General features: G+C 62.2%; 40 protein-coding genes. 23 read left to right on the top strand and 17 right to left on the bottom strand.

The features are described 5' to 3' along the window. Positions 1 to 32: 32 nt before the first annotated feature. Positions 33 to 578 (bottom strand): hypothetical protein, encoded by a 546-nt coding sequence (locus ACNPM8_RS04440; protein ID WP_332498767.1) that lies wholly within the window; start codon positions 576 to 578, stop codon positions 33 to 35. Between the two features lie 213 nt (positions 579 to 791). Between ACNPM8_RS04440 and ACNPM8_RS04435 the strand changes: the two genes are divergently transcribed. Further along, positions 792 to 1,178: a nuclear transport factor 2 family protein gene (locus ACNPM8_RS04435; RefSeq protein WP_105656458.1), complete on the top strand. Its 387-nt coding sequence runs from the start codon at positions 792 to 794 to the stop codon at positions 1,176 to 1,178. Between the two features lie 86 nt (positions 1,179 to 1,264). Here the strand turns inward: ACNPM8_RS04435 and ACNPM8_RS04430 are convergent, their stop codons facing one another. Genes ACNPM8_RS04430 through ACNPM8_RS04420 form a run of 3 tightly spaced genes read right to left on the bottom strand, consistent with a single transcriptional unit; the run spans position 1,265 to position 5,349 of the window. Then, positions 1,265 to 2,410 (bottom strand): flavin reductase, encoded by a 1,146-nt coding sequence (locus tag ACNPM8_RS04430; protein WP_105656459.1) that lies wholly within the window; start codon positions 2,408 to 2,410, stop codon positions 1,265 to 1,267. Beyond that, on the bottom strand, positions 2,407 to 3,837 hold the full coding sequence (locus tag ACNPM8_RS04425; RefSeq protein WP_448939361.1) for an MmgE/PrpD family protein: 1,431 nt from the start codon (positions 3,835 to 3,837) through the stop codon (positions 2,407 to 2,409). Before ACNPM8_RS04425 ends, ACNPM8_RS04430 begins: the two co-directional genes overlap by 4 nt. Positions 3,838 to 3,852: 15 nt before the next feature. Further along, entirely contained in the window at positions 3,853 to 5,349 is a 1,497-nt protein-coding gene (locus ACNPM8_RS04420; protein ID WP_133833894.1) for a 4-hydroxyphenylacetate 3-hydroxylase family protein, read from the bottom strand. A gap of 247 nt (positions 5,350 to 5,596) precedes the next feature. Here ACNPM8_RS04420 and ACNPM8_RS04415 point away from each other — a divergent pair, with 247 nt between their 5' ends. Together ACNPM8_RS04415 and ACNPM8_RS04410 are read left to right on the top strand one after the other, a co-directional pair. After that, a complete protein-coding gene (locus ACNPM8_RS04415) occupies positions 5,597 to 6,967 on the top strand; it encodes an MFS transporter (protein WP_448939360.1) in 1,371 nt (456 codons plus the stop codon). 168 nt (positions 6,968 to 7,135) lie between these two features. Beyond that, positions 7,136 to 8,464: an NtaA/DmoA family FMN-dependent monooxygenase gene (locus tag ACNPM8_RS04410; protein WP_448939359.1), complete on the top strand. Its 1,329-nt coding sequence runs from the start codon at positions 7,136 to 7,138 to the stop codon at positions 8,462 to 8,464. A gap of 3 nt (positions 8,465 to 8,467) precedes the next feature. Here ACNPM8_RS04410 and ACNPM8_RS04405 read toward each other — a convergent pair whose 3' ends face one another. Continuing rightward, entirely contained in the window at positions 8,468 to 9,406 is a 939-nt protein-coding gene (locus tag ACNPM8_RS04405) for a LysR substrate-binding domain-containing protein (protein ID WP_166650760.1), read from the bottom strand. Between the two features lie 99 nt (positions 9,407 to 9,505). Here ACNPM8_RS04405 and ACNPM8_RS04400 point away from each other — a divergent pair, with 99 nt between their 5' ends. Both ACNPM8_RS04400 and ACNPM8_RS04395 read left to right on the top strand, forming a co-directional pair. Continuing rightward, the gene (locus tag ACNPM8_RS04400; protein ID WP_448939358.1) at positions 9,506 to 11,071 is read left to right on the top strand and encodes an FAD-binding oxidoreductase; all 1,566 of its coding nucleotides are present in this window, start codon (positions 9,506 to 9,508) and stop codon (positions 11,069 to 11,071) included. Between the two features lie 226 nt (positions 11,072 to 11,297). Then, the gene (locus ACNPM8_RS04395) at positions 11,298 to 11,966 is read left to right on the top strand and encodes a hypothetical protein (RefSeq protein WP_448939357.1); all 669 of its coding nucleotides are present in this window, start codon (positions 11,298 to 11,300) and stop codon (positions 11,964 to 11,966) included. A 93-nt stretch (positions 11,967 to 12,059) separates the two neighbouring features. On the opposite strand, the gene ACNPM8_RS04390 is transcribed toward ACNPM8_RS04395, so the two are convergent. After that, positions 12,060 to 12,770, bottom strand: a complete 711-nt coding sequence (locus ACNPM8_RS04390; protein ID WP_181148781.1) for a GntR family transcriptional regulator — start codon at positions 12,768 to 12,770, stop codon at positions 12,060 to 12,062. Between the two features lie 135 nt (positions 12,771 to 12,905). On the opposite strand from ACNPM8_RS04390, the gene ACNPM8_RS04385 reads away from it, so the two are divergent. From ACNPM8_RS04385 to ACNPM8_RS04360, 6 genes are all read left to right on the top strand, one after another. After that, on the top strand, positions 12,906 to 14,888 hold the full coding sequence (locus tag ACNPM8_RS04385) for a flavin-containing monooxygenase (protein ID WP_448939356.1): 1,983 nt from the start codon (positions 12,906 to 12,908) through the stop codon (positions 14,886 to 14,888). A gap of 2 nt (positions 14,889 to 14,890) precedes the next feature. After that, entirely contained in the window at positions 14,891 to 16,261 is a 1,371-nt protein-coding gene (locus ACNPM8_RS04380; protein WP_448939355.1) for a carboxylesterase family protein, read from the top strand. Positions 16,262 to 16,408: 147 nt separating this feature from the next. Next, positions 16,409 to 17,293: a VOC family protein gene (locus ACNPM8_RS04375; protein ID WP_105656469.1), complete on the top strand. Its 885-nt coding sequence runs from the start codon at positions 16,409 to 16,411 to the stop codon at positions 17,291 to 17,293. A 20-nt stretch (positions 17,294 to 17,313) separates the two neighbouring features. Next, on the top strand, positions 17,314 to 18,204 hold the full coding sequence (locus tag ACNPM8_RS04370) for a fumarylacetoacetate hydrolase family protein (RefSeq protein WP_426735963.1): 891 nt from the start codon (positions 17,314 to 17,316) through the stop codon (positions 18,202 to 18,204). A 50-nt stretch (positions 18,205 to 18,254) separates the two neighbouring features. Then, positions 18,255 to 19,883, top strand: coding sequence for an FAD-dependent monooxygenase (locus ACNPM8_RS04365; protein ID WP_133833887.1), 1,629 nt, complete (start codon positions 18,255 to 18,257; stop codon positions 19,881 to 19,883). Then, complete coding sequence (locus ACNPM8_RS04360) at positions 19,876 to 20,547, top strand: GntR family transcriptional regulator (RefSeq protein ID WP_448939354.1); 672 nt, start codon at positions 19,876 to 19,878, stop codon at positions 20,545 to 20,547. Before ACNPM8_RS04365 ends, ACNPM8_RS04360 begins: the two co-directional genes overlap by 8 nt. A gap of 3 nt (positions 20,548 to 20,550) precedes the next feature. Here the strand turns inward: ACNPM8_RS04360 and ACNPM8_RS04355 are convergent, their stop codons facing one another. Beyond that, a complete protein-coding gene (locus tag ACNPM8_RS04355) occupies positions 20,551 to 21,714 on the bottom strand; it encodes a glycerate kinase (RefSeq protein ID WP_448939353.1) in 1,164 nt (387 codons plus the stop codon). A 259-nt stretch (positions 21,715 to 21,973) separates the two neighbouring features. Then, positions 21,974 to 22,411 (bottom strand): MarR family winged helix-turn-helix transcriptional regulator, encoded by a 438-nt coding sequence (locus tag ACNPM8_RS04350; RefSeq protein WP_105656474.1) that lies wholly within the window; start codon positions 22,409 to 22,411, stop codon positions 21,974 to 21,976. A 67-nt stretch (positions 22,412 to 22,478) separates the two neighbouring features. On the opposite strand from ACNPM8_RS04350, the gene ACNPM8_RS04345 reads away from it, so the two are divergent. From ACNPM8_RS04345 to ACNPM8_RS04330, 4 genes are all read left to right on the top strand, one after another. Continuing rightward, positions 22,479 to 23,897 (top strand): MFS transporter, encoded by a 1,419-nt coding sequence (locus ACNPM8_RS04345; protein ID WP_448939352.1) that lies wholly within the window; start codon positions 22,479 to 22,481, stop codon positions 23,895 to 23,897. A 1,235-nt stretch (positions 23,898 to 25,132) separates the two neighbouring features. Then, entirely contained in the window at positions 25,133 to 25,468 is a 336-nt protein-coding gene (locus ACNPM8_RS04340; protein ID WP_448939351.1) for a hypothetical protein, read from the top strand. Between the two features lie 314 nt (positions 25,469 to 25,782). After that, positions 25,783 to 26,241, top strand: a complete 459-nt coding sequence (locus ACNPM8_RS04335; RefSeq protein WP_133833883.1) for a hypothetical protein — start codon at positions 25,783 to 25,785, stop codon at positions 26,239 to 26,241. Positions 26,242 to 27,017: 776 nt separating this feature from the next. Beyond that, positions 27,018 to 28,508 carry a SulP family inorganic anion transporter gene (locus ACNPM8_RS04330; protein WP_426735956.1) on the top strand — a complete coding sequence of 497 codons (1,491 nt, stop codon included), beginning with the start codon at positions 27,018 to 27,020 and terminating at the stop codon, positions 28,506 to 28,508. Positions 28,509 to 28,518: 10 nt separating this feature from the next. Here the strand turns inward: ACNPM8_RS04330 and ACNPM8_RS04325 are convergent, their stop codons facing one another. Next, the gene (locus tag ACNPM8_RS04325; RefSeq protein WP_166650757.1) at positions 28,519 to 29,466 is read right to left on the bottom strand and encodes a GGDEF domain-containing protein; all 948 of its coding nucleotides are present in this window, start codon (positions 29,464 to 29,466) and stop codon (positions 28,519 to 28,521) included. 224 nt (positions 29,467 to 29,690) lie between these two features. Here ACNPM8_RS04325 and ACNPM8_RS04320 point away from each other — a divergent pair, with 224 nt between their 5' ends. Further along, positions 29,691 to 30,386, top strand: a complete 696-nt coding sequence (locus ACNPM8_RS04320) for an EAL domain-containing protein (RefSeq protein ID WP_402741424.1) — start codon at positions 29,691 to 29,693, stop codon at positions 30,384 to 30,386. Here ACNPM8_RS04320 and ACNPM8_RS04315 read toward each other — a convergent pair. From ACNPM8_RS04315 to ACNPM8_RS04305, 3 genes are all read right to left on the bottom strand, one after another. After that, the gene (locus tag ACNPM8_RS04315) at positions 30,348 to 30,569 is read right to left on the bottom strand and encodes a hypothetical protein (RefSeq protein ID WP_286134077.1); all 222 of its coding nucleotides are present in this window, start codon (positions 30,567 to 30,569) and stop codon (positions 30,348 to 30,350) included. The genes ACNPM8_RS04320 and ACNPM8_RS04315 overlap by 39 nt on opposite strands. Next, the gene (locus ACNPM8_RS04310; RefSeq protein WP_448939350.1) at positions 30,566 to 31,981 is read right to left on the bottom strand and encodes a glycosyltransferase family 2 protein; all 1,416 of its coding nucleotides are present in this window, start codon (positions 31,979 to 31,981) and stop codon (positions 30,566 to 30,568) included. The genes ACNPM8_RS04315 and ACNPM8_RS04310 overlap by 4 nt, the downstream gene beginning before the upstream one ends. A 225-nt stretch (positions 31,982 to 32,206) precedes the next feature. Then, the gene (locus ACNPM8_RS04305) at positions 32,207 to 33,820 is read right to left on the bottom strand and encodes an AMP-binding protein (RefSeq protein ID WP_448939349.1); all 1,614 of its coding nucleotides are present in this window, start codon (positions 33,818 to 33,820) and stop codon (positions 32,207 to 32,209) included. 350 nt (positions 33,821 to 34,170) lie between these two features. Here ACNPM8_RS04305 and ACNPM8_RS04300 point away from each other — a divergent pair, with 350 nt between their 5' ends. The 5 genes from ACNPM8_RS04300 to ACNPM8_RS04280 all read left to right on the top strand — a co-directional run bounded on the left by ACNPM8_RS04300 (position 34,171) and on the right by ACNPM8_RS04280 (position 37,795). Continuing rightward, positions 34,171 to 35,082: a LysR substrate-binding domain-containing protein gene (locus ACNPM8_RS04300; protein ID WP_105662373.1), complete on the top strand. Its 912-nt coding sequence runs from the start codon at positions 34,171 to 34,173 to the stop codon at positions 35,080 to 35,082. After that, a complete protein-coding gene (locus ACNPM8_RS04295; protein WP_448939348.1) occupies positions 35,063 to 36,184 on the top strand; it encodes a mandelate racemase/muconate lactonizing enzyme family protein in 1,122 nt (373 codons plus the stop codon). The genes ACNPM8_RS04300 and ACNPM8_RS04295 overlap by 20 nt, the downstream gene beginning before the upstream one ends. Positions 36,185 to 36,195: 11 nt before the next feature. Further along, on the top strand, positions 36,196 to 36,474 hold the full coding sequence (gene catC / locus ACNPM8_RS04290) for a muconolactone Delta-isomerase (protein ID WP_105656482.1): 279 nt from the start codon (positions 36,196 to 36,198) through the stop codon (positions 36,472 to 36,474). Positions 36,475 to 36,667: 193 nt separating this feature from the next. Next, a complete protein-coding gene (gene catA / locus ACNPM8_RS04285) occupies positions 36,668 to 37,525 on the top strand; it encodes a catechol 1,2-dioxygenase (RefSeq protein WP_105656483.1) in 858 nt (285 codons plus the stop codon). 117 nt (positions 37,526 to 37,642) lie between these two features. Continuing rightward, positions 37,643 to 37,795, top strand: coding sequence for a hypothetical protein (locus ACNPM8_RS04280; RefSeq protein WP_166650756.1), 153 nt, complete (start codon positions 37,643 to 37,645; stop codon positions 37,793 to 37,795). Between the two features lie 153 nt (positions 37,796 to 37,948). On the opposite strand, the gene ACNPM8_RS04275 is transcribed toward ACNPM8_RS04280, so the two are convergent. Then, positions 37,949 to 38,290, bottom strand: a complete 342-nt coding sequence (locus ACNPM8_RS04275; RefSeq protein ID WP_286134079.1) for a DUF1801 domain-containing protein — start codon at positions 38,288 to 38,290, stop codon at positions 37,949 to 37,951. A 253-nt stretch (positions 38,291 to 38,543) separates the two neighbouring features. Here ACNPM8_RS04275 and ACNPM8_RS04270 point away from each other — a divergent pair, with 253 nt between their 5' ends. Together ACNPM8_RS04270 and ACNPM8_RS04265 are read left to right on the top strand one after the other, a co-directional pair. Next, entirely contained in the window at positions 38,544 to 39,044 is a 501-nt protein-coding gene (locus ACNPM8_RS04270) for a hypothetical protein (protein ID WP_448939347.1), read from the top strand. A 346-nt stretch (positions 39,045 to 39,390) separates the two neighbouring features. After that, entirely contained in the window at positions 39,391 to 40,755 is a 1,365-nt protein-coding gene (locus ACNPM8_RS04265; protein WP_448939346.1) for a DUF222 domain-containing protein, read from the top strand. A gap of 258 nt (positions 40,756 to 41,013) precedes the next feature. Here ACNPM8_RS04265 and ACNPM8_RS04260 read toward each other — a convergent pair whose 3' ends face one another. The 4 genes from ACNPM8_RS04260 to benC form a co-directional block, all read right to left on the bottom strand. Next, positions 41,014 to 43,698 carry a LuxR C-terminal-related transcriptional regulator gene (locus ACNPM8_RS04260; RefSeq protein WP_448939392.1) on the bottom strand — a complete coding sequence of 895 codons (2,685 nt, stop codon included), beginning with the start codon at positions 43,696 to 43,698 and terminating at the stop codon, positions 41,014 to 41,016. A 48-nt stretch (positions 43,699 to 43,746) separates the two neighbouring features. After that, complete coding sequence (locus ACNPM8_RS04255; RefSeq protein ID WP_388024808.1) at positions 43,747 to 45,081, bottom strand: MFS transporter; 1,335 nt, start codon at positions 45,079 to 45,081, stop codon at positions 43,747 to 43,749. Between the two features lie 178 nt (positions 45,082 to 45,259). Continuing rightward, the gene (locus ACNPM8_RS04250; RefSeq protein WP_448939345.1) at positions 45,260 to 46,075 is read right to left on the bottom strand and encodes a 1,6-dihydroxycyclohexa-2,4-diene-1-carboxylate dehydrogenase; all 816 of its coding nucleotides are present in this window, start codon (positions 46,073 to 46,075) and stop codon (positions 45,260 to 45,262) included. Continuing rightward, on the bottom strand, positions 46,072 to 47,607 hold the full coding sequence (benC, locus tag ACNPM8_RS04245) for a benzoate 1,2-dioxygenase electron transfer component BenC (protein WP_388024805.1): 1,536 nt from the start codon (positions 47,605 to 47,607) through the stop codon (positions 46,072 to 46,074). Before benC ends, ACNPM8_RS04250 begins: the two co-directional genes overlap by 4 nt. Positions 47,608 to 47,659 lie beyond the last annotated feature (52 nt).

Here is a 47,659-nt window from a genome sequence, read left to right as displayed (position 1 = left end):
GCGGCCCCAGCCCAGCTAGTGGCGGCCAGCCTCTATTTGCCTTCCTTGGCGGCCCGCTCCTTCTCGATGGCTTGGACCTGGGCAACCATGTCCGGAGCAAAGGCATAGAGCTTGCCCTCTGACTGATGGACCCAGAAGCGCCCGCACAGATCAGTCGTCTCGCTTTGGCCATCGGCTGGCCACCAGTCGGCATCCAAGGTGCGGGTAGCTGAGATCTCGTCAGGCTCGAGGTTCTTGGTGCGCGGGTCAGAAGCGTAGGCCTTGGCCAGTTCGGCTTCGGTCGGATTCCCAACGGTTTCCAGCGCCTTGCACTGTTCGCTGTCCAGCTTGCCGTCGTAGTTCAGCACGAAGATGCGTTCAGCGCCGGTATTGCGCTGGACCAGCTGAACGTCGGTGCCGCCGGACGGAACCCAGTCGGGCAGCACGCCATCGGCCACGGCCTTCTCTGAAGTTTTGGCAGTTCGAGTGGTGGATTCATCGTACTTGTCGACGAAGAGATCAGAACCGCTGCAGCCGGTGAGCAGGAGAGCGAAGGGAAGGGCGAGCGCGCCAGTGGCGAGGTACTTTTTCTTGAGCATGATTCCATCGTAGAAATTTCCGCGGCCCGGGGAATCAGCGATGCGAGGTAACTATCCCGTGCCCGGCTCATACCCTCGGCTGATAGTTTCCACTTCTGGGATCAACCCTGAAACTCCATCTCACCCAGTAAAAGCACTCGCTAATATCCGCACATCGCCACTGCTTATTGGTAGATTGCCTACGAACCAAACGCTACTTAGGAGCCATCACCGTTGACGACTATTGACCCTGCGGCACTTGAATCGGAACTGCGCATCGCAGAAGAACGGCGCCTTTCGGCCATGCTCGCCCGTGACCTCGAAACCTTGGGGAACCTGCTTGAGCCGGATTTGCAGTACACCCACTCCACCGGTCGTGTCGATGACCGCGACTCATTGCTGGAACTGCTCGGTTCCGGGGCCGTCGAATATTTGGCGCTCAGCCACGACTTCGAGTCCGTTACCCAGGAGGGCAACGTGGTGGTCGTCGAAGGCAGTATGAAAATGCATCTGATTTCCGGAGGCGTCGAAAAGCATCTGGCAACTGCCAACCGCACGGTGTGGGCCAAGACCGGCGGCCAGTGGAAGCTGCGCCTCTTTGTCGGGGCCACAGCGCAATAGGCCCGCACTTCGACGCTTTAAAAGCCACGGCGGCAGGCTGGATCTTCCAACCTGCCGCCTTTCCACAGTGGCTATCGCCTCAATGCCTAAACCTGGCCGCCATGGCGGGCCACTGCTTCACGAGCCAGCGCCTTGCCGAACTCGGTGTGCGCGGCAAGCGCTGCCTGGGCCGCTGGCGCGTCACCGGCAGCCAGCGCTTCGGTCAATTCTGCAACGTGGCGGTGGTCCAGCTGGCGCGACCACTGCTCTGCGGTCAGCGCTTGGCGCCAGACGGTGCCAATTCCCAAACGGCGGAAGGAATCCACCAGCTGGCTGGAGCCGGCAACGCCAACCAGAGCATCGTGGTAGGCGACATTCAGGGCCAAGAACTCTTCCAGGTCGGATTCCGAAGTCTCACGCAGGTCAGCCAGCTTCGCGGTGATCTCGCGCAGGCTGGAAATGGTCTCTTCGGAAATCTTGCCCAGGTGCGAGGCGATCACCCCGGACTCGATGGTGGCGCGCGAGTCGTAGGCCGAATCGGTCAATTCTGCGGTAATCGGCTTTGGCTGGTATTTTCCGGTTTCGGTGCGGAAGACCAGGTGCTCGCTTTCCAGCTTCACCAGCGCGTTGGCTACATGATCAGCGTCGGCCCGGGAAGCCGCGGCGATGGCATCCACGTCGAGGTCTTCGCCCAGTGGGCTGGTGCGCAGCAGCACCCAGGTGCGGGTGGCCTGGTAGGCAGCCAACTCCTTGGTCGGCTCGAGGCGGCCCATGGTTCCGCGGTAGTAGGCCAGCGGTTCGCGGTCATGGGCTTCAGCGTGGCTGACCAGTCCCAGGAAAACGGTGTGGGTACCGCCGGTAGGGGTTTCGGCCACATGGCATACGATCGTGGCCAATGCGCCGTCAATCAGCGGGATGCCCTCCGCGGAGAGGGTATGCGGCACGGTGGCGAACTTGTCCTCGCCCTTGCGGCCGAAGTGGAAGGCCAGCGCGCCCTGGTCCTCGGCCAGGATGTTGATGCCGAAGACGCCTGCTTCAACTACCCGGTCATGGGTGGAGCTGGAGCGGTTCAGGCAAGCGAGCATCATTGGCGGTTCCATCGACAGGGAGGACACTGCCGAAGCGGTGGTGCCGTAGAGCTGGCCGTCTACAGCCGTGGTGATCACCGTGACACCGGAGGCGAAGTGGCCTACGACGTTGCGGAAGGTGTTCATGTCTACTGGGGTGACCGATTCAAGGTTGGTGATGCTCATGGGAGTTGCTCCTGGTAATTCGGGGTGAAGTTTTTGGTGGGGTCCAGCGCCGCCATCAGATCAGTCAGATCCGGTGCGCTGGCGAGGTGTTCGAGCTGGTGCTGCAACGCGTCCTTGCGTGCTGCCAGTTCTGGATGCGAGAACTCGAGATTCTTCGAGAACTTCTCAACTACCTGGTCATGCTCCAGGGGTGTGCGCAAGATGTTTCCGTCCGGGTGCTCCACGCGCACGTGGCGCACCTCGCCGCTGCGCAGCCGTGCAGTGATCTCCGCCGTCAGCCGCTGGCTGTTAGGCAGGGTGCCGGCTAGCTCGATGCGCCCGAGCATCTGCGCCAGCTCCGGGTCCGCCCGCGCGCTGGCGGTCAGGTGCTCGGGGCGAACCGTTCCGTGGATCAAGGCGATCGCCGCGGTGGCGTGCACCGAGAACAGGGCTGCCACGGTGCGGGTGTCCCCCGCCTCGAAGCGCGCCCCGACGAATCCGTTCAGGGTCCGCTCGCTCAGGTGGACGGTGAGGCATTCGATGTCCTTGTAGCCCACCGTGCCGTCGGCCACCAGTTCCGCGCAGGCCTGCAGCGAAGGCTGCGCGGCCCGGCAACTGGCAAAGGGCTTGATCGTGCAGTCCCCATGGAAGCTCACGCCAAGATCCGCCACCGCCAGTTCCGGCTGCGCGTCGATGCCGAACAGCTGGAAGTAGCCGTGCTTGCCGGTCAGCGGATCATCCGCCGCCTTCATGCCGGCTTTGGCCAGCTGCGCGGCGGAAATTCCGGCGCGGGCGGCGAAGGCCATGGGCAGCTTGAAGCCGTTGGCCCCATCGAAGATCGCCGCCACATTGCCCGAAGCCTGGTTGACCGCAATGCCGATGGCATGGCGTGCCTGCGCCTTGTCCAGGCCCAGCATCCGGCTGGCGATTCCAGCGGCGGCCAGGGCATTCAAGGTGCCGGTATTATCCTGCCCCGAGTACACGTCGAAGCCGCCGGCGATGGCCAGGCGGGCTGCCAGGTCATCGCCCAGCGCCAGAGCGGCCAGTGCTTCTTCTCCGGTGGCGCCGGTGGCTTCGGCCAGGGCCAGCACGACGGCCACGGTGGTTCCGGAGATGTGGGCGGCGACCTGCTTGCCGGCCGGGCCTTCGGCTTCCACCGGTTCGAAGTCGAAGGAGCGGATCAGGGCCGCGTTGACGAAGGCCGCGGAGGTGGCCGGAAGCTTGATTCCGGTACCCAGCACGGTTGCTTCATCGCCGTGGCCCCAGGCCTGCGCCGCTTCGATGAGTCCGGCAATGTCGTCGGCACGGTGCCCTGCCAGCCCAACGCCCACCGAATCCAGCAGGCGCTGGTTCACGCGCTGGATCGTGGCCGTCGGCAGCTGGCCGTACTGGGTTTCCAGCAGGTGCTCGAGCAGCGCATCGAGCACATCGGGCGTCGGGTTAGCCATGATTTTCCTGCTTCCCTAGGCGCGCGTTGCCGCGGCGTCCAGGTCCAGCGCGGCCTGCTCGGCGATGACCGGGCTGATCCCCACCTCGGCGAACATCGCCTCGAAAGCACCGGTCTCGCCCTTCATCTGCGCCTTGCGGTGATCCAGCCCGCGGGCACGGCTGACCGACCCCAGGTAGAAGCGCTCGTACAGTTCGATGCGGCTGCCCAGGGCGGATCCGGCGAAGTCCCAAGCGGTGCGGAAGATCTTGGCGCGTTCCTCTGGCGCGATGCCGTTGGCTCCCGGCAGGTACTTCTTGAGCAGTGGGCCCAGGCGCGGGTCCTCGAAGGAGGCCGCGGTCGGGGTGGCCAGCAGGTTGTGGCTGCCCATGGACTTGATGATGTCGTTCACGCGGGCCATCCAGATGGGCATCATGGTGCGCAGCGCGGAGATGTCGTCGTGGCAGAAGAACGCCCCGCCGCCCCATTCCGACGCGTTAACCTCGGCCGAGTGGATCACGGCGCGGGCGATGCGCAGGTAGGAATAGATCTCGCCGAGCATCGATGCGGTGTCCGGCTTGTTGTCGGTGGCGGTGACCTTGGCCATCTGCACGCACAGGTCGTAGGCGAACTCCAGCTTCACCGAGGCGCGGATGGCGGTCTGCTGCTGGGTGTTGCCGGTGGCGGTGCCGGCGTTCAGGGAATTGTAGACATCGAGCTGGCCGTCGATGAACACGCGATCCCAAGGGACCAGCACGTCGTCGAAGATGATGACCGCATCCTGCTCGTCGAAGCGCGAGGAGAACGGCTTGTCCACTACCGGCTGGTCCACGCCGTAGTGGTCGCGGCAGACCGAGACCACGCCGCTGGTGGCGACCGGGATCGCGAAGGACAGCGCGTATTCCTCGTAGCCCTTCTGGATGGGCACCGCCGGGTAGACATAGAGCTCGTCGGCGATCGGGCCCAGGGTGGCGAGCATCTTCGCGCCGCGCACGATCAGGCCTTCAGCGGTGCGGTCCACCACGCGCAAGGTCAGCTCTTCATTGATGCCCTGCAGTTCGCCGACCGACTTGTCGATGGCCGCATGCACGATGGTGTGGGTCAGCGCCAGGTCGTTTTCCTGCACATGGCGCCAGTAGTTCTCCAGGCGCTCGTAGTAGACCGGGTCGCCGGATTTGGCGAAGATGTCCGGGCGCGAGGCGTGGCCGGCGAGCACCACGTTGACGTAGTCGGGGGTGCGTCCGAGCATGCCATTGGAGTAGCGGGCCAGGCGGTCGAACGCGCGGTGGCGGCGGGCGATGTCTTCTGCGTTCTTGGGACGCAGCAGGGAGACGTTGTGCTGTTCGCCAGTCTGCTCGTCGTTCATCAGGCAGTCATCGGCGTACTTGTGCTGGTAGTCGAAGTAGGCGGCCATGCCGTTGATCGAGCCGGCAAATGCCGGGTGCTCGGTGACGTCAATGCGCTGATCGCCCAGCCAGACCTCGCGGGAATCCTTGAGCCCTGCCAGGTACTGCTCTCCAGTGCGTGCACTCATCTTCGCTGCTCCTTATCGGGCGTCCCGCTGAGCGGGTTGAAAAATATATTCTGTGCATCAGTTTATATAACTTATGTGACCCAGATCAAGCTCTGAGTCGAAGAATTTTTTCAAACCCGCAGGATCACGCGGTTTTCAAGGGCTGAAGAAAATATTATCTGTCTTAAAATGCGTAAAAAGTGGACAAGGTTAGTGAAATGGGCCACTATGGCTTAAGTCACATCAGCGATCAGGAAGGGTTCTCGTCGTGTCCGACTCGCAACAGAACCAGCCAGTGCCGGCAATGGAGCCAAGCGACTCCCTCAACACCAAGGATTTGCGCCGCATTCTCGGATCCAGCTTCTTGGGCAGCGTCATCGAGTATTACGACTTCATCTTGTACGCCACTGCGGCGTCGCTGATTTTCGACAAGGTCTTCTTCGGCAACCTGAGCCCGGGCTTGGCACTCTTCGCCTCCTTCGGCACCTTGGCCGTCGGGTACATTGCCCGCCCGCTGGGCGGCATCGTCTTCGGCCACTTCGGCGACCGCCTTGGCCGCAAGAAGATGCTGGTGCTTTCCATGATGATGATGGGCGTAGCCACCGTTGCCATTGGCCTATTGCCGACTACCGCAACCATTGGCGCAGCTGCCCCGGTCATCCTGGTCTTGCTCCGCGTGGTCCAGGGAGTCGCAGTTGGCGGCGAATGGGGCGGCGCCACCCTGATGGCCCTGGAACATGCACCCGCTTCCAAGCGCGGTTTCGCAGCTTCCTTCGCTAACGCCGGCGCACCGGCCGGTGGCCTGCTGGCCACCTTCCTGGTTTCCTTCATCTCCTTCTCCACCGGTGATGCGTTCCTGGAATGGGGCTGGCGCATTCCGTTCATCTTCTCGGCAGTCCTGATCATCATCGGCATGGTGATCCGCCTGAAGGTCGCAGAAACTCCGGTCTTCCAGGAGCTGGATGCCAAGGCCGCCGAGCGCAAGCAGGAGCGCAAGACTCCTATCTCGCTGGTGCTGAAGAACCATTCGCGCACCGTCATCATCACCCTGATCGCTTCCCTTGGCTTCTACACCTGCCAGGGCGTGCTGACTTCGTGGGGCGTTTCCGAAGCAGCGGCCCAGGGCGTGGACCGCTCCTTTGTGCTGAACACCAAGGGCTACGCGGCCATGGTCACCATCGTGGTCTGCCTGCTGGCCGCCAAGCTCTCGGACAAGTACGGCCGGAAGATGATCCTGACCATCGGCGGCACCGCCGGCATCCTCTGGGCCTTCCCGGCAGTCTTCCTGATGAGCAACGGCACCGGCTGGGGCTTCGCAGTTGCAGTCATCGTCGGCAACGGCGTCATCCAGGGCATCCTGGCCGGACCGATCGGCGCCTACATCTCCGAGCTGTTCCCAGCTGATGTCCGCTACACCGGCGCCTCACTGGCCTACCAGGGCTCCTCGCCCCTTGGGGCCGGCTTCACCCCGATGATCTGCACCGCGCTGGCCGTCAGCTTCGGCATCACCGCCGTAGGCATCTTCTGGGTGGCAATCCTGATCGTCGGACTGGTCGCCATCCGCATCAGCCCGGAAGGCGCCGCCCTGCCTCCCAAGGCAGCCGCGTCAGCGCCGTCCAACGCAAAGCTGAACGCCTGAACCCCGGCACCGGTCCGCGTATCAGTTGATACGCGGACCAGCTTTTAACACCAAACATCAATTTTTCTGAACGCTATGGCGCAAAAGTTCTCCATTTACGACTTTAGAGACTCTTGAAACCATGGACTCAGTGCTTCCCGTCACATCCGCAGGAAAGGATGAGTTTCAATGACTCCCAAGAACCCCCAGCACATGGTGCTCACGACCTTCATGCTCCCCGCTGGCTACCACAAGGATTCGTGGCGCATGGATGGCTCGCGCTCCGAAGAGCTGGCCAACCTGGAATTCGTCTACGACCTGACCAAGATGGCTGAAGACGCCAAGCTGGACGCCATCTTCTTCGGCGACATCGTCCATGCCAACACCGTAATGCGCGGCGATATCAAGATGAACGGCTTCTACGAGCCGATCTCGGTACTTTCCGCACTGGCAGCACGCACCAAGAACATTGGCCTGATCGGCACCGTTTCCACTTCCTTCTCGGAGCCATACAACCTGGCCCGCCAGATGGCCGGACTGGACCACATGTCAGGTGGCCGCGCCGGGTGGAACATCGTGACCAGCTCCGATGGTTTCCAGAACTTCGGCATGGACTGCGCGCCGGATCCAGCCACCCGCTACCGCCGTGCCACCGAGTTCGTCGAGGTAGCCAACCAGTTGTGGGATTCGTGGGAAGACGACGCCGTCACCAACGACAAGGAATCGGCATGGTACGTGGACACCGACAAGATCCACCCGATCAACCATGAGGGCGAATTCTTCAAGGTGCAGGGCCCGATCAACATGCCGCGCAGCCCGCAAGGCCGCCCGGTGCTGGTGCAGGCAGGCTCCTCGGGACCAGGCATGGAACTGGGCTCCTCGGTGGCCGATGGCATCTACACCGCGCAGCCGCTGAAGGAACCATCGGTGGAGTTTTACGCCAAGTTCAAGGCGATGGCGGCTGCCAAGGGCCGCAACCCCAACGACATCAAGATCATCCCGGGCATCCTGCCGATCCTCGGCGACACCCAGGCCGAAGCAGATGAGCTGGCCGAGGAGCTGGCCAACCACATCCATCTGGAAAACGGCCGCGTGCAGGTGGGTGCCGATCTGAAGATGGATCTGTCCTCGCTGGACTTCAACGAGAAGATTCCCGCCGAGTGGTTCTCCGATGACCCGGCCCTGGGTTCGCGCTACCAGATCTACCGCCGCAAGTCGGTGGACCAGGGCATGACCCTGCGCGAGCTGATCGTTGACCTGGCCCGCTCCACCGGACACCAGTGGATGGCCGGCACCGCCTCGGCAGTGGCAGACCGCATGATCGACTGGTTCGATTCCAAGGCCTGCGACGGCTTCAACCTGAATGCCCCGTTCAACCCAGGCGGCTTCAAGCTCATCTGCGACAAGCTGGTCCCTGAATTGCAGAATCGCGGCTACTTCCGCACCGAGTACGAGGGCGCCACCCTGCGGGATAACTTCGGATTGTCCTACCCGTCCTCGATCCGCACGCGCGTCTAGCCGCTAGCTGCGCCGGCCCGCATTCTCGAAGAGTTCCGCGGCGACTTCCACCCAGGCTTGGGCACGGGAGTTCAGCCGCGAACTGCGGGGCCAAGCCACCGAAACCGGAACCACGGCGATATTTTCGTCATCGAGTTTCAGCGGCTTGAGCACCACGTTCAGCTCTTCGTAGGGTGCTTCCAGGGCCGGCTGCTGGAACAGCACAGCCACCCCGCGGCCGGTACTGACCAGCGAGCGCACGGTCGCATAGGAACGCGAGCGGTGCCGGATCATCGGTTCCAGCCCGCTGCCCTGGTACAGGCCGAGGATGCGCTGGGTGATCGGCTCGGATTCGAAGAGGACCAACGGCTCGTTCGCGATTTCACGCAATGACACCGAGGGGCTGGCGGCCAGCGGATGCCCGGAAGGCAGCAGTATCTGGGCCTCGGCCATCGCCACGGTGGCCGAACGCAAGGCTGGTGAGATCTCCGATCCGTAGAGGAAGGCGACATCGATGGAACCATCGAGCAGCGCATGCTGCATTTCCTGGTGGAACCCCTCCAGGAAATCGACCTCCACCTTCGGGCATTGCTGGGCAAAGGCACTGAGCATGGGCGGAATGATGATCGGGCCCAGGGGCATGAAGCAGCCAACGGTTAACGGGCCGGCAAGCTCTTCGCGGGTTCCCTGGCCCATGGTTTCCAGATCATGGGCCCGCTCCAGCAGTTCGCGGGCCTGGAGCAGCACGGTCTTGCCGGTCGCGGTCAACGTCAGCCCCTTGGCCCGGCGCTTGATCGCCAGCTCGGCACCGACGATGCGTTCGAGTTCCGCGATGGACATGGAAATTGCCGAAGGCGCCAGATGCAGCCGGCGGGCAGCTTCGGCCATGGTTCCAGCCTCGGCTGCGACAACGAAGTGCCAAAGCTGGCGCAAGGTCAGTTGCGGGTGGGACACAAGATTCATGTCATCAAGCATATTGATGACGGCACGAAACAAAGCAAGTTTTTTAGATTAAGACAGTGGGGCCGCGGCGTTCGCCGATGGCCAGTGGAAGGGTGAATCATGGATCGTCGTGAAGAATTTCTTGAGGCAGCCAAGGAAATCGTTGGCGCAGAAAACGTTGTTTCCTTGGGAGATTCCGAGGGCTACTTGGATCCCTACCCGCTGAACCCGGGCCGTACCCCTTGGCCCGGCATCCGCCCGGCCAGCACCGAGGAAGTGCAGGCCATCGTCAAGCTTGCCACCGAGCACGAGGTACCGTTGTGGACCTTCTCCTGCGGCAAGAACCTGGGCTATGGCGGCCCCGAACCACGCGATACCGGGATGGTGGCGCTGGATTTGAGCCGCATGAACCGCATCATCGCGGTCGATGACCGGCTGTGCTACGCCGTGGTGGAGCCCGGCGTCACCTTCTTCGACCTCTTCGAATACATCAAGGAACGCGGCCTGAAGGTGTGGATGTCGGTTCCGGCGCTGGGCTGGGGCTCGGTGATGGGCAATATGCTCGACCGCGGCTACGGCATGACCCCGCTGGGCGACCACGTGAAGTCCTTGTGCGGCATGGAAGTAGTCATGCCCGATGGCGACCTGGTCCGCACCGGCATGGGAGCGATGGACGGCACCGAGCTGGGCCCGATCTTCCAGGGAGGCTTCGGCCCGACCTTGGATGGGCTGTTCACCCAGTCCAACTACGGTGTGGTTACCCAGGTCGGCCTGTGGCTGATGCCAGCACCGCACACCTACGTCAATGGCGATATCTTCGTCGATAACGAGGCGCACCTGCCGCAGCTGATCGACATCCTCACGGCTCTGCGCCGCGAGGAAATCATCCAGAACAACGCGCTGTGCGGCAACGTCGTCCGCGCCGCGACCATGCGCGGATCCCGTGCCGACTTCTGGGACGGCGAAGGCTCCATTCCGGACTGGCGCCTGGAAGAAATGCGCCAGGAATTCGGTATTGGCCAGTGGAACTGCAAGTTCGCTTTCTACGGCGACCGTGAACTATGCGAACGCCGACTGCAGATCGTCAAGGACCGGATCAGCGTGATCCCCGGTGCCCGCGTTGACGCCCGGTTCTACTCGGGCGAAGAGGGCCTGGCCTTGCAGCATGAGGACATCGCCACCCAGGACCGCACCCAGATGGCAGGCGTCCCGACCTTGAAGCCGCTGTCCACCGTGGGCTGGGCCGCTGAAAACGGCGGACACATCGACGCTGCGCCGATCATCCCGGCTCGTGGCGAACTGGTGGCCGAGTTCTACCAGGAAGCCAAGAAGCTCTACGAGAAGCACGGATTCGACCTGTACATCGGGTACCACCTGTATCCGCGCCATATGGTTCATGTGACGATGATCTTCTTCGAGCGCGGCAACGAAGAGATGCTCACCCGTGCGCGCGCCCTGTACTCCGAGCTGCTCGATGCTGCCCGCGCCCGCGGCTACGCACCGTACCGCAGCCACGTGGACTACATGGACCGCATTGCCGACGGCTTCGATTTCAACGGCAACGCAGCACGCCGCCTGCAGGAGAAAATCAAGGATGCGCTGGATCCAGCGGGCGTCCTGGCCCCGGGCAAGCAGGGCGTCTGGCCTGCACGCTTCCGCGAGGATCGTTCAAGCGTCCAGAGCTAGGCATTGGCGCTTGAGCCGCAACAATCCCCTTGCCGCACCAGCGGCAAGGGGATTTCTTGCCAAGATGCAGGCCGTATCCCGATAATATCCCAGCGGAGCTGGCAGGACAGGGTAGTGGGCGCAATTCGGATAGAACAGGTGGCAACTCGACAAGCGTGACCGCCAATGACGCTCGCAATCCAGTGCCTGCCCCCTATCAAGCAGGAGCAAAGTAGACTGAAAACCAGTGGGACAAGCCAGCGAATGCAACGTATGGCAACGGGAACAACGCCACGCACCAATTGCTCGCCAGCATGGGGCCGAGCCATCCATTCCGGCCCTCGGCACGAATCAAGGTGAGATGAAAGAGCAAGCCGTACAGAGCGAACTGTATATCTTGGTTCCGCACACGGTGACGGACCTCGACGATTTCGTCGCGCATTCCGAAAACTACCTGGTGAGCATGTTCCAGGAGCCTGAACGCGCCGCCGGCATTTGGCGGGATCGATTGAACAGAAACCCGTACGGCAGTGAAGGTTTCCTCTCCCTGTCGTACCACGGGATCGTTTTGATTCCGGGCGAGCTGTGGGGTGAAGTGACGGGAATCTGGTTCGAGTTGATTGAACTTGTCGAGGAGTACCTGCGAACGGGTTCGGCTGAACGGCTGTTTCCAGGCCAGCCCGTACCACTTCGCCTGGAAGCGAGGGGACGGTCGACGCTTTTCACTGTGAACCAGCTGAAGCACCGCGTTGACCCCAGCGACTTCATTCCTGGAATCCTGAATGAAGCCCATCGCTACTTCACTTGGGTTGAAGAAAACATCGGAACCGGCGAAGGCCAGGCTCTCCAAGCCGTAGAATCCTTGCGCTCCAGTTTCTCGAACAGGCGCATTCCCACGCGAAAATCGCGATTCTGACGTCTGAAGCTGGGTTGCCGCGGAGGCGCCGCAAAACAGGCTCGCAGATCCGCCCATCCCGACCCGGGTGCGGACTTGCCGTGAAGGTTCTGGCTACTTGAGCAGCTTGACGTGCGGCAAGCAGGCCAAGCCCACCTCGCCGCCATTTTTCACCGCGCTGAGCGTGGTTTCGTAGTGGGCGCGCAACAGCTGCCCCGCCAAGTCGGCATCGCGATCCAATGCGGCGTTCAGGATGTCGCGGTGCTCCTTATCCAGATCGCGCTTGGCGTCGCGAGTTGCCGGCCCGGCCCAGCGCCCGTAGAGCTGAATCAAATCAGACAGGGTGCGAGTCACCTCGGTGAGCAGCGGAACACCACAGGCCTCTACGAGCTTGTCATGGAAGTTCTGGTGCGCGTGATTCCATGCCGGGGTGTGATTATCCGGGTCTTCGTCCGAACGGCGCGGGGTGCGCTCCAGGGTGTGGTGCGCGGCCATCAGCTCGCTCTCCCACTCCAACGGTGCACGCTCGAAGCCCAGCGAGATCGCCAGCTGCTCGTTGACGCAACGCATCTCCACAATGTCGGTCAGTTCTGCCAGCGACAGCTCGGGGACGAAGAATCCCTTGTTAGGGCGAAGGGTGACTAGCTTGTCCCCCACCAGCCGGGTCAACGCTTCGCGAATGACCGTACTCGAGGTTTCGTAATGCTCAGAAAGATGCGTGAGCTGCAGCCGGGCACCTGGTTCCCAGCGCCCATCCAGGATATCGGTGCGCAGGGTGTCGCGGATGTGCTTTGACATCGTCTCTGAATCGGTGCGTTTCGCCATGACACAAATCATACCAAAGTCGGCAAAGAATACATTTTTAGTTGACTTATGCATAACCAAGAGGTGACACTGGTTACATCACGCGCCTGCCGGCCCTGTCGCGCACGGCCCGAAAAGACTTGCTAGGAGTAACCAATGAGCGAATCACTGATCGAGACCGCCGCCACCAAACAGGTAGATGACCTGTACTGGCGCGCAAACTACTCTGCTATCACCGAAAGCGACGAGCAGCTGCGCAAGATCGTTGCAAGCACCGACCTGCCGCCACTGATGGTGGCCCTGGCCGCGGCAACCGGCGATTACTCGATCCTTCGTGATGAGCTGCGTCCACCGCAGCCGCCGGTTGATACCGTGGGCCAGCCGCACGGCGGCATGGACGCCGCAGCTCAGGAAGCGGCCCGCGAATTGGCCTTCGAAGCACTGCGCCGGATCCGCGATGAAAAAATCATCTCAGTGGAGACCCTGGACGACGAGCAGGCCACCACGATCCTGGACTGGATCACCAACCAGGCCACCACCGATTACCACCAGATGCTCAAGCACGACATGGCATTGGTTCCCGAAGTGAGCGGCGCACCGGCCTTCACCAAGGAACAGGTTGCTCCCACCCGCGACTTCACCGTGGCCGTCATCGGCTCGGGCGTGGCCGGCATGGCTGCCGCCTACCGCCTGAAGCAGGCCGGCCTGGACTACACCGTCTTCGAGAAGGGCCACGAAGTGGGCGGCACCTGGTGGAAGAACACCTACCCGGGCGTGCGCCTCGATACCCCCAACTACGCCTATTCATTCTCCTTCGCGCAGCGCGATGACTGGCCCCAGCAGTTCTCCGAAGGCCCCGAGATCCACAAGTACACCCGCGACGTCGCAGAACGCGGCGGCATCACGCAGAACATCCAGATGGGCACCGAGGTGCTTTCGGCTACCTGGGATGAAGAAGACGGACGCTGGGTGCTGTCCATGATCGTGGACGGCGGCGAAGTCCAGGAACGCCGCTTCAATGCCGTCCTGACCGCCGTCGGCCAGCTGGACCGCCCGAAGTTCCCCGATACCCCGGGCCACGACACGTTCGCCGGCATCCACGTGCATTCGGCCGAATGGAAGCCGGGCATCGATTTGAAGGGCAAGAAGGTTGCCGTCATCGGCACCGGCGCCAGCGCCTACCAGATCGTCCCAGCCATCGTGGACGAGGTCGAAGAGCTCAAGATCTTCCAGCGCTCCTCCCCTTGGATGCTGCCTACCCCGTTCTACTACGAGGACATGCCCGAATCGGTGACCTGGCTAGTCGAGCACCTGCCGCAGTACGGCCAGTGGCTGCGCTTCTGGCAGCACTGGCTGGGCGTCGAGGGCCGCCAGCACACCACCGCCGCGGATCCTAACTGGACCACGGAAGGTTCAGTGTCCGCGGTCAACGAGCGCGTGCGCCAGCAGCTGACCGAGATGCTCAAGGAGCAGTATGCCGATCGCCCGGACCTGCTGGCCAAGGTCACCCCGGACTACATCGTGGGCGGCAAGCGCATGCTGCGCGATAACGGCGTGTGGGCCAAGAGCCTGAAGAAGCCGCAGACCACCCTGGTCACCTCCGGCATGAGCGAAATGACCGAGGCCGGGATCATCGATGGCGACGGCACCCTGCACGAGCTGGACGTCATCATCTACGCCACCGGCTTCCAGGCTTCCGAATTCCTCGAGCCGCTGCGCATCACCGGCCGCGAGGGCAAGGACATCCACGAATACTGGGGCGGCAACGCCACCGCCTATGCCGGCGCCACCGTGCCGGGCTTCCCGAACCTGTTCATCGTTTCCGGACCGAATACCGGGCATGTGGTCAACGGCTCGCTGTTCTCAATGATCGAGTACGGCCTGACCTACATCCTGGATGCACTGAACATTGTGCTGGAGAAGGATCTGAAGGCACTGGACCTGAAGCAGGAGGTGCTCGATGCGTTCGTGGCGGATCTCGATGCCGCCAACGCGCAGAAGGCCTGGGGCCACCCCGAGGTGCACACCTGGTACAAGAACAAGTTCGGCCGCGTCTCGCAGATCTGGCCTTACCCGATCGTCGAGTACTGGAACATCACCCGCGCGGTCGACCAGTCGCAGTACACGGAAATCCGCTAGGCATGGGGGTTTACAGCTACGCGCAGCGCAGCGCCGGGCGCTTCGGCAAGCTCAGTGAAGCCACCGGACTTACCGCAGCGCAGCCGGCAATTTTCCCGCAGACCCCAGGTTCCCTGGATTGGTTGCTAGGTCCTGCACTGCAGGAACTGCCCCAGTCCGAGGATGCTTTCCAGGTTGCAGTCTTTGCTCCGCAGGATGCCAAGGACCTTCCGGTGATGGTTTTCCTTCCCGGCGGCGGCTTCGTTTCCGGCGCCGGCACCGTGCGCTGGTACAACGCGCAGGACTTTGCCGAGAAGCAGAACTGCGTGGTGGCCGTGGTCAACTACCGCATCGGATTGCTGGCCCACAACCAGCAGGTGGGCGGCGGGAATACGCCGCCCGAAGAACTGCTCTTGGCGCTCGAATGGGTACAGCGCAATATTGCTGAACTCGGTGGCAACCCGCAGGAAGTCACCCTGGCAGGCCAGTCCGCAGGTGCCTTCTGGGCCTTCGCATTGGCCCAGCTTGAGGCAGCCCGTGGACTGTTCAACAGGCTCTACGTTGGTTCGCTGTCCTTCCAGCCGCCGATGGGTGAAACCCAGGCGCAGGAACGCAATGCGGTGATGGCCCAAGCGCTTAATGGCACCGCCTTGGCCGAGGCAAGCACCGAGCAGCTATTGGCTGCCGGCACAGCACTGGCCCAGGCTTGGGCCGGGCGCGGCTTGGGCCTCTACCCGAGTGCCGATGAGTCCGTTCCGGCGGATCTTTTTGATACCGCGCGGGCAGTCGAACGCCTGCATGTGAAGCAGCTATTGCTGTCCTACACCGCCGATGAGGCAAGTGCCTTCATTGGCATGGCCCCCGAGCAGGCATTCACCCTCGATAGTGTGCGCGGGTTTATTGCAGGGAACTTCAATGAACCGCAAGAAGTCTTCGACGCACTGATTGCCGCAGAACCGCAAGCAACGGCCAAGTCACTCATGGTTAGGGCGATGAGCCTGCACCAGATTCAACTCTATGCCGTGGAATTGGCCGATGCGGCAGCCGCTGCCGGCATCCAGGTGCAGCTCCTGGGCTTCGAAGTTCGCTCCCCGTTGCCTCACGCTGGTTCGGCCCACTGCTTAGAGCTGCCGTTCCTCTTTGGCAACCGTGAGCGCTGGCAGGATGCCCCGATGCTCGATGGCGTGGCCGATGAGCTCTTCGAGCAAACGGCGAAGGTTCTGGGTGATGCCCTAGGGTCATTTATCCGCCTGGGAACCGCAGCTACCAGCGATAATAACGCTCTTGCGGTGCACCAGACGGGTGCTCAATCGCTGACAGCACTGGATGAAACAGGCCTGATCAAGCGAGAAATTCAGCGTCCGTTCAGCACCAGGCGACCGGTTTTGGCCTAGTCTTTGCGCGCCTATTCTTGCGGACCAGCAGGTCTGCTCGCGCAGGCGCGCGAGTCTTTTTCCGAAAGCACTAGACAATCTAACTTAATGCAAATAATCTAATTATTTAGATCACAATATTTTTATCGGCTACAGAAGGGATCCACCATGGCTTGGGGATTAATCAGGGAAATGGGCCACGTGTCCATCCAGACCAATGACATCGAAGGATCCATCTTCGACGCCACGCAGCTGCTCGGCCTGCGCGTCACCGAACGCACCGGCAACGAGGCCTACCTCGCAGCGAACTCAGTGCACCACGAGCTGACCTACGTCGAGTCCGAAGTCAACGGCATCCACTCCCTGGGCCTGATCGCGCAGAACGGCGACGCGCTGCGCGAGATCCGCAAGCGCGTAGCCAACGAGAACTTCAGAATCGTCTCCGAAACCCCGGTCTCCGCCGGCGTGCAGGACGGCTTCTCGTTCATCGGCCCCGAAGGCTGGATCTTCGAGGTCTACACCGGCATGCAGCACAACGACCGCGGCCTGCTTTCCTTCGGCCCGGACCGCTACGGCCACATCAACTTCCACCCGCGCGACGTGCGCGGCATGATGGAATTTTTGCGCCGGATCTTCGACTTCCGCCTCTCGGATGTCATCGGGGATGACTTCGCCTACTTCATGCGCTGCAACCCGGATCACCACGGCATCGCGCTGATCAAGGGCCAGGGCACCTTCCACCACCATGCCTGGCAGGTCCAGTCGATCGGCGACCTCGCCAAGCTGGGCGACCGTCTGGGCGCGGCCGGCCGCGAACTGATCTGGGGCCCGGTCCGCCACGGCGCCGGCCACAATATCGCCGCCTACTACGTGGAAACCTCCGGCGCGGTCGTGGAGCTCTACACCGATTTGGAGCAGATCTACGACGATGAGCGCGATCCCATTGTCTGGGGCGAAGACGAGAACTGGTGGAACATGTGGTCCAACCGCCGCACCGAGGACTTCCGCACCTTCGGCATTCCCACTGTCACCGAACTGAAAACCTTCATCTAGAACACCCGAAAGGCACCACCATGCAGTACGTATCCTTCAAGGCAGCTGACGGCACCGAAACCTGGGGCGTGTCCATCGACGGCACCGTCTACGATCTGGGCCCCACCGGCAAGAACCTGGCCGCCAATACCCGCGACGCGATCGAAAAGGGCATCTTCGGCACCCAGCTGGACCTGTCCGGCGCGCCAACCATTGCCGAGGCCGAGATCGACTTCCTGCCCTCGGTGACCAACCCGGGCAAGATCATCTGCATCGGCGTGAACTACCTGGCCCACCAGGAAGAGTCGGGCAAGACCGGGCAGACCGCACCGACCGTCTTCACCCGCTTCGCCGACTCGCAGATGGGCCACCTGGCCCCTGCGGTCAAGCCGACTTCCACCACCAAGTTCGACTACGAGGGCGAAATGGCCCTGGTCATCTCCAAGGAAGCCTTCCACGTGGAGAAGGAAGACGCCTGGGACCACATCGCCGGCTACGCCTGCTACAACGACTTCTCGGTGCGCGACTGGCAGAAGGCCGCCAGCCAGTGGATCCCGGGCAAGAACTTCCCGGGCACCGGCAGCTTCGGACCGTACCTGGTTCCCGCAGCCGATCTGGGCGACATCACCACCGCTGTACTGGAAACCCGCGTAAACGGCGAAGTGCGCCAGAACGCCCCGGTATCCAACCTGGTCTTCGACATCCCGACCCTGATCAACTACGTCACCGGCTTCACCCAGCTGAACCCGGGCGACGTGATCGTCACCGGCACCCCGGGCGGAGTGGGCCTGTTCTACGGTCCAGAGGGCCTGATCAACCACGGCGACGTCGTCGAGGTCGAGATCACCGGCCTGGGCATCCTGCGCAACACCGTGGCCGACGAGGCTACGCTGCTGGCTGGCGCACAGGCCACCGCCGGCGCCACCGCCTGACGCGCAGCCGCGCACTGTTAATACACGAAGCACAAAGGAAGTAGCGGGCAGTGGCACAGTCTCATGAAATCGACGTCCTGGTCATCGGCTCGGGTCCCACCGGCCTGACCGCCGCCAACCTGCTGGCAGATACCGGCCTGCAGGTTGCATTGATCGAAAAGAACCCGGGCAGTGGCGATGAGCCACGTGCCATCAGCGCCACCGATGAAACCCTGCGCGTCATGGCGCACCTGGGAATCATGGATGAGCTGGGACCGCAGATGCTCATGGACACCGGTGCCCGCTACTTCGGCCTGGGCGGCAAGGTCATTGCCGACGTTCGCCCCGGCAAACCCCGCCTAGGTCAGCCCGGCAAGAGCCAGTTCGACCAGCCAATCATGGAAGGCCTGCTCTACGAGGCCGCCACACTGCGCCAGAACCTGGGCCTGCACTACGCCACCGCGGCCACCAGGATCGAACAGCATGCCGACCACGTGATCGTGCACGCCACCCGCACCGGCGAAGCCACCACCGGATTCAACGGCTCCAAGGCAGCAGACACCGGGCAGAACCCCTACGCAGTAGCAGAAGGCGAAGAAACCGCCCTCGAGTTCAAAGCCAAATGGGTACTTGCCTGCGACGGCGGTCGCTCCTTCACCCGCCGCGAACTGGGCATCGGCCTGCAGGGTTCCACCCAAACCGAACGCTGGATCGTGGTGGATCTGCTGGATGTGCCCGGCAACCCCGAACCTTTCGCGTCCTTCCACTGCAACGGGCAGCGCCCGGCCGTAGTGGTCCCCGGGGTCGGTGGCCGCCGCCGCTATGAATTCATGCTCTTCGATCACGAAGATGGCGACGCGATGATCACCCCCGAATCCATCACCGCCCTGGTCGCACCATTCCAGGACACCAACGTGGTCTCCGTACGCCGCGCCGCGGTCTACACCGCACACCAGCGCATCGCCGACACCTACCGCAAGGGACGCATCCTGTTGGCCGGCGACGCCGCGCACCTGATGCCGCCCTTCGCCGGGCAGGGGCTGAACGCCGGCATCCGCGACGCCGTGGGTGCTGCTTGGCGCCTGGCCGCGGTCATCAAGGGTGAAGCAAGCGAAGTGCTCATCGATGACTACGAAACCGAGCGTCGCCCGCATGCCGAGGAAATGGTCAAGCTTTCCAAGCGCATCGGCTGGGTAGTGATGAACACCAACCCCGTGATCACCCGCGTGCGCGATGCCGTGGTCACCAGCACCCGCATCATCCCACCGCTGAACCGCTGGCTAACCGGCATGCGCTTCCTCAAGCAGCCTCACTACACCACCGGCACCGTCGCCGCACCGGTTTCCGGGGTTCCACACCTGGCCCAGAACTTTGCCGGTCGCATGCTTCCGCAGCCAAACCTTGAGGTCAATGGCGCCACTGTGATGCTCGACGAGCTGCTGTCGGCCGGCTGGAACACCATTGAGGTGGCTGCCGGATCCCAGCTGGTCTTCACCAATCAGGACGGCGATAGCGTGAGGGCCAAGGACATCAACCGGGTCTTCGATACCGCCACCGGTACCGTACTGCTGGTGCGTCCAGACTACTATGTAGCAGGCATTGCACCAGCACGCGAGGTCGACCAGCTTCTGGAAGCGCTCAGCGCCAAGGCCACCGTGCTGCGCACCTTCGGTGCCGCCAAGCAAGGAACTCGTGGCTAGGCCAGCAGAAGCTGCCCTGTCCGGCATCCGCGAAGCCATCCTTGATGGCGCGTGGATGCCCGGCGAGCGCCTTGCTCCCCCGCATCTGGCCCAGCGTTTTTCCACCAGCACCACCGTTATCCGCGAATCCCTCACCCGGCTTTCCGGTGAGGGTTTGGTGGCGGCGATCCCCAACCGCGGATTTTTCGTACCGGAGCTGAACCTGCAGCAGTTGCAGGATCAGACTGAGCTGCGCTGTGTCACCGAGGAATTGGCGGTCAATCTGGCCATCACCCGCGGGGATCTGGAGTGGGAGTCCGCGCTGATTGCCACGCATTACAGGCTGTCCAAGGCACCGCGCCGGCAACTAGATAACCCGGAGCAGTTCACCCCTGAATGGGGTAAGGCGCACCGCGATTTCCATCAGCTGCTGCTGGCTCCATGCGCCTGCCCGCCGATCCTTGAGCTGTCGGCCAACCTGGCCAATTCCACCTTGCTCTACCGGCGTTGGGCGGCCGCTTCGCAGGGTGCCACGCACCGAAATGTTGAGGCCGAGCATGAGGCCATGCTGCAGGCGGCACTTGATCGGGATGCACCTGCCTTGGCTGCGCGCTTGCGAACCCACTATGAGGCTTCGGCCAAGATTATTCTGGATGCCGGCCTGCTCAAGCTGGATATTTTCTAGCGCCTAGCGCAGGAAGGTTCGGGCCACGCTGAAAGCTGTGCGCTCGGCTAGCTCCATGGTGTTTGCTGAAAGTTCTGCCAGCGTGGCCGGACCTGGCGCAATCGAGTACGCGGCCAGGATTCCCGAGGCCTCCAGCTGCTCATCGGACAGCTGCACCGAACCGGCCACCACGATCACCTCGGCCTGTTCACCGGCAGCCTGCAGCACCCCGGAAACTACCTTGCCGTCCAAGGATTGCGCATCCAGCCGGCCTTCACCGGTGATCACCAGGTCAGCGTCGGCCAGAATTTCATGGGCACCAAGTACCTTGGCCACCAAATCCCAGCCCGGCACCAGCTCCACCTCGAAGTAGGACCCTAGGCTCACCGCAATCCCGCCGGCAGCCCCCATGCCCGGCTGCTCACGCAGTGCCCGGCCGGTATTGGCTTCCAAAACATCGGCCAGTTGCGCCAACCCCTTATCCAGAATCTGGACATCATTTTCACTGGCGCCCTTTTGCGGACCGAAGATCGCAGCCGCACCCTTGGCGCCCAGTAGCGGGTTGGTGACATCGCAGGCGATTTGCCAGTTAACCTGCCCGGCCCGGGCATCCAGCTGCGAAACGTCGATCCGCGACAGCTGGTTCAGTGCCCCGCCCCCTGCGGGAAGCTGCTCCCCGTTGGCGTCCAAGAATTTTGCGCCCAGTGCGCTGAGCAAACCCGTTCCGCCATCGGTGGTTGCTGAACCGCCTAGGCACAGGATGATCCGGGCGACCCCTAGGTCCAGCGCGTGAGATACCAGTGTGCCCAACCCATAGGTAGTGGCATCCAGTGGTTGCCGTGGCACGTCGCTCACCTGCGGCAACCCGGCTGCTTCGGCCGCTTCCACCACCGCGATTTTCCCGTCGGCCGAAAGCCCCAGCCGGGAGGTGACCGGGCGCCCCAAGGCGTCGGTGGTCTCCAGTGCGATCGCCTCGGTCCCCCAGGTGTCGATCAACGCTTCAAGGGTTCCCTCGCCGCCGTCGGCGAAGGGCACCGCGGTAATCTCGACCGCCCGCGCCCGGCTAGCCGCACCCTTGCTGAAGCCTCGTGCCAAGGCCGCAGCTACCCCGCTGGCGCGGGCACTTCCCTTGAAGGAGTCGGGCACAATGGCCACCTTGCAGGGCATCGAATGCTGGGTTGAAGTCATACCCATCAGCCTAGGCACTCTTGAGACCTGCACCTATGGTCTTTTGACTGTAGTTCGAGCGAAGTTCGGGGCCTGCTTATGTGCATTTGTCTGGCTCGCAGATGCTTTTCAAGTGCATCGCTAATAGCTAGCTCTGCCAAAGGAATGGCACAGAAAGCGGCATTAGAGTTTAAAACACCTCTTGTAGGTGCGAGTGATGATCGTAAGGATTCCCGTCGGATATTGCCCGGCGGGAATCTTTCTTTAACCAAGTTCGTGATTAGTCCCGCTGGGAGTCGCGGTACTCCTCGATGGAAGCGTTGAAGCGCTGCAGGTAGCCGGCGAACTGCTCAACGTCCTCAGCCTCCCACTCATTCAGGATTCGATCCAGGGCATGGAGGGTTACTTCGCGGGCATGCTCCAGCTTCGCCAACCCCAGGTCGGTCAGCGTGATCTTACGCGCAATATGGCCATCGGGATCTGCGATGCGTTCTAGGTAGCCATCGTCGATTCCATGGGTTACCTGGCGTTGCAGGGTGGAGTTGTCCAGCCTCAGCCCGTGGCTTAGTTCCGCGATACTCAGCGGACCCTGGGCCTGAATGCGACTCATCAGCAGGTACACGCTGCGATCGACACCACCGAACTGGCGCTGCTGCGCGATGGTGTAGCGGCTGAGCATGAGCTGCTCGTATTCGATCTGTTCCAGATGGCGCTTCATTCCGAACTTCTCCAATGTGTAAAATACATACAGTATGTAGCTTACACATTTATCCCGGAAGGCTCTTGTGCCCACCCCCACCCCCACCGGACATCCGAAATCCGGACTCGCCGTCGGCATCCTCGCCACGGCAGGCATCGCCTCATCGCTCACCCAGACGATGGTTGCCCCACTGATCCCCCAGCTGCCTGGAATCTTCAGCACCTCACCGGATAACACCGCATGGATCATCACCGCGACCCTGCTGGCAGCTGCCGTAGTGATGCCGATTTCCGGTCGTCTCGGTGATATGTTCGGCAAACGCCGAATGATCCTGATCCTGGCCATCCCGCTGATCCTCGGTGGAATCATCTGTGCCCTGGCACCAAATGTCACCCTCATGATCATCGGCCGGGCCTTGCAAGGCTTTGGTTCAGGCATGATTCCTCTGGGTATCGCAATGTTGCGCGACCTCGTGGATAAGGCGCATCTGCCGGCAGCCATCGCCACGGTTTCAGCCACCCTTGGTGTGGGCGGTGCGATCGGCCTGCCGCTCTCCGCAGCGCTGATCGAGTTCTCTTCCTGGCGCGTGCTGTTCTTCTTCGGTTCGGCGATTACCGTTGTGGTGGCCGCACTGATCTTGAAGTTCATTCCGGCAATTCCAACCATCGGCGCGAAAACCCGCTTCGATTGGCTTGGTGCCATCGGCCTGGCCATCGGCTTGATCGCCCTGATGCTCGGCGTTTCCAAGGGCTCCACCTGGGGCTGGGCTTCCCCGCTGGTACTGAGCCTGCTGATCGGCGCGGTCATCGTCTTCCTGCTGTGGGGAGTATGGGAACTACGCACCAGTGCACCGCTGGTGGACCTGCGCACCGCCGCAATACCCCGGGTGCTGTTGACCAATATCGCCTCGATCTTCGTGGGCTTCGGCATGTATTCCAGCTCGCTGGTGATGCCGCAGATCCTGCAGATGCCTACCGAGGCAGGCTACGGACTGGGGCAGGGCGTACTGGCCGCCGGCCTCTGGATGGCTCCAGCCGGCCTGATGATGCTCTTCCTCTCCCCTGTGGGCGGTCGACTGACCAGCGCCAAGGGCCCAAAGTTCACCCTGGTGCTGGGTATTTTCATCATGTCCGCTGGCTACGCGGTAGGCCAGATTGGCATGGGCAGCCTCTGGGGCCTGCTGATCACCAGCCTGGTCATCAACTCTGGCGTGGCCCTGGCCTACGGCGCAATGCCAGCCATCATCATGGGCGCAGTGCCACGCAGCGAAACCGGTGCCGCCAACGGCTTCAACACCCTGATGCGTTCGCTGGGTACCACCTCGGGTGCGGCAGTGATTGGCCTGGTTTTGGCCCAGATGACCACCGACTTCCACGGCACGGTGCTGCCCTCCGAAGCCGGGTTCCACATGACCCTGTGGCTCGGTGCGGGAATCTCCTTGCTGGCGGGGTTGATCGCCCTGTGCATCCCGGCACTGGCGAAGCCCGCCCCGGAGAAGATCTAGTTCACCTCCAGGGATCCATGGCCTACGCGCAGTGCATGCTTACCGCATCCACAGAATGCCAACTTAGAGTATTAAGTACCTCATGAAGGTGCGAGTGATGACGTAGAAACTGGCACTGTCGGTCTTGCGACAGTGCCAGTTTCTGTATCCAAAACCTTTTTGCTCGTGTCCAGCAGTCCGCCGGCCCTGCGGTCCGCCCTCATGGAGTTGAAGCAATTCCCCAAACCTGCAGTTGGCGCTCAGCGCCGGCATAGCTTTGCACCCTACAGTGGTAAATACCTCATGAAGGTGCGAGTGATGATCGAGTAACCCCGGCAAAGCAATTCGCCGGGGTTACGATTTTAACCGGCCGGCGGATAGTCGGGTAGTTGGGTGCCCACTTTAAGTGAGTTGCCCTACAGAGCTACTCGCCCTTTATTGAACAGATTGGATCAACGGCCCGCCCTCTGGCCTCAATAGCGCCTCGCCCTTGTTCCACCTCGGAGGCACTACTTACCATGACGATACCCCACGTTCGGCAAACACTTGTTCCGGTCGATCGCAGCTCGCTCACCTGCAACTTTTGGCTCCGCTCACACACGCTTTCATGGATGGACATATCGAAAAGGGTATACATTTTGGCATTGAAAGTCGTTCGTGAATCTAACCCCGATTCGCCCCCCGGGGCTATCATGTCCTGAATTTCTCAATACTTTTATCCGCGGTCCTCGGCAACAGCCTGGTCCGTCCACAAGTCTTACGATCTAGGTGCCATCTGCGACCTGATTTAGTGACCCCGATGTGAATCGGTCGGCTGAGGGGCTAAGTCGAGCCTGTCCTATATGCATTAACGTCGGGCTTAAAACCATCCGGAGTGACTGAATTGTGACTATTAATTTCGCTTGACTCCTATATCGCAGCTCCGGCTGACGGTTATGGGCTCCTTGTAAGCAGAACCTTATGTCTAACCATCGAGAAATACGAAGGCGCGGCCCAAGATCTCGTAACCAACGGCATCGACCGTGCGAAGGAGAATTTGGGCATCATGATTACGGCATGGAAGGAGAGTTGCGATCAGGGCTACCAGGGGTATCAGAATGGCCAAAGTTCCTAATAACCGCACCCCGCGGCCGTGGAACCTAAATTCCATGTGCGGACTTGGACCAATGGTAGATTCTCGAAAATCGGTTACACTACTATCGATAATAAAAACGTCCCATTCATATCTAAATTTTTAATATTCAACTTAGACCATAATGATGAAATTTTCCTTTGTCGCATTACCCCTTGCATTGTCTTTGGTGACTGTATCGCCAGGGACGGCGCAAGCTGTTGAAACTCCGGTTGGCGAAACCTACACGTTGCAGCAGTCCTCGGAATACGCCCTTTCAACGAAAGATTTTTTCTCCGAAAAGACCTCTGCAGAATCCAACTACATTGAAGCGGCATCACCTGCCGAAGCAGTAGCCAAAATGAACATGATGGATGAACTGCATCAAGCGGGATTCAACGTGGGGACCATGGCAAAGGTTAACTATGGGCCTCGCAAGATCGTGGCCGAAGGTTTTCACACCAGAAAATCCGGGAAGTAGGAGACGGGTGGCTTCAAATCCACTACCTATTGCACCAAGAAAGTCACTGCGATCCACCATTCTTCCCAGGCACGTTTTAAGCGGCTTGCGTGGTGGGTCAAGGGTGGTCGCGCGATTGGCCAGCCAGCCCAAAAGATAAAAGCTGGTAAACATAATGGCACCTACTACCCGACTGTCTTCCAGCAGACAAATCACGCGCTGACATGTAAATCTGCAAAAACGTCCACTTGGTCAGGTCGCACCCTCGGAACAATTGTCTACAATGGCAAGACTTACTATGCTGATGCTTATGCTCCTGCGCAGAAGGGGGTTCGATGCCGCCTCTAAGCAATATCCTGACAAAAATCAAGAATCGTCTTAGATCGAAATATTCAGAGGAACTGATGGTTTTCGTTGTCTACGGTAAACAACCCAGCCCGTTTCCAGATCTAGAACACATAGAGCCAATAATTGCGATCGTGGCCAGTGAGCGTGAATGCTATGAGATTCAGGAAAAGTACCCAGAAACTCAAGTCAGCTGGGAAGCTCGGAAGGTCCAGAATACTGAAGGCATGGAACTGACAGGGGGCGGCATTCTGTATCTCACGCATACTACTTTATTGCCGTACGACGAGGATGGCGATGGGAATCCAATCTTCGGAATCATGGAGTCCCCACAGCCTACAGGCCTATATTGCAGTCGGGACACCGCTGAGCAAGAAGCACCGGGTCAATATCTGCACAGAGTCAGCCTCGGTGAAATAAACCTTCGCGGTGTCGGCGAGCTTTTGTGATAAGCATCCAGTTCCTTACAGTTCCTTACGCCAGTATGTGAAGTTGCCAAACGTGAAAAGGGGGCAAACCAGGCGTGGCTTCTCAGCGTGATGATGGCCGCACCAAAGGAGACAGGTTGACCCGTATGCAACCGGCTGTCAGACCAGCAGACGAGCCATCGAGCCTACAATTCAATATTGTGATTCAGACACTGCATTTGGCCTCCGGTCATGTGGCATGCCGATGGAGGCCATACGATCTGGTTCAGCAGTTAAATAAGTCGGCTGTGCCTACCGTGCGCTTCAATTTCTCCGACTCAGACCCACAGCAGGGTTGTGACGGCAGTTTTGATATTCACCCCTCACCGGCACCAAAGTAACGATTCGCAGGACCGCGCAGCACTGATGAAATCCGTGCGAACAAAGTACCGACCTTCCTCCATGTGGATTCGAGCATGCACCGCTCGTCACCACGAAACTTCGACAGCGGAATGGAAATCTCGTCGATAGGAACATTCAGTAGTCGTAACCACAACCCACCGTGGATTGATTGGCTCCGCAGCGTAATTTGGCAGGAAACGGTGCTTTCTCAGTAAAGACCTCGTGGAGAGTACCAGGCCTGGGCTCTGACTGTTGAGCAATCTGTTCATTCTCCCAACCGGCGAGCGCGTACCTCCCGGATGACGGTCAGCGCCTGCGTCCGATCTGCAGCCCTGAGCCCAATCGGGCATAGGTGCGATAACGTAGACGGGTTCCCAATTTCCCTTCCCTGGGACATCTGACGAAACGGAGCCCCGGTGAGTACCGCGACCGCTGAACTGACGCCCCTGCAACGACAGTCGGTGCTACGCACCCTGAAGTCCCCGCGATTGCTCAAGACAGAGCTGCTCGCCGGCCTGGTAGTCTCCCTGGCACTGATCCCCGAGGTCATCGCCTTCACCGTGATCGCCGGAGTCGACCCGCGCGTGGGCATCTTCGCGTCCTTCACGATGTCGGTGGTCATCGCGATCACTGGCGGGCGCCCGGCGATGATTTCGGCAGCTGCCGGCGCGGTGGCTCTGGTGGTCGCCCCGCTGGTTCGTACCCACGGGGTGGAATACCTCTTCGCCACGGTGGTCCTGGCCGGCATCATCCAGGTATCGCTGGCGCTGCTGGGCGTGGCCAAGCTGCTGCGCTTCATCCCGCGCCAGGTGATGATCGGCTTCGTCAACGGCCTGGCCATCTCGATTTTCTGGGCGCAGATGCCCGAGCTGCGCAATGTCCCGTGGATGGTCTACCCGCTGGTGATCCTGGGCGTGGCCATCGTCTGCTTCTTCCCGAAGATCACCAAGGCGGTTCCGGCTCCGCTGATCGCCATCGTGGTGCTCACCGCGATCACCATCTTTGCCAAGGTCGCCGTTCCGACCGTGGGCGACAAGGGCGAACTGCCTGATTCTCTGCCGATCTTCCACCTGCCCGGGGTGCCGCTGGACATGGAGACCCTGCAGATCATCGCGCCCTACGCGATCGCGGTGGCCTTCGTGGGGCTGCTCGAATCGCTGCTGACCGCCAAGCTGGTCGATGACATCACCGACACCCCGTCGAGCAAGACCCGCGAGTCCTGGGCACAGGGCACCGCGAATATCGTCACCGGCTTCTTCGGCGGCATCTGCGGCTGCGCGATGATCGGCCAGACCATGGTGGGCGTGAAGGTCTCCGGCGGGCGCACCCGCATCTCCACCGCCTTCGCCGGCATCTTCATGCTGCTGCTGGCGGTGCTGCTCGGCGACATTGTCGCGCAGATTCCGATGGCGGCCCTGGTGGCGGTGATGATCGTGGTTTCGGCGACCACCTTCGACTGGCACTCCATCCGACCGAGCACGCTGAAGATGATGCCCAAGAGCGAAACCTTCGTCATGGCCATCACCGTGGCGCTCACCGTGATCACCAGCAACCTGGCCATCGGCGTGGGGGCGGGCATCCTCTCGGCGATGGTGCTTTTCGCCAATCGCGTGGCGCATATGGTCACCGTGGATCGCAGCGCAACCCCGGATGCCGCCGTGTACAAGGTCAACGGCGAACTGTTCTTCGCCTCCTCGAACGACCTGTACACCCAGTTCGACTACGCGCAGGACCCCGAGAAGGTCATCATCGACATGTCCGATTCGCACCTGTGGGACGCCTCGACCATCGCCGCCCTGGATTCGATCCGCACCAAGTACCAGAACTACGGGAAAACCGTGGAAATCCGCGGCCTGAACGAGGCCAGCCAGACGATGCAGGACCGCCTGGGCGGGAAGCTGAACTAGGGCACGGAGCTCAGCTTCCCTCCGCGCTCTTTCCGCGTTCGGCCGTCCGCAGGCGCTTGGAGGAGTACATGTCCCGGTCGGCACGGAGAATCATCGTGCTCAAGTTGTCATCCGTGCGGGCTTCTGCCGTTCCGAAGCTCCACGCCAGCGGCGATGTAAGCTCGATGCGCTCCATCAGCACCTGAGCCTGGCCACGGGTCGTATTAGGGAAAACCAGCACGAATTCATCGCCGCCCAAGCGGCTGACCAGGTCCCCGGCCCGCGTGGCACTGCGCAGATGCCGCACCAGTTGCTTCAAGGCAAGATCCCCGGCTTCGTGGCCGCCTTGGTCGTTGATCTCCTTGAATCCGTCCAGGTCCAGCAGCGCCACAGCCAGGGGCCTGCGGTATTTCCGGGAGGAGAGCAAGGCGGCATCGCCGCGCACGGCCAGCCCGACGCGGTTCAAGGCCCCGGTCAATGCGTCGATCTGGGTTTGCTGGCGGAACCGGCGCTTGACGTAGAGGCCGACGAACATCCCGGCGACGGTGAAGAAGACCAAGCTCAGCACGTTCAACAGCCCGCTTTGGTGCTCGGTGCCCACAGCAGGGCCGAAGAACACCGAGTAGGGAATCGTGAAAGCCATGATCGGGTAGATGGTCCACCGGGTGACGGCCGGGGGAAAGAGCCACGACATGTACAGTGCGATGAGCGGAAATTCCTGGAGCCTGAAGACGATCTGCTCATGGTTTAGCGAAAAACCCACGAAGACCACGAAGGCCGACAGTTCGGCCAGGGCCCCGAGATAGGCGATCCACAACGGAAAACGATCCAGCATCCACCACACGGCGATCACCAGCCCCAGCGCCCCGGCAACCCTGGCTACCGCCAGCTTCTGGAAGAGCGGAGAGCTGAAATCATTGCCCAGGTTGACCACATAGAAAAGCAGCAGGAAAACTGCCACCATCCCTGTGACAGCCACTTCCAATCGCTTGATGCGGCGGAGCCTGGCTGGCAGGAACCGGCTCCACCAAATTCCGTCGTCGTTTGACCGCCGATCCATTGTCCTCGGCATGCCATCACCCGCTTTCTCTTTAATTCATCTTAACCGCGTGATCCCGGCCAGTGGCGCGGTAAGATCTCATTCGTAGCAACAGCCTAATCAGCAATCAAGTTGCCAGCCCATACCGCCAGGTTAGGTAGTCCATGAAGTTCGTATTCCAGCCATTGATCAACCTGCGTTCCACAACGCTGCTGGGTTTCGAGGCACTGGCGCGCTTCAGCGACGGGCGCAGCCCTGACGAGCATTTCTCCGCGGCCCGGACCGAAGGCAACCTGGTAGAACTTGAGCTTCGCGCTCTGGAGCGCATTGTCGAATCCAGCCAAGGCCTGCCCGACGGGCTGCTGCTCACCATGAATGCTTCGGGTCCAGCGATCAGGGCGTTCGCGCACTCAGAGCCGGCACTCGATCCCCGGCTGCTCTGGGGCCTGGAACTGCACGAGCAGTCCGCGCCGGAAGTTTGCGATGCCGCCCGCATCCATGCAGATGAGCTCGGCTGCCTGCTGCTGGTTGACGATGCCGGCATCGGCTATGCAACGCGGGGGCGCATCCTCCGGCTGAAGCCGCACATTGTGAAGCTGGACCGTTCGCTTTTCATCCGCTACCTGGCATCGACGCAGGCTCGCGAACACGTTGGCATCCTGCTGGCCGCTGCCCGCGAGATCGGTGCCAGAACTCTGGTCGAGGGGATCGAAACCGGTGAACATCTGGATCTGGCCCGGAAGCTGGACTTCGACTATGCGCAGGGCTTCTATTTCAGCCCGGGCATAGAGCTTGCGGGGTTGCCAGCTGCGATGCATGAGCTACACGGACGCCTCGGGATCGATATTCCGGGTTTCTGAGCGCCGTTCCCGTCCCCGCGAGCTGCGGATCCGGATCACCGGCAGCAGCTTGGCCAGTCCCAGGACCAGATAGAGCACGGTGTTGATCGCGACGAACGAAGCGAGCACCGCGAACCAATCACTGAGCAGAACGCTCTCGGGAAGAATGATTCCATGTGGAATCTGGACGAGGTGGTTCATCATGAGGTGCTTTCCTTACGTGCGGCGCCCGCGTGGTCGACGTGCTTCCAATCCGCGCTCCGGGCAAACGCGATATCCCCTACGCCCTTGAGGAACGCAAGGTCCAGGAAGGCGTCATAGACCAATTCCGGAATCACCAGCGCGGCGATAATCCTGGCTTTCCAGCCGCCGTGCCAGACCGTGACCACGCGCTCGACAGCGAAGAGCGCTCCAAGCAGCATCCAGAAGGGGAACCACACCCAGTTGTCCATGGAGACCAGCATGATGATCATCAGCGCGAAATAGCTGAACAGCGCGATCACGCCGTAGCCGATGCCGATCTGCTGGGCCCAGTACCGCGTGGTCTGCGGGGTGACTCCGTACGCGCCCAGGTTCTCCAAGGCGCCGCGCTGCCAGCGCAGCCGCTGCGCCCACAGCATCTTCCAGTTGGGCATCAGCTCGGTGACCACCGTGCAGTCCTGCGGCGATGTGGTCAGCGCGCCGAGGGTTTTCAGCGCGATGGTCAGTTCGTTGTCTTCGGTCAGAGCCTCCGTGTCGTAGACCTCGCCGCAGGTGCCCGGCAGCATGCTCCCGCGTGCCGCAGCCACTTCGCGCAGGGCCGTCGCGCGGAATACCGAGGCCGTTCCGGTCAGCACGAAGACCCGGCCGTCGCGACGGCCGATTTCGCGTTGGTAGCGGGTGTACTCATTGCGCTGGAACTGGCCGATCAGCCCATGGCCCTCTTCTCCGTGGAACAGCCCGCCCACGGACATCAGCGCGCGGTCCCAGGTGAAGCGGTCCCGGGCGGTTGCCAGGAAGTCCGCGCCGATCTGGCTGTCGGCATCCATCACCATGACGCAGTCGTTATCGCCCATCCCGGGCAGGATGGAGTGCAGCGCCTGGTTCAGCGCGCCGCCCTTCTTGTGCTTGTTCTCCACCGATTCGAACACCTCGACCCCGTGCTCGCGGGCAACTTGCACGGTCCGGTCGGTGCAGTTGTCGGCAACCACGATGATGCTCGAGGGGGCAAAGCTCTGCTCTTCCAGTGCTTTCAGGGTGTACGGCAGGGAGGCTTCTTCATTGTGCGCCGGGATCAGCACGGTCACGGTCACCGGCCCGGCGTAGATGCCCCGCGTCCGGGCCATCACCGCCTTGGGCGCCAGCGGCCGGCTCGATTTCTGGATCGGCGTCCGGCGATAGCGCCAGGTGACAAAGCGTTCGCCCAGGACCACCAGCAGCACCAGGAAGACTGCTGCGGCGACGGCGAAAGCGAGGATGGACAGATCCGGCAGCTCGGTGCTGTAGAAAGTAGTCCAGAGTTTTCCGATATGGACCTCGATCGGGTTCCACATCAGCGCAGGCTTCCCGCTCATGCTCAACGCCCAGGCCAAGAGCGAGGCCGCGAGAACGACGATCAAAATGACAGCGATGCCCACTAAGCGGCTGAAATGTTTCTGCAAGTACACGCCCCATTCACGTTCGGATTCCTTGGCAACCCCTGGCCTGGACCTGATCTGGATCAGCGAATCATGCCAGGCTTGCCCAAGGCAAGCTACTTGGAAAACTAGCAGTCGGAAAAATCATCGACGCAGTATTTATGTCCAAGGTCACCTCCACCCAAAGCAACGCTGTGCCTTGCGCCCCTGCCTGGTGGCATTTGGCTACAGTTCGAGCACTTTCGCCGCATCCTCGCGCAGCTGGTTCTTGCGGATCTTCCCGGTGACGGTGGTCGGGAAATCCTGCAGGATCTGCACGTAGGCGGGGATCTTGTAATGCGCCAGATGCCCGGTGCAGTATTCGCCGATGGCCGCGACGTCCAGGGGTTCGCGGCCGTCCCTCATGCGGATGCAGGCGCAGATCGCCTCGCCGTACTTCTCATCGGGCACCCCGATCACCTGCACGTCCTCGATATCCGGATGCTTGTAGAGGAATTCCTCGATTTCCGCCGGGTAGATGTTCTCCCCGCCGCGGATCACCATGTCCTTGATGCGGCCCACGATGGTGCAGTACCCGTCCTCGCGCATCACCGCCAAGTCGCCGGTGTGCATCCAGCCCTCGTCGTCGATGGCCGCCCGGGTCTTGTCTTCGTCGTTCCAGTAGCCGAGCATCACCGAGTAGCCGCGGGTGCAGTATTCGCCGGTTTCCCCGCGCTGCAGGGTTTCGCCGCTCACCGGGTCCACCACCTTGATTTCCACATGCGGGTGCACCCGGCCGATGGTGGAGGTGCGGCGCTCGATATCGTCGTCGCTGCGGGTCTGGCAGGAGACCGGCGAGGTCTCGGTCATGCCGTAGGCAATGGACACCCCGTCCATGCCCATCTCGTCGATGCAGCGGCGCATCACCTCGACCGGGCAGATGGATCCGGCCATGATGCCGGTGCGCAGCGACGAGAGGTCGAAGTCCTTGAAATTGGGGAGGTTCTGCATGGCGATGAACATCGTGGGCACCCCGTACAGGCCCGTGCACTTCTCCTCCACCACTACCCTCAGCGTGGTTTCGGCATCGAAGCCCGGGGCCGGGATGACGATGGTCGCGCCCCGGGAGGTGCAGCCCAGGTTGCCCATCACCATGCCGAAGCAGTGGTAGAACGGCACCGGGATGCACAGCCGGTCATGCTCGTCCAGGTCGATCATGCCGGTGACCTGGTAGCCGTTATTCAGGATGTTGCGGTGGCTGAGCACCGCGCCCTTGGGGTAGCCGGTGGTGCCCGAGGTGTACTGGATGTTGATCGGATCCCCGGGCTTGGTGGCCGCCAGATGCCCGGCCAGCTCCTCGTCGCTGACCTGCTCGCCCTCGGCCAGCAATTGCGCGAAGTCCCCGGTGTCCACGTAGACCACGCGTTCGAGGCTCGGGGTGTCGGCGCGGGTCGCCTCCACCATCGAACGGTAGTTGCTGGTCTTGAATTCGGAGACCGCCAGCAGCAGGCGCACCCCGGAGTGGTTGACCGCGTAGGCGTATTCGTGGGTGCGGTAGGCAGGGTTGACGTTGACCAGGATGACGCCGATCTTCGCGGTGGCGTATTGCGCGAATACCCATTCCGCGCAGTTAGGCGCCCAGATGCCCACCCGGTCTCCCGCCTCCAGGCCGGCGGCCAGCAGGCCCTTGGCCAGGGCGTTGATCTGCGCATCCAGGTCATTCCATGACCAACGCCGTCCGCTGGCCGCTTCGACCAGTGCTTCTGCCGGGCCGAAGCGGGCTGCGGTGCGTTCGAAGTTGGCTCCGATCGTCTCTTCGATCAGCTGCGGTCCGCTCTCGCCCTGGGCATAAGCCTTCATCTGCGTACCCCTTCATGGATCGCCTCGTCGAAATCTGCGCGGACACGAAACATGTGCCCAGCGTCACATTCACACCCTAGCCGCGAGCTGTCCCGCTGCCAAGCGCCAGGAAGGAGCCACGCTGGTGGCCAAGTGGCGACATGGGGCCGTGGCGGTCCATGGCAGTCCAGTGCCTCCCGGCGTGATTCCGGTCTGGAAATCAATCGTTGAATACAGTGCGACCCAGTAATTCATACTTGTAGACTCTCAATCGACCCAGAATAAGTATTTCACCCTCTTGGACCGCCGCGTTAGAGTTGCCAGCAAGCGTCTTCTGCGCATTCGACGCGCGGTCCGACGATCGGAGCACCATGGACACGAGACTACTTCGCTACTTTGTCGCCGTCGCCGAAGAACGCCATTTCGGCCGCGCAGCGGCGCGCCTGCATATCGCGCAGCCCCCGCTCTCCCAGCAGATCAAGCAGCTCGAAGAGACCCTGGATACCCAGCTGCTGATCCGCACCACGCGCAAGGTGGAACTGACCAACGCCGGTGAGCTGCTGCTGCGCCGCGGGCGCATCCTGCTTGCAGAGCTCGACCAGCTCTCCCGCGATGTGCGCACCGTGGGCCAAGGCGCGCTGGGCGTGCTGCGACTGGGTTCCACCGGCAGCGCCACCTCGCGCATCATGCCCAAGCTCATCGAAGCCAGCTCCCAGCAGATGCCGGGCCTGCAGCTGAATGTGCAGGGCGAAATGCTCACCCCGCAGATGGTCGAGGGACTGGTCGAGGGACGCCTGGACCTGGCCATCCTGCGCCCGCCGGTGCGCGGCACCGAGGTGGACTACATGCTGCTGGACCGCGACCACCTGGCCGTGGCGCTGCCGCTGGGCCACCCGCTCGCCGCCCACGATGAGCTGGACCTGGAACAGCTGGCTGGCGAGAAGTTCATCTGCTACCCGCCATCCTCCGCGGTGAACAACATCATCATGGACTCCTGCCGCCGAGTGGGCTTCGCCCCGCAGATCGCGCAGGTGGCCAGCGAGACTTCCACCCTGCTCACCTTCGTCGCCGCGGGCCTGGGCATCGGGTTGCTGCCCACCACACACTACCTGCCGCACAGCACCCGGATCACCTTCCGGCCGCTGCGCAACGCACCGGCCGTCGACCTGGCGATCGCCTGGAAGGCCGGCAACGAGTCTGCGCTGGTGCGCAACTTCCTGGAACTTTGCACATTGCTCAACCCCCTAGAAAGGCTGGACCCCGATGCGAATCCAGCGGATTGAAACAATCCCCTACGCCATCCCCTACAACCACCCGCTGCGCTTTGCCAGCGGCGAGGTGCACACCGCCGAGCACGTGCTCATCCGCGTGCACACCGACGAAGGCGTGATCGGCACCGCCGACGCCCCGCCGCGCCCGTACACCTACGGCGAGACGCAGAAGTCCATCGTCGCGATCGTGCAGGATGTCTTCGCCCCGCAGCTGATCGGCCTGGAGATCATGGACCGCGCCAAGATCCGCCAGGTGCTGGATAGGACCATCCACAACCAGGTGGCCAAGGGCGCGATCGACATCGCCGTCTGGGACGCCATCGGCCAGGTGCTGGGCACGCCGGTGCACAAGCTGCTCGGCGGCTTCACCGACTCGATGCGCGTGAGCCACATGCTCGGCTTCAAGCCCGCCCAGGCGCTGCTCGCCGAGGCCCTGCGCTTCGTCGAGCAGTACGGCATCACCACCTTCAAGCTCAAGGTCGGCCGCCGCCCGCTCGCCCTGGACATCGAGGCCTGCCGCGTGCTGCGCGAAGGGCTGGGCGAGGACGTGGAGCTCTACCTGGACGCCAACCGCGGCTGGAGCGCGAACGAGTCCATGGAGGTGCTGCGCCAGACCGAGGGCCTTGGCCTGACCATGCTCGAAGAGCCGTGCGATGCCAAGGAAGCGATGAGCCGACGCCGCCTGGTCGAACGCTCCCCGATCCCGATCGTCGCCGACGAGTCCGCGCCCACCGCGGGCGATGCCTCGCGCGAACTGCTCTCCGGCGGCGCGAACGCAATCTGCATCAAGACCGCCCGCTCGGGCTTCACCGAAGCCACCGAAATCCTGGGCCTGTGCACCGGACTGGGCGTGGATGTCACCATGGGCAACCAGATCGACACCCAGGTCGGCTCGCTGGCCACGGTGACCTTCGGCGCGGCCTTCGAAGCCACCAGCCGCCGCGCCGGTGAACTGTCCAATTTCCTGGACATGGCCGATGACCTGCTCGCCGAGCCGCTGCAGATCGTCAACGGCCGCATTCCGGTGCGCACCGTGCCCGGCGTGGGCGCCGCCATCGACGAATCCAAGCTGGCGCGCTACCGCCAGGACCACGTGCTTTCCACCTCGAACTAAAGGAGATCCCCATGTTGTTCCTCGCCCGTATGGACGTTGTTTTCCCGGACCACCTGACCAATGAGCAAGTCGCTGACTTCCAGGCCCGGGAAAAGGAGTACTCCGCAAGCCTGCAGCGCAGCGGCAAGATGCAGGGCATCTGGCGCGTGGTCGGCGAGTACGCGAACCACTCGCTGTACAACGTCGAATCCAACGACGAACTGCACGAAATCCTCAGCGGCTTCCCGATGTACCCGTACATGAAGATCAAGGTCACCGCGCTGGCCAAGCATCCGAATTCGCTGGCCTAGGACTTTTCCGGACCGGCGGATTCCCTCCGTGTCCCAGCCCACAAGCATTGATATTCAAAACGTTCCAATGGCCGACAAATGAGTATTTCACTTGGCATAGACGCTGCACTACATTGAATATCAATCACCCGGGATGATGGGGGTCACAGTATGGATCCGCATCCGCCACACCACATAATTTAGGGGAGTCACCATGACCACTGAAACTCCAGCAGACGCAACTGCAGCCAAGTCCGGCAACGCCGCCACCGACAGCTTCCGCAACTCCGGCAAGCTCGGCAGCATCGCGACCTCCACCGAGCGCGTGAACATGCTTGCTTCCAAGCTCGTCAAGGCCGCCAACGACATCATCCTCGAAGAGCGCGTGAGCTACGACGAGTTCAATGCCCTGAAGGCATGGTTGATCAAGGTTGGCGACGACGGCGAATGGCCATTGTTCCTGGACGTGTGGCTGGAGCACTCGGTGGAAGAGGTCGCCACCGACCACCGCGAAGGCAACAAGGGCTCGATCGAAGGCCCTTACTACGTGCCCGAAGCGCCTTCGCAGAACACCCCTGCCACCATCTCGATGCGCGAGGACGAGAAGGGCACCAACCTGCTCTTCCAGGGCCAGGTCCGCTCCACCGACGGCTCGGCGCTGAAGAACGCCAAGATCGAGCTGTGGCACGCAGACGAAGAGGGCTTCTACTCGCAGTTCGCCCCTGGCATCCCCGAGTGGAACCTGCGCGGCACCTTCATTGCTGACGAGGAAGGCAACTTCCAGATCAACACCATGCAGCCAGCCCCGTACCAGATCCCGACCGACGGCGCCTGCGGCCAGCTGATCGCCGCCGCCGGCTGGCACGCGTGGCGCCCAGCGCACCTGCACCTGAAGGTCTCCGCCGAGGGCCACGAGTTGCTCACCGCCCAGCTGTACTTCCCGGGCGATGCGCACAACGACGACGACATCGCCACCGCGGTGAAGCCGGAACTGATGCTCGACGTGCACCCAGCAGCATCGGGCAACGGCAAGCAGGTCACCTACGACTTCGTGCTCGACCCTGTGAAGTAAGCCCCAGCGCGCCTCAACACGGCGGGGGTCCCGGCAGCATTGGCCGGCCCCCCGCCGTTGCCGTACCCGGAACCTCGACGAACGGGCGAACACCCGCCAATCCAATGGGAGCGCAGCATGAATGCTTCAACACTGAACGATCCAGCCGGGAAGTTCCAACCCCAATCCATCGCGCACCGAGCTGCCGATACCAGCGAACCCCAGAACCACTGGGCCTGGACCGGATGGATACCAGAAGAGGAGCACGGCATCTCGATGCTTGCCGCCTAGGCTTTTGCCCTCAGTACTACCGACGCGAAGCGGAAGGTCCCGACAGCAATGACGCTGCCGGGACCTTCGGCGCACCTGAGGACGGACTCCAGGCAATGCGGCTGCCTGCAGCGGGCGCACTGTTCATCTTGCGGCCAGCTAGCTTGCTCGGGATCAGCCCGCGGCCTTCTTCACCAGGTCCCGGATCCTGTCTTCCGTTGCAGAATCCAGCGAGGTGATAGTCCATGCAACTGGATGCATGCGGGAGCCTTCCTCGTAGGCTGGATTCACGACTTCTCCAAAACCGAAAGCTACGAAGTCCTTGTCAGGCTTGATGTAGCAGACGTCTTTGCCATCCCGGACGTAGAACGGAAGTCCCCAGCGGACGATCGGCTCCAGCGATGGTGCGCTCTGCATGATTATGGCGTGAAGCCGTTCGGCAATCTCGCGATAGGGTGCTGGAGCTGTGCTGAGCTTGGCCAGAACTGCGGCGTCGCCTTTTTTGGTGAAGATCATCCCTAGTCTCCTTCTAACGGTTGGCGCTGCATTGCGGCGCTGGGTGATGTCGCTCGCGCGATCGCTTTTGGCGCCCGATCGGCCCATAATGCACCTTACCGACTAAGGGCATCTGATTCACGGATTCTTGCACTGGAATACAGGCAGCTGGCCTCAGGACAGCTTGATCGCGCAAGGAAGTAGCATGGACGCCCAACTCATACGCGTATTGGTTATCCCACCAAGTTGACTAGTGCACTGTTAGGCTACTGACATGCGTAAACTTCTAGCCATCTCCGGGTTCGCCATGATCGTGGCTTACGCGGCTTACGGCTCACTGCTCATGAACAATTGGGCCGTGACCGCAGCAAGTGGACTCTCCCTCGATGAAACCATTTCCGAGATGGCCTCAATGGACCAGAATTACGACTCGCTTGGAGGGTGGGTCTTCGCAGCCACTGGAACCGCCCTCGCCATTTCTTGGCTCGTTCCGGTAGTTTCCGCCGGACGCAAGCTGCCCGCCTGGGCGGCTATCGGAGCTTGGAGCCTGATCATTGCCTTAGGCGCACCGGCTTATTTCTTCGCTTCCTTCGCCAATATGAACTCGGTGGGCGACACCTTTGCCGATTGGAACGCCGATGCCGCCGCGGATCTAGCCGCACCCCTGTACATGGCCAGCGTCCTCGCCTTTGCCATACTCGCAGCCATGGCAGCCTTTGGCATCCGAACTGCCTTCACCCGCCCGCCGCGCCCCCTGCCTCCAACTAGCAACTAGCAACTAGCACGGCACCCATTACTGCCTTCCCTGATCTAGCGATTTTCGCGCCGGAATCACGCTTAATCGCATTCGTATAAACTTTCTAGAACTTATCCACAATTGGTTTCGAACCAGAAGATACTGTCGATAATCTGCGCGAACGTTAACTATGACTATTCCCGCATATCTAGACGATCACGACGATGAACATCGCCTTCCACTGCGCCCGCCGGGCACCCGCATGGAGTCGCACAGAGCGTCAGCGCTCGACGCCCATCGCGAGCACCAGTTGTTCTTCGGACCCATCAAGCAGGTTGCCGACGAACTATTCAATGCGGGCCCCGTGGATGGGCCCGGAGACGCATTGGAACGCCTGAAGAAACTCCAACGCCTGATGAGCAGCGCTGAAGCCGCTATCTGCGTTTTACTGGCAGACGGAGTCGAGCAGGTCAGCGCGTCCTTCAATGACCTGATTGCCACCGAGCATGCCCACACCCCAGACGAAGAAGCCGAAGCCAGCAAGAGTGCCGAATACTATGGCATAGACCGTGGCAGCGAGCAGGTCATCAACTCCAATTTCGTAGCTGAGTCAGCTGTCGCATTGCGCGAATCCGTCCGTAAAGCCAGCAAGCGGATGTTCCATGCCAAGGGCTTGCGCCACGCCTGCAAAGCCACCCTTGCCGCGCTCGCTGCAGGTGAGATTACCGTTAAGGCCGCCCACGATATCGTCAAATACTCGCAAGACCTTTCCCCGGAGCAGGTCGGCCGCATGGAGGAAAATTTGCTGCCTTTGGCAAGAACAGCCTGCGACGAGACTGTCTACCAGCGGGCCCGTCGCTTTCACGACCGGATGAATCCCAATTCGGCAGAGAACCGGCAGAAGAACGCATTCGCAGCCCGTAATCTCAAGGTGTGGAATGAGGAGAATGGCATGGCTACCTTGCAGCTGCATCACCGCGCTGATGTCATCCATTCGATTCGCAACTCGATAAAGCAGGCAGCCGCCCAGATCACTGATTCCAAGGATCTGCGCACGCAAACGCAGGTTGAAGCCGATGTGCTTGCGGACGTGTATCTGCATGGCTGGCCCGGAATGGAAGGCATGCCGCTGAAGCCACGGGTTGCCATCACGATCCCACCCATTGAAATGCTCGTGAATCCCGCTCGCGCCCTCGCTGATTTGGAAGGTTACGGGCCGATCCCAATCGGCGTAGCGTTGGAAATCGCCGCGGATGCTCCGTCGTTCCAGCGCGTTCTGACCGACCCGTGGACGGGAGCGGCAATTGATGTGGAGCCCAAGAAATATCGACCTTCCCAGGGGTTGCGCGATTTGCTGCGTTACCGCGACCAGCATTGCGGTTTCCCTGGTTGCCGCCGTCTGCCCGATCGTTCGGAAATTGATCACATCGAAGCGTATGGACAGGGCGGCCACACTACCCGGCAGAACACTCATCTCTTGTGCAAGCAGCATCAGATGTACAAGCACGCGCTTGGCTGGAAGGTCTTCGCTTGCCCGGATGGCTCCAAGACGTGGGTATCTCCGCACGGGCTGCGGTCAATCACGGTTCCCGAGAGCGTGGACAACGTGGAGAAATTTGATCATGTCAACGATCATTGTCCTCGACGTCCCCAGGAGGCTGCGGCCTGCAAGGTGCAATTGACCCCCGAAGTGCGGCGAGTACTGGGGCTCGGCCATGATGAGGGCCTGCCCGGAACCGGAACCAGTTAGAGCCAGTACCTGATTTGGATTTCGAGTGACAAATTTTTTCAGTCACTAGCACCACCACACCACCCATACTTCGCAGGAGCAACGGCTTTGAGTCTGGTTGCAATGCTGGCCGCGGCCTGAATCAAGAATCCCGGCCGCGTTCGATTCAAGCGATTCGTGCTGAATGAAAAAAATCTACAGTCACAGCGCGCAGGTCAACTCGAACTCCGCATGGTTTTGCTGCCCTCGGGAATGAAAATTTTTCTCAGTCGGAAGGCACTATCCCTCAAGGTCGAACCGCGCCAGCGCAGCAAGCTCAGTACGGTTTGAGACCGCCAGCTTCGTGTAGATCTTGGTCAGGTGGTACTGCACTGTCTTGGTGCCTATATACAGCTCTTCAGCGACACGTCGATTGCTTGCACCTTCGCAAACCAGCTTGGCCACGGCTTGTTCCTGCGCCGTCAGCGTCGACCAGTCAGCACTCTCCCTGCGCAGCATCCCGGTTCCGCTTGCCTGGAGCTCACGAGTGCAGCGGTCGATGTACACGGATGCATCGAAGTGCGTGAAAATCGCCAGCGCGCGGGTCAACGGCGCAACGCATTCGGCTCGCTTGCCGGCTCGGCGCAGGCATTGCCCGTAGTAGAAATCAATTTTTGCCCGGTGGTAGACCGACCCGATGCCTTCCAAACGGCGGATGGCATCTTCAAAGGCCAAACGGGCTGCGTCGATATCACCGCGGGCTGCCAGCAAGGTGCCTTGCACGCTCAGGAATCGAGCGGCTCCGCTCTGGTGGCCTGAAGCGAGAGCACTCTCCAGCAACGGCTGTACGAATTTTTCTGCTTCATCCAGGCGTTCGCAACGGATTAGCGCCATGGCGTATGTATCCTGCCAGGTCCAGAAACCTGCTTGGTCGATGCCCTGCGTACGGTCCAGCCGAAGCAATGGTTCCAGCGTCCGCACAACCTCTTCATGGTTTGCCTGCGCCCGGGCAATCTCGGCCCGCGCCATCCGGTAAGGCATCTCCATAATGGCATAGCTGCCGGTGCGTGCCCACGACTTGCGTAGGTGCAGATCCGCCTGCTCCCAATTGCCGCGCAATGCGTGAATCTGCACCGCGGTCAGCTGGATCAGCGGACGCAGGATCTGGATTTCAGAACGCTCCTGCAGGGACTGCGCGGATCGAACCGTCTCCAGCGCTTGGTCCCAGTCGCCCATGAGGAATTCAGCGCGCGCCGACCAGGCTTTGGCCCACAGCGAGATGCGCAGGGAACCATCGCTGAAGTCCGTGGAGCTGGCTGCGGAGAGCTCGTGCCGGGCCAGCTCCACGCGATCGGTCGCGAGGTAGACCCAGCCCAGTGACATTTCCGCGCGCTGGCGCTGTGCTCCCGCCGGAAGGGTGGCCAGCAGGTCCATCAAGACCTGTTCCCCCTCATCAGCCCGGCCCATCATTGCCAGGCCGCGCCCTTGGATGGCTGCGTTCTCAATGGCCAGCGGGCTGCCCACCTGGGCAAGGCGCAGCGATTGCTCAGCCCAGTCAATGATCTTCTGCCCCTTCAAACGGCACAGCGAGTCGAGGACTTGGCGTTGGGCGATCGCGGCCATCACATCGTTGTCCTGATGCTGGACCGCGTTCTGCCAGGCACTGGACAGCCAGCGCTGCGCGGTGTTGGCGCGGCCTTGCAGGATCGAGATGTATCCGGAAAGCACGTCCCGTTCCGGACTGCTTTCCAAGCTCGAAAGCTGATGCGCGAAGGTTTGCGCCCGCGGCAGCTCGCCGGCGGCGACAATCGCATCCACTGCGTTGAGCAGCAGGGAGTCGCGGCGCATCGGTTCCGGGGACAAGTGCATGGCCCTGAAGTACGCGGTAGCGGCCGAAGACCACTCGCCCCGCTTGCCTTGGGACCGCGCGTAGTCTTGCAGTTCCATCGACAAGCGGCCATCGGGCAGGATGCTCGCATCGGCCCGATGGCCCAGCTTGGCCCCCTGGTCCTCGACGATGTCCGCGGCGCAAGCATGCAACCGGATGCGGGTGCTCAGCGGGATCTGATGGTAGACAGCCATTTGGGTCAATGCGTTCTCGAACCCGAGCCGCACCTTCCCGCTATGGCCGTGGGTTTGCGCCAGCGAGGAGTCGAGAATCTGCTGGATCGGCAGCAGCGGATCATCCTCGCCCACCAGCTTGGCGATATTGTCGATCCGGGCCTGCGCGCCGAGCACCGCAGCCGCTTCCAGCAGCGCCCGCGCCCGCGGTTCCAACCCCTCCAATAGCTCGATGACGTGCAACGACAGGGCGTGAGGGGCAGGCGGCCAGCGGTCGAACTGCTCCCAGCTGTGCTCCGGATTCTCCTGGGCCAGCTCGATGACCACCTGCAGGTTGCCCTCGGTGTAGTCCACCAGCTGCTCGACGGCCATGGGCGGCAGGTCGATCCCCGTCCTGGCGCAGATAATCTCGCGCGCATGCGTTGGATCGGGCACTTGAAGCTGCAGGATCTTCAATTGGCTGTCGGCCAGGAATTCCCGGGTTTCCGGTGAAAGCCTGGCCAGGTTCTGGTCGCGCATCACCAGCACGATGAGTACCGGTTCATTGCGCAAGCGGCGCCAGGCGTAGTGCAGCGCCTGGAAGCTCAGGTCATCGACCCATTGCGCATTTTCCAGCACCAGCACACGGGGTTGCGGCGCCTCCCTGCGCAGGTATTCCAGCAAGGCCTCGCCCAGCGCCCCGGCCGAGCCTGCGTGGCTGCGTTGCAGCAACGGGCCCAAGGCGGCTCCGGGCTGCGCGGTTTCCCAGCGCGAAGCGGTCACCAGCTGCACCGATTGGCTGGCCAACCGGGTTAGCAGCGCCTTGATGATCGTGCTCTTGCCGCTGCCGCGCGGACCCTTCAGCACGGCCAGGGTACTGCCAGTTTGCTGGACTTCGCGGGAAAGGCCGATGAGCGCATCCTGGCCCTGCTGGGCACTGAGCATGGCGTTCACCAGCCTTCCTGCGTCGCCGCGTTGCGTTTCGATGTGCTGCTACTTCCCTGCTCCCGCGGCAGCCAGCTCTTCTTGCGCGCTGCGCTGCGCGTCCGAACGGGTCATCGGGACGCAGGTGGTGACCAGCGTTCCAACGATAGCAACTGCGGCGAAGACATAGAATGCGGTTCCCGGGGAAACTCCCGCCGAAAGCAGCAGTCCGCCCAGCAGCGGGCCGAAGATCCCGCCCAGCCTGCCGAATCCGGCGCACCAGGCCACCCCGGCCCCGCGGGCGGCACTGTGGTAGTAGTTCGACACAAATCCGTAGATCAGCACCTGCGTGCCGATGGTTCCCACACCTGCCACTGTCACCAGGGACAGCAGCAAGCCCAGCGGGAGCTTGAGGGTCAGCAGCACCATTGCCAGCGCGGCCAGGAAGAAGGTCAGCGCCACGACCTGCTTGGGGCCGACCCGGTCGGCGGCCACCGAAGCCAGCAGCCCGCCGAAGACCGCGGCGAGGTTCAGCACCAGCAAGAAGAGCAGCGAATGGGACTTGCCGTAGCCTGCCTGCTGCATGATTTCCGGCATCCAGGTGTTCAGCCCATAGGTCAGCAGCAGTCCGGCGAAGCTCATCATGCCCAGCAGTGCGGTAGGCAGCGCGTAGCGCCTGGTGGCCAGCGCGGCGAAGCCGACACGTTCGGCCTTCAGCTGCCCGGCATCGGCGTCGCTGGGAAGTTCCAGCAGCATTCCGGTGCGCGCAGCCACCTCGCGGGCTGCGGCCACGCGGCCGCGGGAGAGCAGCCACTGCGGGGATTCGGGCAGCTTGAACCAGGCCATCGGCAGCAGGAACAGCAGCGGCAGCGCGCCGATGAGGAACAGCCCGCGCCAGCCGATCACGTCGCTGAGCACCATGGCCAGCAGCGAGGCGAGCACGCCTCCGGCCGGCACGCCCGAGTAGACGATCGCGTTGTAGTAGTTGCGGCGGTTCTTCGGGGCGAACTCGGCCACCACCGCGCCAGCGGTGGCCACGATCGCGCCCACGCCCATGCCGGTGAGGAAGCGCAGGATGCCGAACCACAGGGTGTCGGGCGCCAGCGCGGTCAGGCCCATGCCGACGGAGAACCAGATGATGCCGGTGATCATCGCCTTGCGCCGGCCGATGTAGTCGCCGATCGCGCCGGTGGACAGCGCACCGACCATCACGCCGAGCAGCGCGTAGCTGCCCAGCAATCCGGCGGCGGCTTCATCGAGCTGGCCGAGCTGGCTGGGGTCCGCCAGCAGCGTGGAGACGATGGTTCCGAAAACCACCAGGTCGTAGCCGTCGAAGATCAGGGCGATGGCGGCGATCACCACCACCCAGCGCACGGCGCCATTGGCGGCAGTGCTGGATGTCATTGGGCTGGTATTCACGTGTTTTTCCGTTCGTTTGCGGTGACCGGGGAACCTCGTTGTTCCCCGGAAAATACGTGCCCGGCGCTGGAAGCACGGCCGGGATGGTGCTGGATGGAACAAACGGCCCGTGATCACGAGCCGTTTGTTCCATGGTGGTGCGTTTGTGGTGCCGGGACTGCCGCTAGCCGAGGTCTCCTCCGGCCACCGCGAGGGTGGAACCGGTGATGTAGGAGGCCTCATCCGAGGCCAGGAACACGATGGGCGCCGACTGCTCGTCCAAGGTGCCGTAGCGCTTGAGCAAGGTGGAGTCCACGGTCTGGTCCACGATGGCCTGGTACCAGGCCTTTTCCTGCTCGCCGGTGGGCGCCGGCCCGCGCTTGACTACCCGCTCAGGGGCTTCGGTGCCGCCCGGCGCGGTGGCGACCACGCGGATGCCCAACTCGGCGCCCTCCATGGCCAGCGCCGAGGTGATGGCCTTGACCCCGCCCTTGGCCGCCGCGTACGGGACGCGGTTCATGCCGCGGGTGGCGACCGAGGAGACGTTCACGATGGTTCCGGATCGGGCCTGGACCATTTCCTCGAAGACCGCACGGCACATCCACAAGGTCGGGAACAGCGATCGCCGGATTTCCTTTTCGATCTCCTCGGGCGCGTAGTGCTCGTAGGGCTTGGCCCAAATGGTTCCGCCCACGTTGTTGACCAGCACATCGATGCGTCCGAACTGGTCCTTCGCGGCGGTGACCGCAGCCAGCGCGCCCTCGTAGGTTTCCAGGGCGGCGGTCACGCTCAGCGCGGTGGCGCCGTCGGCGCCGTCGGCGCGCAGGGCCCCGGCCACCTCGTGGATCAGCGCCGCGCGGTCCACGAGCACCATTTCCCCGCCCTCGGCGGCGATGCGCCGGGCCACGGACCAGCCGATGCCCTGGGCGGCGCCGGTGACCATGACGACCTTGCCGGCAAAGCGTCCCGGATGGAAGGACTCGGGCAGCCCGGCGCTCACTGGGCCACTGCCTTGGAAGCGGCGGCCATGGTGGCCTTGGCGTGCTGGTTGTGCGCGGTGATCGCTGCGCGGGCAGCGGCGATGTCCTGCTTCTCGAAAGCGGCGACGATGCCCAGGTGGTCGGCGTCCACGGCCCCGTCGATCCAGTGCTCCTGGCGCAGCACGGCGGCCATCAGCGCCGGCACGTCCAGGCGGCGGTAGGCCTGCAGCAGGTGCTCGTTGCCCACGGCCTTGAACAGGAATTCGTGGAAGGCGTCATTGGTGACGGTGAATTCCTCGGCGTTGATGAACTTCTCGCCGTCCAGGGTCTTGCCGGCCAGTTCGGCCAGGACCTTGAATTCGCCCAGCTGGCCCTCGGCCAGCTTGCCCATGGTCAGCTCGACGACGGCCAGTTCCAAGGCCATGCGCGCATCGAACTGGGCCTCGAAGCTGGCGTGCTCCTCGCCGATTTCGTAGCCCTGGTCGGCGGCGGCTTGCGCGGCGGGCGCCTCGGCAGCCGGGGCGGCAGGCTCGGCGTCCGGAACGACGGCCAGCGCGAACTTCTCGTAGTAGAAATTCTGCGGCTTGAGGCCTTCGGCTTCCAGATGGCGGCGCACGCCCTCCACCATCGGAGGCGGGCCGCACAGGTAGATGTCCACGTCGCCCTCGGCCAGGTGCTGCGGCTCGAAGTGGTTGGTGACGTAGCCCTTCTTCTGTGAAGCGCTGTCCGGGTCACCCACCACGGTGTCGAAGCTGAAGCCCGCGATGCGCTGGGTGTAGTCCTGCAGCACATCGAGTTCGACCAGGTCGATGTCGGTGTTCACGCCGTAGATCAGGTGCACCGGGTGCGGGTTGTCCATGCCGGCCAGCTTCTCCAGGATGGCCAGCAGCGGGGCCAGGCCGGTACCGCCGGCGAGCAGCAGCGATTGGCGCTTGGGTTCGCGCAGGAAGAAGCTGCCCATCGGGCCGGTGAAGGTGATGCGGTCGCCCACCTGCGCGGTATCGCGCATGTAGGTGGACATCAGACCGCCATCGGTGATGCGGATCAGGAAGGAGACGATGTCCACTTCCGGGCCCGAGCTGAAGGAGTAGGAACGGGTTTGCCCGCCGGAGCCGGGGACCTCGATGTTCACGTACTGGCCCGGCAGGAAGGAGAGGTCTTCGCGCTTGTCCACCTCGAGGCTGAAGGCGTAGGTGGTTTCGGAGATGCGGCGGATCTCGTTCAGCGTGGATTCGAAGGAGGCGGCCGAGGTCTTGGCGACATCCGAGGTGGTCGGGATCTGCAGCACGAGGTCGGATTCGGGGACCATCTGGCAGGGCAGGCAGTATCCGGCCTCTGCCTCGTCGTCGGTCAAGGCTTCTTCGATGTAGTCGCCGCCGTCGTACTTGCCCGACTCGCAGAAGGCCTTGCAGGTGCCGCAGGCGCCGTCGCGGCAGTCCAGCGGGATGTTGATGCGGGCTTTGTAGGAGGCATCGGCGACGGTTTCGTTCGCGCCGACCTTGATGAAGCGGGTGATTCCGTCTTCAAAGGCGAGGGCTACCTGGTGGGACATGGCATGCTCATTTCACAGGATTCGGGGATGGGCGATTCGGCGGGGGCTGCCC

The organism is Glutamicibacter sp. AGC46 (assembly GCF_053543715.1).
This window is presented reverse-complemented; position numbering and strand designations above follow the sequence as displayed.

Bases quoted from the DNA above. Each gene is read 5' to 3' on its own strand.
- ACNPM8_RS04440 (WP_332498767.1), bottom strand. From the start codon at position 578: ATGCTCAAGAAAAAGTACCTCGCCACTGGCGCGCTCGCCCTTCCCTTC.
- ACNPM8_RS04430 (WP_105656459.1), bottom strand. From the start codon at position 2,410: ATGAGCATCACCAACCTTGAATCGGTCACCCCAGTAGACATGAACACC.
- ACNPM8_RS04425 (WP_448939361.1), bottom strand. From the start codon at position 3,837: ATGGCTAACCCGACGCCCGATGTGCTCGATGCGCTGCTCGAGCACCTG.
- ACNPM8_RS04420 (WP_133833894.1), bottom strand. From the start codon at position 5,349: ATGAGTGCACGCACTGGAGAGCAGTACCTGGCAGGGCTCAAGGATTCC.
- ACNPM8_RS04410 (WP_448939359.1), top strand. From the start codon at position 7,136: ATGACTCCCAAGAACCCCCAGCACATGGTGCTCACGACCTTCATGCTC.
- ACNPM8_RS04405 (WP_166650760.1), bottom strand. From the start codon at position 9,406: ATGAATCTTGTGTCCCACCCGCAACTGACCTTGCGCCAGCTTTGGCAC.
- ACNPM8_RS04400 (WP_448939358.1), top strand. From the start codon at position 9,506: ATGGATCGTCGTGAAGAATTTCTTGAGGCAGCCAAGGAAATCGTTGGC.
- ACNPM8_RS04390 (WP_181148781.1), bottom strand. From the start codon at position 12,770: ATGGCGAAACGCACCGATTCAGAGACGATGTCAAAGCACATCCGCGAC.
- ACNPM8_RS04385 (WP_448939356.1), top strand. From the start codon at position 12,906: ATGAGCGAATCACTGATCGAGACCGCCGCCACCAAACAGGTAGATGAC.
- ACNPM8_RS04380 (WP_448939355.1), top strand. From the start codon at position 14,891: ATGGGGGTTTACAGCTACGCGCAGCGCAGCGCCGGGCGCTTCGGCAAG.
- ACNPM8_RS04375 (WP_105656469.1), top strand. From the start codon at position 16,409: ATGGCTTGGGGATTAATCAGGGAAATGGGCCACGTGTCCATCCAGACC.
- ACNPM8_RS04370 (WP_426735963.1), top strand. From the start codon at position 17,314: ATGCAGTACGTATCCTTCAAGGCAGCTGACGGCACCGAAACCTGGGGC.
- ACNPM8_RS04355 (WP_448939353.1), bottom strand. From the start codon at position 21,714: ATGACTTCAACCCAGCATTCGATGCCCTGCAAGGTGGCCATTGTGCCC.
- ACNPM8_RS04350 (WP_105656474.1), bottom strand. From the start codon at position 22,411: ATGAAGCGCCATCTGGAACAGATCGAATACGAGCAGCTCATGCTCAGC.
- ACNPM8_RS04340 (WP_448939351.1), top strand. From the start codon at position 25,133: ATGATGAAATTTTCCTTTGTCGCATTACCCCTTGCATTGTCTTTGGTG.
- ACNPM8_RS04335 (WP_133833883.1), top strand. From the start codon at position 25,783: ATGCCGCCTCTAAGCAATATCCTGACAAAAATCAAGAATCGTCTTAGA.
- ACNPM8_RS04320 (WP_402741424.1), top strand. From the start codon at position 29,691: ATGAAGTTCGTATTCCAGCCATTGATCAACCTGCGTTCCACAACGCTG.
- ACNPM8_RS04315 (WP_286134077.1), bottom strand. From the start codon at position 30,569: ATGATGAACCACCTCGTCCAGATTCCACATGGAATCATTCTTCCCGAG.
- ACNPM8_RS04305 (WP_448939349.1), bottom strand. From the start codon at position 33,820: ATGAAGGCTTATGCCCAGGGCGAGAGCGGACCGCAGCTGATCGAAGAG.
- ACNPM8_RS04300 (WP_105662373.1), top strand. From the start codon at position 34,171: ATGGACACGAGACTACTTCGCTACTTTGTCGCCGTCGCCGAAGAACGC.
- ACNPM8_RS04295 (WP_448939348.1), top strand. From the start codon at position 35,063: ATGCGAATCCAGCGGATTGAAACAATCCCCTACGCCATCCCCTACAAC.
- catC (WP_105656482.1), top strand. From the start codon at position 36,196: ATGTTGTTCCTCGCCCGTATGGACGTTGTTTTCCCGGACCACCTGACC.
- catA (WP_105656483.1), top strand. From the start codon at position 36,668: ATGACCACTGAAACTCCAGCAGACGCAACTGCAGCCAAGTCCGGCAAC.
- ACNPM8_RS04280 (WP_166650756.1), top strand. From the start codon at position 37,643: ATGAATGCTTCAACACTGAACGATCCAGCCGGGAAGTTCCAACCCCAA.
- ACNPM8_RS04275 (WP_286134079.1), bottom strand. From the start codon at position 38,290: ATGATCTTCACCAAAAAAGGCGACGCCGCAGTTCTGGCCAAGCTCAGC.
- ACNPM8_RS04270 (WP_448939347.1), top strand. From the start codon at position 38,544: ATGCGTAAACTTCTAGCCATCTCCGGGTTCGCCATGATCGTGGCTTAC.
- ACNPM8_RS04260 (WP_448939392.1), bottom strand. From the start codon at position 43,698: ATGCTCAGTGCCCAGCAGGGCCAGGATGCGCTCATCGGCCTTTCCCGC.
- ACNPM8_RS04255 (WP_388024808.1), bottom strand. From the start codon at position 45,081: ATGACATCCAGCACTGCCGCCAATGGCGCCGTGCGCTGGGTGGTGGTG.
- benC (WP_388024805.1), bottom strand. From the start codon at position 47,607: ATGTCCCACCAGGTAGCCCTCGCCTTTGAAGACGGAATCACCCGCTTC.